Origin of the sequence: Xanthomonas maliensis, from assembly GCF_009192945.1 — a bacterium.
Lineage (GTDB): Bacteria > Pseudomonadota > Gammaproteobacteria > Xanthomonadales > Xanthomonadaceae > Xanthomonas > Xanthomonas maliensis.
In genome coordinates this window covers 1-57,671 of record NZ_NSET01000025.1, presented here as the reverse complement: position 1 = coordinate 57,671, position 57,671 = coordinate 1, and the positions used below count along the sequence as shown (strand labels likewise).

Here is a 57,671-nt window from a genome sequence, read left to right as displayed (position 1 = left end):
CAGCGGCGCCAGGGCGAAGTCGGCGGCCTGGCGGTAGCCGCGTAGCAAGTGCACACGGTGACCGGCGAGGTGACCGGCGGGTGTGCTGGCGGCTGGGGCGGTCACGGGCGCGCTGCCCAGCAAGGGTTGCAGCGCGCGCGCATCGTCCGGCGGCAGCGTGTCGCCGGGACCGGCGGCCTGCAGGATGGCGGCGAGTACGTCGCCGGCTTCCACCGAGGGCAGTTGGTCGGCATCGCCAAGCAGGATCAGCTGGGTGCCATCGGCCACCGCATCGACCAGCTTGCACATCAGCGGCAGGTCGACCATCGAGGCTTCGTCGACGACGATGAGGTCGAACGGCAACGGGTTGTCGGCGTCGTGACGGAAGTGCGGAGAATCCGGAATCACGCCCAGCAGGCGATGCAAGGTGCTGGCGCCGGTGGGCAGGGCGCTGTGCCAGGAGACGTCGGTAGGAGCGGTGCCCTCACCCGCCCTGCGGGCACCCTCTCCCGCAGGCGGGAGAGGGGATGCGCCTTGAGGTTCTGCGGGCAAGCCCTGCTCGATCGCGCGCGCCAGCGCGATGCGCAGGCTTTCGGCCATGCGCTCGGCAGCGCGGCCGGTGGGCGCGGCCAGCGCGATGCGGGGGGGCGGTTGGCCGGCGGCATGCGCCTGGGCGAGACGCAGCAGCAACAAACGGGCGATGGTGGTGGTCTTGCCGGTGCCGGGGCCGCCGGTGATCAGCAGCAGGGCGCGGCGCAGCGCCAGCGCGGCGGCCTGGGCTTGGCGATCCTGGCCGGTGGTCGCGCTGGGAAACAGCGCAGCAAACACCGCAGCGAGCGCAGCACTCTCGGTCGCTGGCAACGTGTGTGACGCGATGCGGGTCAACCCGGCGGCCAGGCGGGCTTCGTATTCGCGATAGCGGCGGAGGTAGAGCAGGCCGTGCTCAAGGACGAGGGGTGCATCGCTGGCCGCAGCAGCCAGCGGATCCTCGGGTTGGGCGATCCACGGCGAGGCCTGCAGTTGGGCCATCCAGGCGTCGGCAGCCGGCCAGGCGACGTCCGCATCGACCAGCAGCCGTGGGCGGCGCGGATCGAGGCCGGCATGGCCATTGGCCACGGCCAGCGAGGCCAGCGCAGCGGCCAGCAGCACGGTATCGGGCGTGTCCGGACGCAGCCGACGCAGGCTCTGCGCGAACGCGTGGTCGAGCGTGCGTAGATGGTTCTTGGCCTGTAGATCGGCGAGCAGACTCATGCCAAGGCCTCGGCAGCTGTGCGGGCGAACAGGGCGCACAGTGCGTGGGTCCACCCTGGCGCGCGGCCATGATCGAACGCATTTGCAGGGCGCTTGACGTGCAGAGTGGCATGCAGCCTCATGGCACGACCTCGCTAGCTGCGCTGGCGCGCAAGGTGCACAGCGCGTGGGTCAAGCCTGGCACATGGTCATGATCGAACGCACTTGTGGAGCGCTTGACGTGCAGATCGGCACGCAGCCTCATGGCACGACCTCCGTAGCTACGCTGGCGCACAGTGCACGCAGCGCGTGGGTCAGACTTGGCACGTGGCCATGATCGAACGCGCATGGACGGCGCTGTTCGTACAGATCGGCGCGCGGCTTCATGCGAGTGCCTCGGCCGACGCGCCGGCGAAGAGCGCATCCAGGGACTGCACCAGCGCCGGTGCGAAGCGCCAGGCGTGGATGCCGGGCGCCGGCGTGCCGTCGACCGCGGGACGGGCCGCGTCCAGGCCACGGCAGAACAGATAGCGCACGCCGCCGAAATCGCGCTCGTAGTCATAGTCATCGCCGAGACGGAAGCGCAGCCAGCGGTGCAGCGCCACGGTATAGATCAGCGCCTGCAGTTCGTATTCGCTATGGGCCATCGCGCGCGCCAGGCTGTCGGCGTCATAGCGCGGCAAGCGGTTGGACTTGTAGTCCAGCACGTACCAGCGGCCATCGACGCTGTAGGTCAGGTCGATCAGACCGGTCATCAGGCCTTCCAGCCGCTGGCGCGCGCCGAAGGCCTGACGGTCGCTGACCACGTTGAAGCGATGCAGCAGCGCCAGCAAGGCATCGATGCGTGTGGGGCGCATGGCGAAATGGAATTCCATCTCGTTGCGGCGTTGCGGCGCTGGCACGGCGGCCAGCGTGGTGCCTTCGGGCAGGACCACGGTCAGGGTGTGGCCGATCAGCGCGGTGAGCATGCGCAAGCCATCGGCCAGTTCGTCCTGGGCATAGCCGCCGCGTTGCAGCGCTTCGAGGATCGGTGCGGCTTGGCCCTCGGGCGCGGCCTGGGTCGGCTGCCAGTCGCGCCAGGCGGCGAAGTCGCAGCGCTCGAACACGTCGTGCATCACCACGCCGAAGCGGTTACCGGCAAAGCGCGGATCGAACGGCTCGGCCTCGCTGGCGACCGCCACGGCGGCCACGTCGCTGGCGGCCGGTTCGTCGCTGCCGCCGCTGCCGACCACGGTGGCACTGGCCATCGGATCGCTGGCGGCACCGGCATCGGCGTTGGCCAGTTGGGTGAAGCTATAGACCCACCATTCCGGGGCGATCTGTCGTTGCGCCACCCGCGCCGGTGGCACCTGCGCCTCGCTCGGCGGCGGCAACCGCGACACACTGGCTGGCGGCATGGCGGTGTCGACCACCACCGTGTCGGCGCCTGCCGTGGCTTGCAGCGCGTCGAGCGCGCGCAGCATGCCGGCCACGGCGGTGCGCTCGTGCCGATGGAATGGGCCGGTGGCGATCCACAAGGCGTGCTCGGCGCGGGTCAGGCCGACATAGAGCAAGCGTGCATCCTCGGCGCGTTGTTCCTGCTTCCAGGCGGCCTCGGCGGCGCTCCATGCGGGATCGTCCTTATCCTGGCTCCATTTGGACACGTTCCATTGCAACTGACGCCTGCCGTCGGGCGTATGCACCACGCAATGGCGGCCGGCGCCCTTGTCGGTGCGGCCGATGCCGATGTACGGCAAGAACACCAGCGGGTATTCCAGGCCCTTGCTCTTGTGCAGGGTGACGATCTGCACGCGGCGTGCATCCGACTCCAGCCGCAGTTGCTGGGCGTCGTCGTCTTTGTCGGCATTGGCAATGCGACGCGCCAGCCAGTCGACCAGACCATGCGGGCCGAGCGCGCGCGCATCGGCCTCCTGCAGCAGTTCGGCCAGCTGCAGGTAGTTGGTGAGCCGGCGCTCGCCGTCGACCAACGCGAGCAGGCGTTGCCCTTGCGCGGCACCGAGCTCGCCGATCAATGCCAGCGGGCCACCGCGCTGCCAGCGCTCGCGCCAGTCCAGCGCCTGCTGTTGCCAGCGCCGGTGGCGTTCGCCGTCGCGCTCCAAGGCGGCGATGGCGATGGCATCTTCGCCGATCAACACGGTGGCCAGGGCGGCACGCAGACGGCTGTCGTCGCCGGGATCGAGCAAGGCCTGCAGCAGCGCCAGCAGTTCCAGCGCCTCGTCGGTGGCGAACAGGCTTTGTTTGCCCGCGGCGACCGCCGCAATGCCCACCGCGCCCAGCGCCTGCTGGATGCGCGTGGCCTCGCCATGGCTGCGCACCAGCACGGCGATGTCGCCGGCCTGCACCGGGCGACCGGTGATGGTGGCGGTGCCGTCATGGCCCTCGGCCAACCAGCCGCGGATCGCTGCGACGCAGGCGGCGGTGGCCAGCTCGCGGGCGCGGCCAGCGCTCCAGGGTTTTGGCTTGCCCTTGGCGGGCGGCGGCGGTTCGGGCGCGCGCCAGAGCGTCAGCGCCGGCGCGGTGGCGCCGGCGCGTTGCAGGTCGGTCTGCAGCCGTTTGGTGCCCGGCTGCACCGGATGGAAGGCAATGCCATCGGTGAGAAAGGCCTCGCGATAGCCGGCCTGCGCGTACAGCGCATCGATCGCCGCCAGCACGCCGGGCCGCGAGCGAAAGTTGTGGCCCAACGGCGGCGCCGGTTCGGCGGTGCGCGCCGCAGCGAGATAGGTGCGCACATCGCCGCCACGGAAGCCGTAGATGGCCTGCTTGGGATCGCCGATCAGGAACAGCGCCGGCGGCAGGCCGGCGGCGCGGGCCAAGGGGCCTTCGCCGAACACATTGGAGAAGATCGTCCATTGGCGATCGTCGGTGTCCTGGAATTCGTCCACCAAGGCGATCGCATACTGGCTGCGCAACTGCCGGGCCAGGACGTTGGCCTGCGGGCCTTCCAACGCCTGCGCCACGCCATCGATCAAGTCGTCGTAGGTCTGCACACGGCGCTGTCGCTTGAGCAGCGCCAGGCGGGCGATCGCATCGCCGCGCAAGGCATGCAGCAAGCGGATGCGGCGACGGCTGCGCCATGCCTCCACCCGTGCCAGCGCGTTGAGATAGCCGTCGACGGCATGGCTTAGCGGCGAGCTCGGGGTGCGGCCGGCAAACGTCTTGTTGGTGCCGGCGGTCAGTGCATCGGCATGCAACTTGGCCAGCTTGGGATGCGGCGTGGCGGCGGCCGACGGCGCGGCGGCAAACGTGTCGAGCCAATGCCACAACGCGGTGAGCCACTCCGGTCTGTAGCTGACCTTGCTGAGGATGCCGGCGTCGATGGCCGAGGCGATGGCCTCGAAACAGGCAGTGCCATGCGCCTGAAACGCGCTCGCCAACACATGGCTGGCTGCGTGCAAGGCCTGCAGCAGCGCGTCGGCAGCGTCATCGCCGCTGGACACGGCCGGCAGCACCTGTGGGTGGCGGACCAGCGCGCGCAGATCGGCGGCCAGGGCCGGCGGGCCGCCCTGCCACAGCGCGATCAGATCCTCGGCCATCGCCGCATCGGCGGCGCGTTGGCGCCACAGGTCGGCGGCGACTTCGGCGAGCAATTCGCGATCGTTGGCCAGCAACTGCGGCGCGGCAAACGCCTGGCCGCTTTCCAGTGCGTGCTCGCGCAGCACGCGGGCGCAGAAGCCATGGATGGTGAACACCGATGCCAAGTCGATCTCTTCCACCGCCTGTTGCAGGCGGCGCCGCAGTGCGGCCGGGGTTTCGCCGCTGGCGAGCAGATGCGCGGTGAGGATGGCGCGGGTCAGCAGGACGTCGGGCGCGTCGCGTAGGAGCGGCCCAGGCCGCGACGGGTCGTTGGCGAGATCGGTCGCGGCCGGGGCTGTTCCGACCGAAGCTGATGGAGCGTCGGGTGACTGCGTTGCCGGTGGTTCGGTCGCGGCCGGGGCCGCTCCTACGGAATCTGGTGGGGCGTGGGCCGCCTGCGGGTCGGTCGCGGCCTGGGCCGCTCCTACGGGGGCGTCGGGGACCAGGGTGGCCGCCAACACCAGGCGCTCGCGGAGACGCCGTCGCAGTTCCTGGGTGGCGGCATCGGTGAAGGTCACCGCCAGGATCTGGCCGATGCGCAGGCCGCGCTCGACGACCAGGCGGGTGAACAGCGTGGCCACGGTGAAGGTCTTGCCGGTGCCGGCGCTGGCCTCGATCAGGCGCACGCCATGCAGCGGCAGTTGCAGGTAGGGATCGGTCGCCGCCGCAGTGCTCACTCGGCGTCCTCCTGCGTGCCCTGCCAGTGCCGCCAGCTGTCGATCAGCCGCGCATGGTCGAGGGCGACGTCGGCATCGCCTTGTTCGAGCAGGCTGTAGAGACGATGGCTGGTGGTGGCGAAGTCGACGAAGCGCCGCGCATCGGCGAACGGGTCGCGGCCACGATGGACCAGGCGCAACTCCGGGCGCTGCGCTTCGCTCCAGCCGAAGCTGGCCTGCCATTGCCCGGCGGCGTCCTTGATGGCCTTGTCCAGGTCCTCGCTGCGCGCGGCCTGGTGGTATTTCCAGCTGCTGTAGGGCGCAAACGCCAGCGGTGCCTGCAGGCCTTGCCGATACAGCTGCAGTAGCTCGCCCAGCGCGCGTTGCGCCTGCGCTTGCGACAGCGGCGCGGCATCCATCGGATGCGGGCCCAGGTGATCGTCGTGCTCGAAGAAGCGCACATACGGGGCGTGCTCGCCGGCGGCACGCAGCAGCAGCCATTCCAGACCGTGGCCGATCACGTTGCGGCCGCTGAGCGGGCCCACCTGCACGCGGCCCACGCCAGCGGCATACCAGCCGGGGATGCGCCCATGCAGCGCGATCTCGCCCAACTGCACTTCCAGCCGCTGCGCCTGTGGCGCGGCATCGCCGCGCCATTGCCGAAAGGCCTGCGCATACGGGCGCAGTTGCGCCAGCCGCTCGTCGAGCTGGCGGCGGCCGAGCGGGCCGGAGGGCAGCAGCGCGCGCGCGCGCAGACGTTCGTACAGGCCGTCCACGTCATCGGCCAGCGCGGCGCCGAACACCTGCTGCTGCAAGCCGTATTGATCCAGCCCGCGGGTGGGTGCGAGCAGTGGCTCCAGATCGCTGTCTTCGCTGGCCGGATCGGGCAGGCGCATGCCCAGCCGATGCCGCAGGAACTGGCCGGCCGGGTCGGCGAACAGCCGCCGCATGTCGTCGATGGCGATGCGGCTGGGCAAGGCGAGCCCGGCGGCAGGCAGTGCGCCGGCGACCCACGGCGCCAGCGCATGCCGCTGGCCGGTGAGGCTGTCCACCGCTGGGCGCCATTGCCGGCGATAGCTGAAACGGCGCGGGTCGCTGTCGTCGGCCTCCGGCGCACCGAAGGCGGCCGCGGCAAACGGCTGCAAGGGGTGATGCACCACCAATGCGTCGCGTGCCGCCGGGTCGGCATGGTACTGCGCGGCGCCGGCCAGTAATTCGCTGACCAGCACCGAGGGCTCGCGCACGCTGCCATCGCGCGCATCGGCGCCGAGATAGCTGAGGTAGAACACCTCCTGCGCCGAGGCGAACAGTTGCAGGAACAGGAAGCGGTCGTCCTCGCGGGTGGAGCGATCGCCATGCCGGCGCCGTTCGCTGCCCAGCTCGGCGGTCAGGCGATTGAGCCCGGCGGCCGGGTCGCGGCGCGGAAAATCGCCATCGTTCATGCCGAGCAGGCAGATCACCCGGAACGGCAGCAGCCGCATCGGCACCATGCGGCCGAAGCTGATGCCGCCGGTGAGCAGCGGCGCACGCGTGTCCGACTCGCCCAGCACCGCAGCAAAGTGCGCACGCACCACCTCGGCCGGCACGCGACCGGCGTATTGCGCGCGTTGCGCGTCGCGGGCGAACTGGTCGATCAGGCTGCGCAGCCGGTCCAACGCACGTTGCGCGCGCGGCGTGGCAGGCGTGCCGGGAAACAGCGCCTGCAGCAGCTCGAGCAGCTGTTCGCGCCAGTCCGCTGGCGTCATCGGCTCGGCCAAGGCTGCCTGTGCGGACTCCAGCACGCGCAGCAACCGCAGCAGTGTGTCCAGCGCGGTCAGTGCACTACCCTCCAGCTGCGGCCACGGCGCCACGCCGTCGATGTCCTGCTCGGCGCCGCTGGCGTGGCCGAGCAGCAAGCGATCCAGCGCAAACCGCCAGGTATAGGCATCGTCGCCGGGTGCCTGGTGCTGGCGCCGATGCGCTGCATCCAGGCCCCAGCGCGCACCGGCGGCCTGCAGCCAGCCGCGCAGGCGCTCCAGTCCTGCCTCGTCCAGGCCGGCGGCCTCGGCGATCGGCGCGGCGGCCAGCAGGTCGAGGATTTCGTGCAGGCCGAAGCGCGCGATCGGCAGATTGAGCAAGGTCAGGAACACGTCGGCCAACGGCTCGCTCGCCAACGGGCTGGCATCGGCCAGCGCGTACGGCAAGGCGTCGTCGCTGCCGTGGCTGCCGAATACCGCGTCCAGGTACGGCACGTACGGGTCGATGTCCGGCGACAGCACGGCGATCTCGCGCGGCTGCAGCGGCGGCTCGAAGCGGGGGTCGTCGAGCAGCGCGCGCAGCTGGTCGTGCAACACCTGCAATTCGCGCAGGCGGGTATGGCAGGCGTGCACCTGCAGGCTGGGATCGTGTCGGTCGACGTCGCTCAGCGGCGCTGGCGTGGCCGGCGCGCGACGATGGAATAAGTCGCTCTGCATGCGCCGCAGCAAGCTGTCGCCCAGACCGCCGGCCACCAGCGGACGACGACCGGAGTCGAGCGGATCGGCATAGGCCGTGATCTCGGCCAACGGATGCACCACTTCGTAGTCGCCGATCAGTGCCATGAAGTCGCGCCCGGCCGCGCCCCAGGCCTGCAGCAGTGGGTGTTCCTGCACCTGTTCGGCAAACAACGCCACCGCGCCGGCCTCGCGACGGCGCTGCCACAGCGTCTGCAGATCGCCCCAATAGCCTTGCGTGGGCGTGGGCAGGTAGAAATGCAGCGTGCCCACTCGCGCCTGGGTCGCCAGCACGCGCAACACGTCCGGAGAGATGTTGAGGATGGCGAAGGCGAACAGCCGCGCCGGCAGCCCCTGCGGCAGCGGTCCGTCGGGGCGCGCGTGGCGATCCAGGTAGTGACCGATGCGGCGGGCGCGGTACTGCCGGCCACTGGCGATCGCACGCCACAATCGTGCCTGCGGGTCGTCCGGATCGGCACCGGCTTCCCAGCGCAGCAACCAGTCGCGCCGCCAGGCCTGGTACTTCTCGAACACATTGCCCAGCTCGCCCGCCAGTGCCCACGGCTTGAGCGCATCGCCGTCGGCCAGATAGCCGGCCAATGGTGCCAGCGCCGCGTCGTTGCCCAGGTCGGCCTGCAGCGCCTCGTACAACCGCCACTGCGTGGTGGCCATGTCCAGATCGTCGTCGGCCGGGCCGAGATTGCGCTCCAGCGCGCGCGCGACGAATTCGCCGGGGGTGAGGAATTCCAGGTTGGCGGCGACCCCATGCTCGCTGGCCAGCGTGGACTGCAGCCAGCGGCGCATCGCTACCTGCGGGATCAGCACCACCTCCGGCTGCAGCAGCGGCTGCCCAGGCACCGGCCGACGCAATTCCTGCGCAAGCAGGGCAGCGAGCGTATCCAGCGCGTTGGACGGATACAGACGGAAATCGGGCGCGGAGGTGGCATGCATGCGTGGGCGCATTGTGCCGGATCGCGATGTGCCACCGCATCGGCAAGCATGCCAGGGCCCTCTCCGCACCGGCGACGCATCGCGATGCCGACAGGCACTCCCCGGCGGGTTCACGCCTGTCGCCATGCCCTATGGGTGCCAGACTGCAGCGGACGGATGCCTGCATCTGCCGGGACTGGCAACATCCGCACGCATCCCGCCTGCCGGCAATCGCAACCGGCCCCATCTGCGACACCGATTGCGGCGCGGCCTTCGTCCGACGCTGCTCCTGGCCCGAGGCGCACTCTGGTCGCCTGCTCACCTCGGTGTCGAATGCGGCAGCAAGCAACGCAGAGCGGTGATCACTGCGTCAGGCGTCGATCTCTCAATCAGTCGGCGCATCAGATCAGATTCGCTAGGCACTGGTGCCCCTTCGCGCACCCTCCGTGCAAAGCGGATCGACGCGCGTCGACGGTGACACATCTGGCAGGGCGTCAGGCCGCTGTCGGTCTGCCTGTTCGCGATGTGCTGGTGCATGCACGCCATGCATGCGCAGGCAGATCCCTTTCCCCCGAAGCGTCGAGGTGGCACCCACCGGTGAGACGCGCTGTTGCATACGACATGCTCCGCTACAGCCATGGTCCGAGAAGGACATGCGACAATACTGCACGCGCCAGTTCGGTTATGTTCAGCCGCAGGGCGGTTACTCTATCCCGTTGGAATTCTGTTAAGGGCACCAATGTCCGCACCCGCGTCTGCAGTCGTGCAATTGTCCGGGGTCCGTATCGACCGCGGCGGGCGCGCGATCCTGCGCAATGTGTCGCTGGCGGTGCCGACGGGCAGCATCACCGCGGTGCTGGGTCCATCCGGTAGCGGCAAGTCCACTTTGCTGGCGGCGCTGACTGGCGAACTGCGGCCGGTGGCCGGCACGGTGACGCTGTTCGGCGCGGAGATTCCGCGCGGCGCGCGCGCGCTGCTGGAGATGCGTCGCAATGTCGGCGTGCTGTTGCAGGGCAATGGTCTGTTGACCGACCTCAGCGTGGCCGAGAACGTGGCCTTGCCGCTGCGCACCCACACTCGCCTGCCGCGTCCGGTGCTCGATCGGCTGGTGCAGATGAAGCTGCATGCGGTGGGCCTGCTGGCCGCTGCCGATGCTTGGCCGCGCGAGCTGTCCGGCGGCATGGCCCGCCGCGTCGCACTGGCGCGCGCGCTGGCGCTGGATCCACCGCTGATGATCTACGACGAGCCACTGACCGGCCTGGACCCGATCGCCTCGGGTGTGATCATGAGTCTGATCAAGCGCCTCAACGACAGCCTGGGACTGACCAGCATCATCGTCAGCCACCATGTGCATGAAACCCTGCCGATCTGCGACCAGGCGGTGGTGATCGCCAACGGCGGCATCGTCTTTAACGGCACCCCGGCCGCGCTGCAAGCCAGCACCGATCCGTTGGTGCAGCAGTTCCTGCATGGGCAGCCGGATGGTCCGATCGCCTTCGATGCGGCACCGCGCGCACGGAGCGCCGCCTGATGGCCTTCGTCGATTCGATCCGGTCGCTCGGCCGTGCTGGGCTGTTCTCGCTGACCGTGCTGCGTGGCTCCCTGCCCACGCGCGATCTGGGCGCCGAGCTGGTGCGCGAGATCTACAAGGTCGGTGCACGCTCGCTGCCGATCATCGCCGTCGGCGGCGCCTTCGTCGGCCTGGTACTGACGCTGCAGGGCTACCGCACGTTGACGACCTACGGTGCCTCCGATGCGCTGTCCACGTTGTTGGGGTTGTCGCTCTACCGCGAACTGGCGCCGGTGCTGACCGCGCTGCTGTTCATCGGCCGCGCCGGCAGCTCGATCGCTGCCGAACTGGGCCTGATGCGCGCCACCGACCAGATCAAGGCGTTGGAGCTGATGGCCATCGACCCGGTCGCCAAGGCGGTCGCGCCGCGCTTCTGGGCAGCGGTGCTGACCGTTCCACTGCTGACCGGGGTGTTCTGTTCGCTGGCGATCACTGGCGGCTATTTCGAAGCCGTGCACGTGCTCGGCATCGACAACGGCACGTTCTGGTCGGGGCTGAGCAACAGCGTCGATGTCTGGGACGACTTCGGCGTGGCGATGCTCAAGTCGGCCATCTTCGGCGGCACCGCCGCGCTGGTCGCCGCCTACGTCGGCTTCCATGCCGAGCCCACCATCGAGGGCACCTCGGTCGCCACCACGCGCGCGGTGGTCAATGCCTCGCTGCTGGTGTTGATGTTCAACTTCGTCCTTTCCGCAATGTTGTTTAGGTGACCCCATGGCCATGCGTGGACCACGACTCGAATTCGCCGTCGGCGCGTTTCTGCTGCTGACCCTGGCCTCACTGTTGGTCCTGGCGGTGGCCTCGACCAACCAGCGCTGGGGCTTCGGCTCCAGTCAGTACACGCTGATCGCCCGCTTCACCCAGATCGGCCAGTTGCGCCCGCAGGCGCCGGTCAAGATCGGCGGGGTCACCATCGGCAAGGTCGCCGACATCGGCCTGGATCCGGTCAAGTTCGATTCGGTGGTCACCTTGTCGCTGGACAGCAAGTACAAGGACCTGCCTGCCGACACCTCGGCCGGCATCTTCACCAGCGGCTTGCTGGGCGAGAGCTATATCGGTCTGCAACCGGGCGGCGACCCGGAGACCCTCAAGCCGGGCGAGGAAATCGCCTTCACCCAACCGGCGGTGGATCTGCTGCAACTGGTTGGCAAGTACATGTTCAGCGGCGGCGGTGGTAACTCTGCAGCTGGCAACCAGGCCCCCGCCCCGGCAGCGGCCGCTTCTCCCTCCACGGAACCGCATCAATGAAGACCACCCTGCTTTCCGCCGTCCTTGCCTCGACCCTGCTGGTGTGCGCACCGGCCACCGTGCTGGCGCAGTCGGCCGCTGCCAGCGCCCCCGCCCAGGGCGCGGCCACCAAGACCGTCATCGACAGCAGCACCCGCATCCTGACCACGCTGGAACAGCGCCGCGCCGAGTTCAAGCAGAACCCGGCCGCCCTGCGTCAGTTCATCGACGGCGAACTCAACCGCGCCTTCGACCGCGACTATGCGGCGCGTCTGGTGCTGGGCGTGCACGCCCGCGGCGCCTCCGATGCCGACATCAAGCTGTTCGCCGACGCGATGGCCGACAACCTGATGCAGCGCTACGGCACCGCACTGCTGAACTTCGAAGGCAAACCGACCTTCCGCGCCAAGTCCGAGAGCGCGCTGCCGGGCAACCGCGGCGTCAAGGTCTCCACCGACCTGGTGCGTGCCGGCAACGACCCGACCCCGGTCGATTACCTGATGCGCAATGTCGGTGGCCAGTGGAAGATCTTCGATGTGATGATCGAAGGCATTTCCTACGTGCAGACCTTCAAGGGCCAGTTCGACGGTCCGCTGCGCGAGAAGGGCATCGCCAAGGTCGCTGCCGAGCTGCGCAGCGGCAGCATGCAGGTCGGCGGCGCGCCGGCTGGCAATGGCCAGTAACAGCACCGTGCAGCGCAACGGCAGCACGCTGGTGATGACCGGCGTGCTGGACCGTGCGGCAGTCACGGCGGCTTGGCCGCAGGCGCTGGCGCAGCTGGATGGCAGCACCGCACTGGATCTGTCCGGCGTGCAGCGCCTGGACAGTGCCGGGGTGGCGATGCTGGCCGAACTGGCGGCGCGTCTGCGCGGCAACAACGGCAGCGGTCAGGTGGTGGGCACGGCGTCCGGACTGGACGAGCTACGTGCCGCCTATCGCCTGTCGCCCACTCTCGATTTCCAGGCCTGAGCGCCACCCCCATGACCCAGCTCCGTCCCCTCTCCCTGCTGGCCTGCCTGCTACTGGCGGCCTGCGCCAGCCAGACGCCCAAGTCCACCGCACCGACTGCCGCTGCAAACGATGCCGCTCCGACAACGGCGCCGGTGCGCGACGATGCCGCCACCACCGCGCAGCCGGCGGCCGCCGGGTTCGCCGCGGCCGACAGCCTGCCGGCTGCAGTCAGTGCACCGCCGAGCGCCAGCAACACGCCTGCTGCGGTGACGGACGCCGCGGGCGGCCAGCCGACCTCGGCCGAGGACGACTACGCTGCCCTGTACGGCGGCGGCACCCCGCAGGCCGGCGCCAGCGCCGACGCCAGTGCTGCCACGCCCGGCGCGACGCCGAGCTACGATCCCTGGGAGCGCTACAACCGCGGCATGCACCGCTTCAACATGGCGGTCGACCGGACCGTCGCGCGCCCGCTGGCGAACGCCTACGTCAAGGTGGTGCCGCAGCCGGCCCGGCTGGGCGTGACCAACTTCTTCGACAACCTCGGTTCGCCGCTGACCATGGTCAACCAGTTGTTGCAGGGCCATCCGGTGTTCGCGGTGCAGACGCTGGGGCGCTTCCTGATGAACAGCACGCTGGGTGTGGCCGGACTGTTCGACCCCGCCAGCGCGGCCGGCATCCCCCGCCGCAGCGAAGATTTCGGTCAGACGCTGGGCGCCTGGGGCTGGCGCAATTCGCGCTACTTCGAACTGCCGCTGTTCGGGCCGCGGACGGTGCGCGACACCTTCGGCCTGGCCGGCGACATCCCGCTGTCGCCGCTGCGCCAGGTCGACGATGGCGGCACCCGTTTTGCCCTGCAGGGCCTGCAGTTGGTCGATACGCGCGCCCAGCTGATGTCGCTGGATGCGCTGCGCGACCAGGCACCGGACGAATACGCACTGACCCGCGATGCCTGGCTGCAGCGGCGTAATTACCAGATCACTCGCGACCTGCGCAGCCAGCGCGACAAGAACAACGAACTGCCCGACTACCTGCGCGAGGACAAGGACAGCACGGTGCCGGTGGACGCGATGCCGATGCCGAACTGGGGACGTTGATCGTCCGAGCGTATGCATCGACGCGACACAACGAAAAACCCGGGAGCGATCCCGGGTTTTTCGTTGGCTCTTGCAGCACTGCGGATAAGGCTGGCGCTGAGTCCGCCACGCCCTATGCAGCCAGCGCAGCATCCACCGCTGCACGCAGGTGCGCATCGTCTGCCGGCACATCGGGCGCGAAGCGGTCGATGACGGTGCCGTCGCGGCCGATCAGGAATTTCTCGAAGTTCCACAGCACGCCCGGCGCCGGATTGGCGTCGATGCCGTAGCCGGCGAGCTTCTCGCGCATCGGGCCGTCGCCGGTGGCCTGCGGACGCGCCTGGGTCAATGCCTGGTACAAGGGATGGGCGTCATCGCCGGTCACCGCGATCTTGGAAAACATCGGGAAGCTGACCTCGTAGGTGAGCTGGCAAAACTGGGCGATCTCGGCCTCGCTGCCCGGCTCCTGGCCCTTGAAGTCGTTGGCCGGAAAGCCCAGCACTTCCAAGCCCTGCGCGTGCTTGTCGCGGTACAGGGCTTCCAGGCCGGCGTATTGCGGGGTGAGGCCACACTTGGAAGCGACGTTGACCACCAGCAACACCTTGCCGCGGTAATCGCCCAGGCTGGCGGGCTGGCCGTCGATGGTGGTCACGGGAATGTCGTACAGCGTCTGGTGCATCGGCGTGTCCTGGGGTGGAAAGCGACAAGCATAGACCGCCGGCCCACGCCCGCGATGCCACGGGCTGCGATCTTGGGCGCCGTTGCGCTGGCAGCACGGTCGCGATCTTTGCCGCGCTCTGCAGTCGGTCTGTGGACAGCCTGCGATGCTGGCGAGTGACCCCCACCGCCTCTGCGGTCGCGAGCATGACGGTCTTGCATCACTCCCGGGCAGCATCGCGCGCCTGGCCAAGCGCACGCAGCACCGGATCATCGCGGGTCAAGGGCAACGGCGTCGCTGCTCAACACCGCAGCAGCAAGGCCTGTCGAAAGTCCAGTCGATGCAAGACTTCAGTCGATACAGAGCGCCGCCTGGCCCTTGCCGCCGACCACCTGCTGCCGACAACCGAAGCGATCGCTGTCGCGCTGGCAGGTGCCGGTGGTGGCGGTACCGGTCGGCACGATATTGGTCGCCAGGCAGTCGCCGCGACAGTCCGATGTGTCGCTGCATGCCTTGCCGGCATCGGCATAGGGCACCACGCAGCGTGGAATCTGCAGGCGGCCCACCGGCCGCAGCTGGCCACCCTGGGCCGTGCAGGCCGCGGCATCGGCTGCTGGCGATGCCGCAGCGGCGGTGCTGCCGGCCGTCGCGGCAGAAGGCGCGGCCGGCGGCGTCGAGCAGGCCGACACCCACAGCGCGCAGACCAGGGCGGGGATCCATCGATTCAACATGCGGCAGGTCCGGAACGAGGTGCGGCCAGCATGCCAGCGGCACCGTCGGCAGCGCGTGGCGGCGGCGCGCAGTTGTGCCGGCATCTGCCTGCGGCCAGGTCCCAGCCGCCGGATGGCAACCGTGTCATTGCATGGGTGCCAGGCGTGCCTGCAATCAACGCGCGCCAATCCACCGGCAGTCCCCCATGTCTTCGTGCGCAAGCACCGCCACGCCGTTACCGGCGATTTGCAGCAGCGGCCACACCATCGGCCAAGTGTGGCGATCACCCACACCCAACGAACACACGTCCGCGGCGCACCAGCGTCGCTATGCCGTGGCCTCCGTACGACCCACGCCCGCGACTCGCGCCACCAGCGCCGCAACGGCGTGCCGCCGGCGCTATTCCTGCTCGTCGCCGGCCTCGTCATCGCCGGGACCGGCATCGTCGCTGCCGAGCTCCAGCAACGCCTGCGATTGTTCGCTGGACAGGCTTTCCACTCCACGCAGGCGGCGCTCGATGGTGCGGGTCTTGCGCCCGGCATCGCCCAGCGTCTTGCCGACGGTGTGGATCTGCCGCTCCGCCTTTTCCAGAATGCCGGCGAACTTGCCGAACTCGCTCTTGACCGCTCCCAGCAGGCCCCACACCTCGCTGGAGCGCTGCTCGATGGCCAGGGTGCGGAAGCCCATCTGCAGACTGTTGAGCAACGCAGTGACGGTGGTCGGCCCGGCGATCACCACCCGGTACTCGCGCTGCAGCGCATCGACCAGCCCGGCCCGGCGGATGGTCTCGGCGTACAGTCCCTCGGTCGGCAGGAACATCACCGCAAAATCGGTGGTGTGCGGCGGACAGATGTACTTGTCGCCGATCGATTTGGCCTGGACGCGGATGGCGCGCTCGAGCTGGTTGCCGCTGATGCGCAACTGCTCGATGTCGCCGGCCTCCTGTGCGTCGAGCAGGCGCTCGTAGTCCTCACGCGGGAACTTGGCGTCGATCGGCAGCCACACCGGCGTGTCGGCCTGGCCACGCCCAGGCAGGCGCACGGCGAAGTCCACCGCCTCGCCGCTGTCGGGACGCACCCGCACGCTGCGCGCGTACTGCTCGGCGGTGAGGGTCTGCTCGAGGATGTTGTCCAGCTGCACTTCGCCCCAACCACCGCGGCTCTTGACGTTGCTCAGCACGCGCTTGAGGTCGCCCACACCGGTGGCCAGCTGCTGCATTTCGCCCAAGCCGCGCTGTACCTGCTCCAGCCGCTCGGAGACCAATTTGAAGGACGCATCCAGGCGGGTGTTGAGGGTGGTCTGCAGCTTCTCGTCGACGGTGGCGCGCATTTGCTCGAGCTTGCTGGCGTTGTCGTTCTGCAGCGCGGCCAGTTGCTGTTCCAGCGTGGTGCGCAGCTCGCCGATGCGTTGCTCATTGCGCTGGGTCAACTCGGCCAAGCGCTGCCCCAAGGCCTCGGTGGAGCGCTGCTGCGATTGGCCGGCCTCCTCGCGTCCCTTGCGCGCATCCTCGGCCAAGGCCTGTCGCAGCGCGGTCATGTGCGTGTCGGAACGCGCGATCAGCTCGGTCAGTTGCTGGCCGAAGGCCTGGATGCGGGTGTCCTGCTGCTGGCCGAAGGCATCCAGCTGGGTACGCACGTCCACCAGCCGCTGATGGAGCAGCTCGCCGGTCCGCTGCTGTGACGCAGCCGATTCGGCGCGCGCCTTGCGCGCATCCTCGCCAAGCGCGTCACGCAACAGCTCCAGCCGCTGATCCACGCGCGTGGACAGCTCGGCCAGATTGCGCGCGAACAGATCCAGACGTGCGTCCTGCTGGCGGGCCAGACCCTCGAGCTGCTCGCGCAACTCGCCGCGGCCGCTGCGCTGCTCTTCGCGCAAGGCCAGCTCCAGCGTGGCACCGCCACCACGGCGCAGCAGCACGGCCAGCAGCAACAGGATGACCGCGCACAACAGGGCGGCCAGGATCAGGAAATGGGGATCGGTTTGCATGCCGCCAGTGTAGCCGCCCGCGTCGCAGCAGCTGCGCCACGGGCCTAGGTCACCAACGCAGCCGGGGCGAGAACTGAGGCGATACCTTGGTATAGGTGAGGCATGCCGATGTGCATGCGCCACGACCGCATGCATGCTGGGTTGGCGCTGGCGCGCATGTCAGACTTTGTCGGTCGCAACGCAGCGTGCCGCGACCGCGGGCGAGCGAACGCCCGCACTGGCCGCGCGCTGACCGCCATCGTCATCACGGTGGCATTCCCCACCTCGCCGGAGATCGCCATGGACCCCGACCCGCATCGAAGCGGCGCCATCGCCGCTCCTCGCACGCCATCCCGTTCCTTGGTCATTGCCTTGCGCTAAGCCGGAAGACGCCCGCCCTGCGGCGACGTTCTTGCCGGCCATGCGCCGCAAGGAGGTCGTCATGCTGTTCTTTCTGTCCTTCCGCATGCAGCGCTGCCTGCAGCGCGCGCTGCGCGCCGCCGTGGCCATGCACCGTGCCGAGGCGCTGCGCCACCTGCTCGCCACCCATGGTGCGCGTGCCTTCGCCAAGGCGCTGTCGGCGCAGTCCCCACGGGTGATGGCCGATGCCCTGTCGCTCTTGCCAGCAACCGACCGCATCCGCGTCCGTGTGCGGATGCCGCATGCCGCGCAGCGGCGCCTGCATGCTGCCGACGGCACTGCAACGGCATCGGGCTGGCTGCAGCTGGCACTGGCGTGGTGCCCCGCGACACGCGGACTGCATCGCTCCTGAGCCCGCGACGCCGCAGCCCTGCACGATCCGCACCGGGGCGGCACGCGCCTCTCAGTCGCCCACCGCCCGACGGCGTGCACAGCGCATCGCCGCCTTTCCCCCTGCCTAGGGCCGCCCTCTGCGGTCCCCTCACTGCGCCCAGGAACACGCCCATGGAAGCCCTCCGCCTGTTCGATCCCGCCGCCCTGCTCGATACGCTGGTCAGTCTGTCGGCCGCCTTCGTCCTGGGCGCGATCATCGGCTTCGAGCGTCAGGTGCGTCAGCGTACCGCCGGCCTGCGCACCAATACCCTGGTCGCAGTCGGCGCGGCGATCTTCGTCTCGCTCGGCGATCGTCTGTTCGAACTGCACGGCGGGCCACAAGGCGCCGTGCAGGTGGTGGCCTACGTGGTGTCGGGGATCGGCTTTCTCGGCGCCGGTGCGATCATGAAGGAAGGCGCCAACGTCACCGGGCTCAATACCGCAGCCACGTTGTGGGGCTCGGGCGCGGTCGGTGCCTGCGCCGGCGCCGGACTGGTGGCCGAAGCGGTACTGGCGGCGGCGTTCGTGCTGCTCAGCAATACCCTGCTGCGACCGATGGCGAACCGGATCAACCGCAACCCGCCGAAGGCCTCGTCGATCGAGGCGACCTACGTGGTCTACGTGATCTGCGTGCGGGCCGTGCACGGCGAAATGCGCGAGCGACTGATCGAACTGCTGGAGGCAGCCCAGTACCCGGCGCGCGAGGTCGACCAGCATGCGTTCGGGCATGAGGACGTGGAGATCGCCGCGACCCTCTACGCCACCGCGGTGCGTGCCGACGAACTGGACGCGGTGATACAGGCACTGGAGGGCGAAGCCGGTGTACAACAGGCGTTCTGGAACGTCGGCGCCGAGGCCTGAGCTGGTCGTGCCGCACGTCCGCTCCCCTACCCACGCCGCCGATGATGGACTGCTTCAAGCCACTGCCACCGCACCACCGCCTGGCCGGCCTGATCGGCTTGGTCACGGCGATGGCGGCGATCTTCGTCGCCGACACCGTCACCGACTATGCGGTGGCCGCTGCGTTGTTCTATACCGTGGTGATCCTGGCGGCGGTCCGGTGGCTGACGCCATCGGGCTTGCTGTTGCTGGCCGGCGCCTGCATCGGGCTGATCGTGCTGAGCTTCCGGTTGACGCCGTCCGGCGCCTACCGGGTCGGTGTGATCAACTCGGTCATCAGCATCGTGGTGGTGGCAGTGACCACCACCATCGCCGTGCAGATGGAACGGGCCAAGGCCACCGCGCAGGCGGCGCAGGCGCAGCTGTTGCGGCTGGCACGCACGCGCAACCTGGGCAACCTCACCGCCTCCATCGCCCACGAGGTCAACCAGCCGCTGGCGGCGATCGTCACCAGCGGCAACGCCTGCCAGCGCTGGCTCGGTCAGCAACCACCGAATCTGGACAAGGCGCATGCGGCGCTGGCGCGCATCCTCGCCGACGCCGAACGCGCCAGCGAGGTGATCGCGCGGATCCGCAGCCTGACCAAGGGCGAGGCACCGCAGCGCAGCGCGTTCGATCTCAACGCGGTGGTCAGCGAAGTGCTGGCGCTGTCGCGCGGCGAACTGCTGCGGCAGGCGGTCGCAGTGGACATCCAGCTGGCAGCCACGCTGCCGCCGGTGCTGGCCGATAGGGTGCAGACCCAGCAGGTGGTGGGCAATCTGCTGCTCAACGCGATCGAGGCGATGGCCGAGATGCCGGCGCCGCGGCGCACGCTGCGCATCGCCACCGAACGCGAGGACGCGCGGTCGGTCCGCCTGACCGTCGCCGATGCCGGCGTGGGCCTGTCGGCGGACGCGCTGACGCATCTGTTCGATGCGTTCTGGACGACCAAACCCGGCGGCATCGGCATCGGCCTGAGCATCAGCCGCAGCATCGTCGAAGCCGGCGGCGGACGCATCTGGGCCGAGCCGGGCACACCGCACGGTGCGGTGTTCTGCGTGTGCCTGCCGGCCGCACGCCAGGAACAGGCGGCATGAACGTCGTCGACGAAGCGCGCCCGGTGGTCTACCTGATCGACGACGATGCGTCGATCCGTGCGGCGCTGGAGGACTTGTTCGCCTCGGTCGGCCTGCAGGTGCGCAGCTACGCCTCCAGCGCGGCGTTCCTGGCGCAGCCGCTGGCCGAGGCGCCCGGCTGCCTGGTGCTGGACATCCGCATGCCCGGACAGAGCGGCATGGAGTTCCATCGGCGTTTGCGCGAAGCCGGGCTGGCGCTGCCGACCATCTTCATCACCGGCCATGGCGACATCGCGATGAGCGTGGAAGCGATGAAGAACGGCGCGATCGAGTTTCTGACCAAACCGTTCCGCGATCAGGATCTGCTCGACGCGATCAACGACGGCATCGCGCGCGATCATGCGCGGCGCCAGGCCGAGGCGGTACTGGCAGAGCTGCGCGCGCGCTGGGCGAGCCTGAATTCCGGCGAGCAGGACGTGGTTCGGCTGGTGGTACAGGGCCTGTTGAACAAGCAAGTGGCCGCGCGGCTGCAGGTGAGCGAGATCACGGTGAAAGTGCGCCGTGCCCAGGCAATGCGCAAGATGCAGGCCGGTTCGCTGGCCGAGCTGGTGCGGCTGACCGAACGGCTCGGGCTCTAGCGCTCGCCGGCCGCAGCGATAGCTTTGCTGCACTGCGTTCGGCGACACTGGCGGGCTTGTCCTGTCGCTTGCGAGGCCCGCATGTCGTTTCTCTTCCGGCGCAAGCCCATCGATCTGGTCACCGTGCACGAACGGGGACGGCAGCTGGTTCCCAGCCTGAGCTGGCCGCATCTGATCGCACTGGGCATCGGTGCCATCGTCGGTACCGGCATCTACACGCTGATCGGCGTGGGCGCCGACAAGGCCGGCCCGGCGGTGCTGCTGTCCTTTGTCGCCGCCGGCATCGTCTGCGCCTGCGCGGCGCTGGCCTACGCCGAGATGGCCACGATGATGCCGGCCGCCGGCAGCGCCTATACTTATAGCTACACCGCGCTGGGCGAAAGCATCGCCTGGGTGGTCGGCTGGAGCCTGGTGCTGGAGTATTCGCTGGTGGTCAGCACGGTGGCGGTGGGCTGGTCGGGCTATTTCGTCGGCTTCCTGCAGTGGCTGGGCGTGCAGTTACCCCAGGCCTTGATCGCCGGGCCGCATGCCGGCGGCATCGTCAACCTGCCAGCGGTGGTGATCACCTTCGTGGTGGCGGGGCTGCTGATGGCCGGCACCAAGGAAAGCGCCACCCTCAACGCGATCCTGGTAGTGCTCAAGATCATCGCGCTGGGCGTGTTCGTGGCGATCGCGCTGCCGGCGTTCAACAGCGCCAACCTTGAGCCGTTCATGCCTTACGGCTTTTCCAAATCGCTGGGTCCCGATGGGGCAGAGCGCGGGGTGATGGCGGCAGCGGCGATCATCTTCTTCGCCTTCTATGGCTTCGATGCGATCTCCACCGCGGCCGAAGAGACCAAGAATCCGGCGCGCGATCTGTCGATCGGCATCGTCGGCTCGATGATCGGCTGCACGCTGATCTACGTGTTGGTGGCGCTGGCGGCGGTCGGTGCGATGAGCTTCACCGTGTTCGGCAAGAGCCCCGAGCCGCTGGCGTTGATCCTGCGCGAGCTGGGCCATGGCAAGGCCGCGCTGGTGATCGGTGCGGTGGCGATCATCGCCCTGCCGACCGTGTTGCTGGCGTTCCTGTACGGGCAGAGCCGCATCTTCTTCGTGATGTCGCGCGACGGCCTGCTGCCGCGTGGATTATCGACGGTCAACCCGCGCACCGGCACGCCGATCGCCACCACCTTGTTCACCGCGGTACTGGTGGCGGCGCTGGCCGGGGTGGCGCGCCTGGACGAGATCGCCGCACTGGCCAACGCCGGCACGCTGGCTGCTTTCGTCGCGGTGGCCGCCTGCCTGCTGGTGCTGCGCGTGCGCGAGCCGAACCGGACCCGTGCCTTCCGCGTGCCGCTGGCGTGGGTGGTGGGGCCGGTGGCGATCCTGGGCTGCCTGTATCTGTTCTGGAGCCTGCCGAACAAGACACAGGGCTGGTTCCTGCTGTGGAACACGCTGGGCGTGGTGATCTATCTGGCCTATGGACGGCGCCGCAGCCGGTTGAATGCGGCTGGCTGAGCGTCCGCACCCCTTTCTCCCGTCGGGAGAAGGGGACCCGAAGGGGCCGGGCGAGGGCCGCCTCAGATCGCTGTCCATTGCCAGCGGTGACCGCCATGTCGCACGCGCCTGCTCGCGGGCACCCGCAGTGCCTTCTCCCGCCGGGAGCAGGTGGCCCGAAGGGCTGGATGAGGGCAGGCGCCGCGGCCTCAGTCCGCTTGCGGTGTCGCACAGAACGAGGTCGGTAACGCATCCGCTTGCGTGCCCCAGCCCTGCGTCGGGGCCTGCTGGGTGAGGCTGAATGCCAAGGTGCCACCCTGCTGCAGCTGCGCCCAATCCAGGAGCACCAGCGGCTGGGCCTTGCCGTTCCAACGTACGCTGTCCACGTATTGCAGCGCGCGCCCGTCAGCGCCGGGGGCCTCGATCCGCAGCCGCTTGCCGTTGCCCAGTGCCAGGGTGGCGCGTTTGAAGCGTGGGGGATGCAGCAGGAATTGGCCGCTGCCCGGCACCGCCGGGTACAGACCGAGCGCACTGAACAGGTACCAGGCCGACATCGTGCCGAGGTCGTCGTTGCCGGTGACGCCATTGGGCGCGTTGGTGAACAACTGTTGCGCCGCGCGCAGCACCGTCGCGGTCTTCCACGGCTGGCCGATCAGCGTGTACATCCACGGTGCATGCAGATCCGGTTCGTTGTTGGGGTTGTAGCGGTACTGGTTGTAGTAGCTGTACGGGCCGACCACCCAATGCGTGCGGGCGCCATCGAGTGGGTCCTTGAGCAACTCTTCATAGGCGAAGAAGGTGTCCAGCCGCTTGCCGGCCTGCTCGCTGCCCTGCATGGCCTGCAGCAGGCCGGGGATGTCCTGTTGCACCAGCCACTGGTATTGCCAGGCGGTGCCTTCGTGGAAGCCGTGCTGCGCGCGCGGGCTGTAGTGGTCGTTGGACGGTGCGTACCAGCTGCCGTCCTCCAGCCGTGGCCGTGGGAAGCCAACGAAGCCGGTCTCGGCATCGCGCACCGCCGGATCCCAGACCTTGCGCCAATTGCCGCCGCGCGCGCGCAGCTGCGCGCTGTCGTCGGCGTGGCCGAGCGCTTGCGCCATCTGTGCCAGCGCGCAGTCGGCCAGCGCGTATTCCAACGTGGCCGAGCCGCCGTGATGTGGATCCACGTCCATGCCCTTGGACGGAAACGCGCGGTCGTATTGCACGAAGCCCTTGGTCAGATAGTTGGCGTTGCCCGAGCGACCGGCGTGCCGCGAGTTGATCGGCGGTTGGCCGACGGCGTTCTGGCGTAGCGCTGCATACGCCTCGGCCTCATTGCCCTGCAACGCACCGAAGCGCCACAGATCGACCAGGAATGGTGTCACCGGGTCGCCGGTCATGATGTTGGTATCGAAGTTGGCGTAGCCCCAACGCGGCAGCCATCCACCCTGCTGGTGGATGGCCAGCAGCGAGCGGCCAATGTCGCGTGCCCGCGCCGGCTTCAACAGCGCCAGCAATTGGTTCTGCGAGCGATAGGTGTCCCAGAGCGAGAAGTATTCGTAGTAGGTCCAGCCATCGGCGCGATGGATCGCGTCGTCGTAGCCGCGGTAGCGGCCATCGGCATCGCTGCCGGTGAGCGGTTGCAGCAAGGCGTGATAAAGCGCGGTATATGCGACGGTGCGGTCGTCGTTGCCGGCGCCGTCCAGTTGCAGGCTGGCCAGCTCGCTGCGCCACTGCTGCTGCGCGCGCTGACGCATCCGTTCCAGGCTCAGCAGGCGTCCGTCCTGCATGCCATCGGCGCGCAGGTTGTTACGTGCGCCATCGGCATCCACGTGCGAGATGGCGCTGACGATGGTCACCGCGCGCGCGTCCTTGCCCTGCCCCAGCGGGAAGCTGAGCCAGGCGCCATTGGGCTTGAGTTCGCCGCCCATGGCGTGGCGCGCGCCGGGCACGCCGCCGTCTTCGCCCCACACCCCGTGCGCGGTGAACGGACGATCGAATTCCAGTCGGAACCAGGTGGTGTATTCATGACCGCCGCAGAAGCTCTGGGTGACCAGCTTGCCCTCCACCACGCGGTCGCCGACCACCTGCACCTGGCTGCCGATCACCACGTGGCGGTCGTTGGCCTGGGCCAGATTGACCAGCACATGGCCGGTATCGGCGCCGGGGGCGAAGGTGTAGCGTTCGGCGGCGGCGCGGGTCAGCGCACTGGCCTCGACGTCGATGCCGCCGTAGTCGGTGAGCCGCACCTTGTAGTAGCCGGCCTGGCCCACTTCGCCGTCATGCGTGTAGCGGGCCGCATAGCGCTTCTGATCGAATGCCTTGGCATCGCCGGTATCGAAGTCGCCGCCGGGGCCGATGGTGCCGGTCACCGGCAGCACCGAGACCTGACCGCCCTGCTCCCAGCACCCGGCACCGGACAGGAACGAGCGACCGAAGCCGCGGATGCTGGGATCGTCGTAGCGCCAGCCGGCATAGTGCGAACCGATCGGGCTGACCTGGATCAGGCCGAATGGCGCCGACGCGCCGGGGAAGGTGTTGCCCTCGTCCTTGCTGCCGATGAAGGTGTTGACCTGGGCCGGATCCTGCGCGGCCAGCGGCGGTGCAATCGCCAGGCCGAGCAGACATGCCGCGGCGATTGCGTAACGCCAGGGCGAGCGCCGCGTGTGCAGCGTGCAGGGAAGGACCGACCGGACAACTGGATGCATGCAGGAGACCTCAGGGTGCGGGCGGCCGGAGCCGCGGGGGATGCGCGCCTGCCAGCGGCGTGGACGCTGGGGAGGTCACGATGACGTGCATGCAGCGGTCGATGCAACCACCACGTGCACGCTTGCGCGCAGCGGCGTGGTCCGGGCGCTCGCGAGCGTCGCGCGTGTGTCGCTGTGGCGTACGCACGGTGGCCGCCACCGCGTCAGGGAGCAGGCGGCTGCGATGATCGCCGTCGCACGCCATGACGACGGCACAGCGGTCCAACGACCTCCAGGCCATGCGAGCACATGCGCACGCGCGGTTATCATCAGCGCATCGCAAGGACACGCCAATGCACAGGAGTACGATGCGCAAGACCCTCCTCATCACCGCACTGAGCGCGCTGCTTGGCCTTCCGACCCTGGCGCGTGCCGACGGCTCGATCCTGCCGCAGCAGCGCGACAACACCGGCAATGTGATGGAGCCCTTGGGGCAGGTGCTGCGGGCCGATGCGCAGGGGCAGTCCCGGCTGTACTTCTGCACTCGCGATGCCGCCTGGTGCGTGCGGATCGCGCCGCGCTCGGAACCGGGTGATCCGCCGAGCCTGCTGGAAATCTCCGAGACGGTCGCGGGCGAGCACACGCCCCACGTCTACCACGTCGGCATCCATGTCCCGGAGGGAGGCGCGCTGTCGGTGTGGCCGTGGATCGTGCGCATGGCACCCGGCGTGGGCGCCGATCAAACGGTGACCGATCCGCAACAGCGTGCGCGCCAGAACGTGCTGGTCGGCAGCATCAGCAAGCTCAGCACCGGCTACTCCGGCGGCGGCGGCGAGGCATCGCAGCTGCAGCTGGCCCGGCTGCGCCATCTGCAGGACGACATCCAGATCGACAGTGAGCTGCTGCGCGTGCCGTGGGAAGGCAACGCCATGATCCGTACCTGCTTCACCGAGCAGGACATGCAGCAGCGCCGCAGCGCCTGCCATGACACCTACGATTTTTCCGCAAAGCTCTCGCTGGATTCCACCGCCCAGGGCATGCCGGTCCTGCGCTACCAGACGGTCGCCACGCGCTTGCCGGCCGGTGTCTCACGCGATAAGGATTCGCTGGCCCAGCGACTGACGAAGAAAGACCTGCGCGATGAGCAGGACCCGGCGTGTACCTATACCCGCACGTTTCGTTTCAGTGACGGTGCGTACCGCCCGGACCAGGCGCTGCCGGACTGCGCGAATTACACCGAACTGTAAGGTGCAATCGCACGCCGCAGCGTGCAGCGATGTGCGGCGGTGACGCGATTGCGCGCACCTTCGCGCACACGCAGGCCCTCCGGCGGATGTGCGTGTGGGTGCACGTTTCGATTAACCCGGCCAAGCCGCCGCTGTCGCGGCACAAACGACATCCGCGCCTGCTTGCCCAGCGGCAGGCACGCAGCGCACGCGATGCCGCATCGCCGTGCGTCATGGCAACCGGCAGCAGTGGCAGCGGCCGTTACGCAACGCGACAACGACAGATGCCCGGCCAGTGGCCGGGCATCCAGGGCTGCCATGCGGCAACCGTCGGGGTTTACCAGCGCATCCCTTCGAAGGGATTCCAACGGGTGCTGCCTTTGGCCAGGTCCAGATAGTCGGCGTAGTTGGCGCTCATGCCAGCCACCAGCGCCAGCGGAATGCTCAGCGCATTGCCGATCGATCCGGGCAACAACGCGGCCACGATGCCCACCACCAGATCGATCCCCGGCAAGCCGAGCGCCTTGCGCCACAGGCCGATGATGAAGAAGTAGATGAAGCCGAAGAACAACGCCTAGAAGTTCATGCCGACCTTGAGCTTGTCGCCGAACGGCATGGTCTTGAGCGCTTCCTTGAATGCTGGTTCGCGGGGGCCGCCATAGCGATCGAAGGTGGCAAAGCAGAACTGCCACTTGGGGCTGAGGGCGGCGCGGTTGACGGTCTCCATTCCAGTCCCGTGTGATTGAAAACGGTTAGGTGTTATCGGACAACGCGTCTCGGCGGAGTGGTCGCACCGCCCTGGTCCTTGTTCACACGCTCAACGCGTGTCGCTCGCCCCGCTGCCGCGGCGCGCGCGCCGCATCGCGTACAGCTGCTTGTCGGCGCGGTCGACCGTGGCGGTCAGCGCCTCGCCCGGTATCCGCATTGCACTGCCCAAGGTGAAGTGGATCGGCGCGTCGGCGTCGGTGGCCTGGTAATCGCGCACCAGCTCGTCCAGCTGTGGTTGCGTCGGCTGGTGCAACAGCACCAGAAACTCATCGCCGCCCAGGCGGACCAGCCGATCCTGCGGCCGCAGCGGCCCGTTGAGGAACCAGGCCATCTGCACCAGCACCTCGTCGCCGCGCTGGTGGCCATAGGTGTCGTTGACCAGCTTGAACTTGTCCAGGTCCACCACGATGCAGCCCCAGCGCATGTCCGGTTCGCGCTTGTCGACCTCGTCCAGGAAGCGGCGGTTGTAGCAATTGGTCAGCGGGTCGGTGAAGGACCATTCCAGCAACTGCTTCTCCTGCTGGTACTGGGCCGTGATGTCCTGGGCGTGCGCCAGCACGATGGTGGCGTCGGCTTCCACATCCAGCACGTTGTGGTATTTCCAGTGACGCAGACTGCCGTCTTCGGCCAGCAGTTCGATCACGCCCGCATCATGCCCCTCCAGCACCATGCGCGAGAGATAGCTGCGCACGGCGTGCTGCCGTTCCGGCCGCACCATCTCCAGCAACGAGCGGCCTTCCATCGACTCCACGCTGCGACCGAGCGAGCGCGCCGCGGCGGGGTTCACGCTGATCAGGCGCCCCTCCAGATCGTGGGTACAGATCAGCCCCAGGCTGTACTGGAACAACTTGCGGAACTTGCGCTCGCTGGCAGACAGCGCGTCGATCGCGCGATGGCGGTCGGTGACGTCCTGGATGGCGCCGATCAGGCGCTTGCGGCCTTCCACCTGCTCCATCGCCCCAGCCGAATGCACCCATAACCGGCGCCCGGTGCGGGTGACCAAGGGCAGCTCCACGTCCCAGGGCGTACCGTCGCGCGCGCAGGCTTCCACCAGCTCGGTGATCACCGCGCGCGCCTCCAGCGGATAGAAGCCGATGGCCTCCTCCAGAGTAGGCCGATAGCCCGGCGGGAGGTCGTGCAGACGGCAGGTCTGGTCGGACCAGATCAGCGTACCGCTGGCCACATCGACTTCCCAGCCACCGACGCCGGCGATTCGGCCGGTTCGTTCCAGAAACGCCTCGCTCTCGCGCAAGCGCTGCTGCAAGCGGGCATTGGTCGCCTCGCGTTCGAGCGTCAGGCGCCGTTGCTCCAGACCCTGAGCGGCCACCCGTGCCAGCTGCTCCAGCGCCTTCAGCTGGGCCGGTTCGAGCTGCCGCGGGCGCTGGTCGATCACACAGACCGTGCCCATGCGTAGGCCGTCGGACAACACGATCGGCGCGCCGGCGTAGTAGCGGATGCCGGGCGCATCGGTCACCAGCGCATTGTCGTGGAAGCGTGGATCGGCCGGCGCATCGGGCACCTCCAGCACCGCATCGCCCTGGATCGCATGCGTGCAGAAGGCCAGCTCGCGCGGCGTCTCCGAGACGCCCGGCAGGCCAATATTGGCCTTCCACCATTGCCGTCGCTCGTCCACCAGCGACACCAGCGCGATCGGCGTCCCGGCGATGGCCTGCGCGGCGCCCGCCAGGGCGTCGAAGAAGGGCTCAGCCTCGGTATCGAGGATCTGCAACAAAGCCAGTCGCGCCAGGCGCTCGGCCTCGCGGGAGGAAGAAGGCGGGTCGGCGTCGGACGGGTTCAACGGAAGCGTGGCTCGTTCCCTGGCGATCAGGCCAGTCTAGCCGAGCAAGTGCCCATTCTCTTGTGCGGTTCCGTGCGCCCCCGCCCAGGATGCACGCCGTTCTGAGCGCACACATGCCGGCAAGCGCGGCGCCATGCTTGCGTCCGTCAGCTGGATGCCGACGACGACGGGGCCAACTGCTGCCCCACGTGTAGGGCCGCGGCGACATTGCGCGCGGCGGCCCGGACGTTACTGGACGCCTGTGCGATCGCGTCCTCGAGCGAGCCGGGACGTTGCACACTGGCGAACACCGCCGCGATGCCGTGCGCCGGCAAGCGATCGGCACCGGCACCCAGACTGCCGGCGATGGCGATCACCGGTTTGCCGAGCCGCTGCGCGATGCGCGCCACGCCCACGGGCGCCTTGCCATGCAAACTCTGCGCATCCAGGCAGCCCTCGCCGGTGATCACCAGATCCGCGCACGCCACCCGCGCCTCCAGGCCGACCGCTTGGGCGACCAACTCGACCCCCGGGCGCAACTGCGCGCCCAGGTAGGCCACCAGCGCGGCGCCCAGGCCGCCGGCTGCGCCGCCGCCGGGCAAGGCGTGCAGATGCTGGCCGAGATCGCGCGCCAGCAGATCGGCGTAGTGCCGCAAGTTGGCATCGAGCTGCTGCACCATCGCGGTGGTGGCGCCTTTCTGCGGGCCGAACACCGCCGAGGCACCGGTCGGCCCGATCAGCGGGTTGTCGACATCGCAGGCCACCTCGAACCGGCAATCCTGCAGCCGCCGATCCATGCCTTCGGTGTCGATGCGCGCCAGCGCGGCCAGCGCGCCGCCGCCCGGACCGATCGCCTGGCCGTGCGCATCCAGCAGCCGCGCGCCCAAGGCCTGCGCCAGGCCGCTGCCGCCGTCGTTGGTGGCGCTACCGCCAATGCCGATGATGAAGTGCCGTGCGCCGGCGTCCAACGCGGCCAGGATCAGCTCCCCCACGCCTGCGGTGCTGGTCTGCAGCGGCGCGCGCGCGGCCGGCGGCAGCAGCGCCAGCCCGCTGGCGGCGGCCATTTCGATCACCGCGGTGCGGCCGTCGCCGGTCAGGCCGAAGAACGCCTGCACCGGGGTGCCGAGCGGGCCACTGACGGTGCAAGCGATCACCCGCCCGCCGGTGGCGGCCACCAGGGCGTCGACGGTGCCTTCGCCGCCGTCGGCAACCGGCACCTTGCAGTAGTGCCAGTCGGGGAATACGTCGCGGAAGCCCGCCTCGATCTGCGTCGCCACCTCCAGCGCAGACAGGCTTTCCTTGTACGAATCGGGGGCAATGACGATCTTCATGCGGACACTCGCTGGGACGGACGCATCACCGGTTCACCGCACGCGCCGGCACCTGCAGCACCAGCGTGGCGCCCAGCAGCATGGCGCCGGCCAGTACGTACAGCGCCAGCTCGGTGCTGTGGGTGGTGTCCTTGATCCAGCCCACCAGATACGGGCTGAGGAAGCCGGCCACCTGGCCGGTGGAATTGATCAGCGCCAGCCCACCGGCCGCCGCGGCAGCGGTGAGAAAGCCGTTGGTCAGCGGCCAGAACAGCGGCAGGCCGCTGACCGCCCCCATCGTGGCCAGGGTCATGCCGAATAACGCCAGGCCCAGGTTGTCGGTGACGCTGGCGGCGATGCACAGGCCAGCAGCGCCCATCAGCAACGGAATCACCAAATGCCAGCGGCGCTCGCCGCGACGGTCGGCCGAACGGCCCATCAGCACCATGAACACCGCCGCCGCCAGGTACGGAATCGCACTCATCAGACCGATGCGGATCGGGTCGGCGACGCCGCTGCCCTGGATGATCGAAGGCAGCCAGAAGTTGATCGCATACACCCCGCTCTGGATGCAGAAATACACCGTGCCCAGCAGCCACACTGCCGGGTTGCGCAGCACCGCACCCAGCGAGGTGGACGCGCCGGCCGGCTTGCCTGCTTCGTCTTCTGCCAGCACGCGTGCCAAGGCCTGTGTTTCCCGCGGGTTGAGCCAGCGGGCCTGTTGCACGCCCTCGCTGAGCAGGAACCACACCCCGATGCCCAGCAACACGGTCGGCAGGCCCTGCAGCAGGAACATCCATTGCCAGCCGGCCAGCCCGCCCTGCCCGGCCGAGAAGTAGCCCAGGATCCAGCCCGACAGCGGCCCTCCCAGCACCCCGGAGATCGGGATCGCCGACATGAAGATGGTCATGACCCGGCCATGCCGGTCACGCGGAAACCAGCGCGTCAGGTACAGCACGATGCCGGGGAAGAAGCCCGCCTCGGCCGCACCGGTGAGCAGGCGCAGGGTGTAGAAACCGGCCGGGGTGCGCACGAACAGCAGGCAGGTGGACAGCAGGCCCCAGCTGACCATCATGGTCGCCACCCAGCGCCGGGCGCCAATGCGCTGCAGGATCAGATTACTGGGCACCCCACACGCGAGGTAACCGATGAAGAAGATCCCCGCGCCCAGCCCGTACACGGTCTCGCTCATGCCCAGATCGCCCAGCATCTGCAGCTTGGCGAAGCCGACGTTGACCCGGTCCAGGTAATTGAACAGATAGCAGACGAACAGGAACGGGATCAGCCGCCACAGGATCTTGCGGTAGGTCGGATCCATGCCATCGCAGGGCGGCAGGGGCCGGGGGGCTTGGGTCATCGCACGCTCCAGCAATCGGTAGGCCAGCCGGTGCACAGGGCCTTGGTACCACCATACAGAGGGTCGACGCAGTCTAGATGGCGCGTTTCTACGCAATCTGCGTCAGGGTGCTACCTGTCTGCGGGTCAGCATGCGTTCTGTGCAGTGACTCACGTCCGTCCGACGTACGCTCGGCATGTGCCGGCAGAAAAAAGAACGCCACCGCAGCCATGCTGTGCGGTGCAGGATTGGCACCCTCATGTAACGGCGACTCGGGGTCAGGTCGTGGAACGGGCACAGGGACGCAAAGGAGCCGGAGTGTCGGGGCCGCCGCGATCCGCGCGGCGAGGATGGGTTTTGAGTGGTGAACGAGGCAGGTCGGCATTGCCGCCGACATTGCTGCGCCGGCACCGGAGGCGATGCGTGTGGCGCTGAAAGAACTGGCCGCCGCCACCGGCCAGGACCAGCGCGAGGATCGGCGGACATGGCGGCCAGCGCCGAGCGCGGCGACACCGCGCTTGCAGTCAGTCCGGTCACGCGGGTGATCGCTCACCTCTGCACATCGACGCGTCGCCTGCCGAGGGTGGAGCGTCTTCCGACCATGGGTTCGCACAATGCCAGTGCGGGGAATGCGGTTCGCGCGACCACGCGCAACGGTGTCGAGCGACGCCTCGCACTGCCGGCAACGACGGTGCCACCGGCCGCTCGTCATTGCGCCGCGGTTGGACACATCGCGACGCCCAGGGCGCGTGGACCGTCACACGCGCCGCACCCTCAGTCGTCCAGCTCTGCCAGACGCGCGCGCACGCTGTCCACATCGATATGCTCGCGTACATGCGGCCACTGCCGCGCCCATACCGAACGGAACACGATCCACGCACCGAACACGCCCAGGCAGGTCGAGCCCAGCGCCAGCAGCAATGGGTGCAGCGGCGAGCCGTCGCCAATCTGGAACAGATACATGAAGGCGCCGGAGAACAGCAGCCACACGCCAAACACCGGCCAATTGCCGGCCAGCAGGCTGGCATTGGGCCGCTCGATCTCGCGCAGCAAACGGCGCAGGGCCTTGCGTTCGTCTTCGTCGCTGGACGTCATCGGCTGCCGACTCCTGGTTGGATGACTGCGTTGACCCGCTGCGTGCCGGCGATCGCGGCGCGGCGCGGAAGACGCTGCCTGCAACGCGGCAGACCGTCTTCCGCCGCGAAGCGCGCTACATCACGCGGCAGAACACCGCCTTCAAATAACGCGATTCCTGCACATGCGCCATGAACGGGTGATCCGGGCCGGCACCGGCCACTTTCAGGATCTGGATGGTGCGCCCGGAGAAATACGACGCGCGCCGCAGCATGTCCAGGAACTCCTGCTCGGCGACCAATCCGGTGCAGGAGAAGGTGGCGAACAGGCCGCCGGGCTTGACCACGCCCAAGGCCAGCTTGTTCATGTCCAGATACTTCTTCAGCGCCGGAATCACCTGGTCGCGGTCGCGGGTCATCTTGGCCGGATCCAGGATTACCACGTCGTACTGCTCGCCGCGGTTGGCCGCATCGCGCAGCCACGGGAAGATGTCGGCCTGCACGAACTTGGGCCGCACGTTGTTGAGTTTGGCGTTGCCCTTGGCGATGGCGATGACGTCTTCGTCGATATCCACGCCCAGCACCTCGGCCGCACCGCGGGCGGCCGCGTACACCGCAAAGCCACCGGTGTTGCAGCACAGGTCCAGCACGGTCTTGCCCTCGACCTGGGTGCTCAACCACTGGCGGTTCTCGCGCTGGTCGGCGAAGAAACCGGTCTTGTGCGCGCCAGCCGGATCGGCGCGGAAGCGGATGCCGTGTTCGGTGATCACCGCCGCCTCGGTGGTGGTGTTGCCGTGGAAGTCGAAGCTTTCCTGCTTCTGCACGTGTTCGTCGGCGAAGCTGTGGAAGCGGCAGCCGGGGAACTGGGCGCGCAAGGCGTCATAGATCCACTCGCGGTGGCGGAACATGCCGGCGGCGAAGAATTCCACCACCACCAGCTCGCCGTAGCGGTCCACCACCAGGCCGGACAGGCCATCGCCTTCGCTGTGCACCACCCGCCAGGCATCGGAGACGCCGTCGAGCTTGAGCCAGTCGCGGCGCAGGCTCACCGCCGCGGCGATCTTGCGCGCGAACCAGTCCGCATCCACCGGCACCGATCGGTCGGTCTCCAGAATGCGCACGGCGATGCGCGAATGGCCGTTGTAGAAGCCGCGCCCGACCCATTCCCCGTCCACCCCCACTACATCGACGATGGTGCCGGGCTTGGGCTTGGCGGCGGGCTTTTCCACCAGCTTCTGGAAGATCCACGGGTGGCTGGAACGCCACGCATTCTTGAGTCGGACGACAGGGACGGGAGTATTCATCGGGCTATTGTATCTGCCCGCATTGACCTGGCCGCCCCGGCACCGCAGAATCGGGACCAGAAGGGGAGTAGCTCCCAGCGTTGTCGCCGTCATGACGAGCCTGCCGATCGCAGCGCTCCGGTGCAACGGCAACCGGCCCGGCCGGTTGTGAGCGAGACCTTCGCCGCGCAGGCGAAGGTCCGTCACCCGGAATCAATGATTCCCGTGTCACAAGGCCTCAGCCCCACGCGGCTGTCCAGGCCGTTTCACTTTGGGAGTCGTTATGCAAAGCATTGGCAATGTGTGGTTGTGGGGCGGCTTCGCGATCGTGGTGATCGTCGCGCTGATGGTCGATCTGGTGCTGATGCGCCACGGCGGCGCACACAAGGTGACCTTCAAGGAAGCCACCTGGTGGAGCATCGGCTGGGTGCTGCTGGCGCTGGCCTTCAATGCCGGCCTGTGGTGGTACCTGCAGGGCAGCGTGGGCGATGCGCAGGCCGACCAGCTCGGGCTGCAGTTCCTCACCGGCTATCTGGTCGAGAAATCGCTGGCGGTCGACAACATCTTCGTGTTCCTGATGGTCATGACCTACTTCGGCGTGCCCGAGGAACAGCGCCAGCGCGTGCTGATCATCGGTGTGCTGGGGGCGATCGTCCTGCGCGCGATCATGATCTTCGCCGGCTCGATGCTGTTGGCCAAGTTCCACTGGCTGCTGTACGTGTTCGGCGCCTTCCTGCTGTTGACCGGCATCAAGATGTGGTTCTCCGCCGGCAAGGAGCCGGATCTGGAAGCCAATCCGGTACTGCGCTGGATGCGTCGCCACCTGCGCCTGAGCCCGCAGTATCACGATAACGCGCTGAGCGTGATCAAGGATGGCAAGCGCTGGTTCACGCCACTGTTCGTGGTGTTGATCCTGATCGCGGTCATCGACGTGATCTTCGCGGTGGACAGCATCCCGGCGATCTTCGCCATCACCACCGACCCGTTCATCGTGCTGACCTCCAACGTCTTCGCGGTGCTGGGCCTGCGCGCGATGTTCTTCCTGCTGGCCGGAATGGCCGACCGCTTCCATCTGCTGCCCTATGGACTGGCGGTGATCCTGGTGTTCATCGGCACCAAGATGATGATCATCGATCTGTACAAGGTGCCGGTGCTGGTGTCGCTGGCAGCGGTCGTGGTCATCCTGATCGTCACCATGGTGCTGAGCCTGCTGCTGCCGCCCAAGCCGGTCAGGCACTGAGGGCTGGGGGTGACGATGCCCGCTGGCGTGCACAGCAGCCACCGGGCATCGTCTCGCTCGACACGCGATGACGGCTGGATTATCCCGTCGTCGGGCCTGCGTATCCCACGCCAGACAGGCTTGTAAACATCCCGCGCGACGCCATCCGTGAAGGCATGACACCGCCTCCTGCCGCCGACGCCCCCACGCAAGATCGCCTGGATCGTTCCCGGGTCCTGCGCGCCTTCAACGTCAGCCTGGCCGCCGTGGTCGTGCTGGTGGCGGTGTTCACCGCCCAGAACGCCTTCGACTGGCGCGCCTGGGCGGTGGCCCCGATGCAGGCGCATGGTCTGTGGGGTCTGCTGACCGCGCCGCTGCTGCACGGCTCGCTCGCCCACCTGGGCGCCAATGCCGCCGCCTTGCTGATCCTGGGCACGCTGGCTGGCAGCGTCTACCCCCGCGCGACAGCACGGGCATTGCCGCTGCTGTGGCTGGGCTCGGGGTTGGGGGCCTGGCTACTGGGCGAACCGGGCAGTCGTCATCTAGGCGCCAGCGGGGTCACCCATGGCCTGATGTTCCTGCTGCTGGGACTGGGCCTACTGCGCCGCGACCGGCCGGCGATCGCCGCCAGCATGATCGCCTTCCTGTTCTACGGCGGCATGCTGTTGACCATCCTGCCGCACGAAGCCGGTGTCTCCTGGCAGTCGCATCTGGGCGGGGCGCTGGGCGGCTTACTCGCCGCGCTGCTGTGGCGCGGCCGCGATCCGCTGCAGGCCCGACCGCGCTACAGCTGGGAGGACGAGGACGAAGACGCCGCCTGGGAGCTGGCCAACCGCGACCACGACAGCCTGGAACCCCCGCCGCCACGCCAGGTCCCGATCCTGTGGCAGCGGCAGGACGACGGCTCGCAAAGCGTGGTGCTGCATTTCCCGCCGCGCGAACGGCCACCGAGCGCCTGAAACTGATCGATCGCATAGCCCTGCCCCACGTAGGAGCCCACCTGGGCGCGATGGAGCGTTATCGGGACAGCGCTATCGCGCCCAGGTGCGCTCCTACGGGCGCTGGCTAAGGCGATAAGGCGCGCCGTGCCAGGCCTGGATCGTCGGCGAAGAAGGCATCGATGCCGGTGGCCAGGTAGGTCCGCAGCTCCGCCAGGGCGCCGACCTCGTTGCGTTCGGTCGGCGCACCGCCGTTGCGGTTGTCGGCGGCCAGGAAGGAGTTTTCCGGTCGAAAGGTGTAGGGCTGCACCTGCAAGCCCACCGCATGCGCATCGCGCACCAGGGTGGTCGGCGGACCCAGCCGTTGCTGCGCGTCCAGCGGAATGATGCTGCGTGTATCCGGGCCGATCGCATCGGCGTACTCGGCGATGCGCTTGAGTCCTGCAGCGGTCATCATCTGCCCATAGGTCTGCGGCGCCCCCTCCACCCCGGCATCGGGCAATGGCACCTGCGCGCCGCCCAGCAACTGCAACAGGCGCAGATTGCCACCACGGCCAATCTTGCCGCGCAGATAGCGCAGGTTGCCGGTCTCGAAGGACTGGATCACCACCGGTGCGGTGCGCGTATAGGCGTGCGCCTGCAGGGTGGCGAGCACCTTGTCTTCCATCGCCAGCCCCAGGCCCTTGAAATACGTCGGGTGCTTGATCTCAGGCACGAGGCCAATGGTGCGGCCAGTCGCCGCTGCCTCGGCGGCGACGAAGTCGATGATCTCATCGAGGGTCACGATCTGGAATTGCCCATCCCAGCGCGTGCCGCGCAACTGCGGCAGGCGTTCGCGCGCCCGCAGCGTCTTCAGCTCGGCCAGGGTGAAGTCTTCGGTGAACCAGCCTTCCATCGCCTGCCCATCGATGGTCTTGCGGGTCTTGCGGGAAGCGAACTCCGGATGGCTGGCCACGTCAGTGGTGCCGCCGATCTCGTTCTCGTGCCGTGCCACCAGCACGCCATCCTTGGTCGACACCAGGTCCGGTTCGACGAAATCGGCGCCATCGACGATGGCCCTGGCATAGGACGCCAAGGTGTGCTCGGGACGCAAGGCGCTGGCACCACGATGGGCAAAGATCTGCACGTGTTTGGCCAGGGGTGCTTCTGCTTGGACGGCAACGTTGCTCATGGCCAGCATCATCGCTGCAACGACCACGGCAAGACGTAATGGTTTCATCGCTCTCTCCTACGACGTGGCAGGACGCAGATCGCCGCGCGGCGCCTGCCCCCACCGCGGTGCAACAGTGCGGCAGCAGTACACGCACACGCCGCGACGATAGCCAAGCGGCGCCATGGTGCACAACGCACATGGCCGCTCGGCCCACATCCACAACGGCCGCGACCATCGCTGCCGTTGTGGATTACTCCTCAGCGCGTGCGCATCAGAACGTCGCGTCCAGGGTCAGGAACACCTGCCGCGGCGCGCTGGCATGGAACGCCAGCTGGCGGCCGTTGGGATCGCTATTGGCGAAGGCCGTCAGGTTGGACGCGTAACGCTTGTCGGTAAGATTGGTGACATTGAGCGACAACTTCAGACCCTGCAGCACGCCGACCTGGCCGAAGTCATAACCACCGCCCGCATCGAAGGCGGTGTAGCCGCCGAAGCCCTGGTCGTTGGTATAGGTGTAATAGCGCTGACCGGTGTACTTGCCGCGCAGGTTGAGATTCCACGGCCCGTAATTGAAGGCCAGCTCGCTGGCGAACATGCGCTTGGGCGTGTCGACGGTGTACTTGCCGGCAGTGGGAATCACCACCCCGTTCTGCACATAGTTGTCGTCGTAGGTCGAGCGGTTGATCGAGGCCGAGTTGTACCACTGCAGGTAGCTGGTCGGCTTCCAGATCACCGTCAGTTCGCCACCGCGGCTGCTGACCGAGCCGACGTTGAAGAAGCGGGTGGTGCAGGCCGGGCTGGTGCCCTGCTGGATGCTCGGGCAGGGATTGAGCGAGAGCAGGCGGTTGTCGAAGGTGACGTCGTAACCGACCAACGAGGCCTCGACGCGATCACGCACGAAGCGATAGCCGGCTTCCAGCGTGCGCGACTTTTCCGGCTCCAACGCACCCACGCTGGCATCGAACGATGCCTGGGTGACCAGCAGCGGGCCGCCGGCACCGCCGCCCTGGAAGGCGGCGATGTTCTCGGCGTAGGAAGCAAACACCTCCTGGCCGTCGGCGATCTTGAAGCCCAGGCCGATCTGCGGCAGCACCGATTCGCTGGCCTTCAGCGTGCCATTGGCCACCGGCGCTTCCACTGCCAGGCCAGGGGTCTCGCGTGCAGTCATTTCGGTACTCGGGCTCTTGATGCCCAGATCCACACTCAGGCGTTCGTCGAGAAACTTGAAGCTGCCCTGCACATAGAACTGCCGCGTGGTGATGAGGTAGTTCTGCGAGAACAGTCGGCGGTTCGGGTTCTGCAGGAACTTGTCATCGTCCACCGGGCCGGTGATCCAGTAGAAGTTGCGCTCCACGTCATGGTGGTTGCGCTCGTACCACAAGCCTGCTTCCAGGTGATGCGGGCCCAGATCCCAACCCAGCGAGGCGATACCGCCTGTGCGATCGATCCAGTAGTTGGTGCTGCGGATGGAGATCGGCAACGCGTCCGGCGTGCCCGGATTGGATGCCTGGCCAGGCGACCACCAATGGCCCTGGCCCTTGTTCTGATGATGATAGAGCTGGGTGTGCAGGCTGATCGCATCGTTGGGCTGGAAGTCGCCGGCCACGTAGTACAGATCGTCGTCGCGCAACGCGCGGCTCTGGTAATAGGCGTCGTCGATATTGTCCACGCCGCCGCTGAAGCCGCAGCGCGCCGGGTTACGCGTGGCCGGCGCGCAGTAGGCCGCCGCCAAGGCGCGGTTCCAGTCCGGTGCGTACAGATTCCAGTCCCACCCCAGTCCGCGCACCAAGCCACTCTTGGACAGATAGGCGTAGTCGGCTTGCGAGGTCCGCGAGGTGTCGGCGAAGGCCGTCAGCTTGCCGCCGTCGAATTGATATACGCCCTTGGCGTTGAATTGGCGGGTGCTGGTCGGCGAGTCTGGGCGCGCCCACATGTCGGCCTTGGCGTTGATCCCGGACAGATACGCCGAGAAGCCGTTGTAGTCGCCGGTGTCCATGCGCAGGAACGTGCGCCGATTGGCGTCCGAGCCCAGCGTCTGCGACAGCTGCCCGCCGAAGACGCTGGACGGATCGGCCGAGTAGTACTGAATGGTGCCGCCCAGATTGCTGGTGGAGGCCGTTCCCAGCGCACCGATGCCCGAGGCCAGTTCCACGCCGCCGAAATTCTCCGCGATCAATGCGCGGCTGATGTTGAGACCGTTGTAGTTGCCGTAGGCGTTGTCGCCCAGCGGCAGGCCGTCCAGGGTGTAGCCCAGGCGCGTGCCATTGAAGCCACGCAGGCTGATGGTCTGCGACTCTTCGTTGGCACCGAAGGCGTCGTTGGATTGCACGTTCACGCCCGGCATGCGGTTGAGCAGCTTCTGGATGCTGGTGCCCGGCGGCAACACCGGGATGTCCTGCGCGGTGATGCGCTGCACCTGGCGCGTTTCGCCCTGGCCGATCACCGACACCGCATCGAGCTGCTGCACCGTCGTGGCACCGGGATCGGCTGGGGCGTCTGCCTCGGCAGCATGGGCAAGGCGAGGAAGAACCAGCACGGCGAGGACGGCAGCACTGAGGAGATGGGTCTTGGGCATGGGCACAGGGGGAGGTGAACAGATGACGGCCAGCGTGCGACAGCTGTCTTGCGTCAGTGCGACTGTCTTATGACAGCCGGACGACACGGGCTACGTATTGCGCGCCGTCATTGCCTTTGCCGGCATGCCGCTGTCATCCGGGTGTCGTACGCTACGCGGTTTCTACCGTGTCGTTCGAGGCTCGCCATGTTGCGCTCTGTCCATCGCCCGCCTGCCCTGACCTGCCTGGCCATCGCTGCCGTCCTGGCGGCCAGCGGCATGGTCATCGCCAAGCAACCTGTCGGCTCGGTGATCGCCACCGACGCGCACGGCTATCTGGACCAGCGTGCGCTGCCCGACAGTCGACGCCTGGTGCCACCGCCGCCGCAGGACGGCAGCGCGGCGCTGGCCAACGACGAGGCGGTTGCCAAGGCCATGCTCGCGCTGCGTGGCACGCCACGCTGGGACCTGGCCGCACGCGATGCGGTGTTGTCCTTCCCGGCAGCGGCCAGCCATTTCAGCTGTGCGCTCGGCGTGCCGATCGATGCCACCAACACCCCGCACCTGCTGCGTCTGCTCGAGCGCAGCATGCGCGATGCCAGCACCAGCACCAGTGCCGCCAAGGCGCTGTATCAACGCCCGCGCCCCTTCATGCGTAACGACCAACCCAGCTGCACACCGGACGATGAAGCCAGCCTGCGCAAGAACGGTTCCTACCCTTCCGGGCACACCGCAATCGGCTGGGCCTGGGGATTGATCCTGGCCGAAGTGGCGCCGGCGCAGCAGGATGCGCTGCTGGCGCGCGCGCGCGCGTTCGGTGACAGCCGACTGGTCTGCAACGTGCACTGGCAGAGCGACGTCCTGCAAGGCCGCATGCTGGGTGCGGCGACGGTCGCCGCGTTGCACGACAATGCGGAATTCCGTGCGGATCTGGCAGCGGCCCGCAACGAGATCGCCAAGGCGCGCGCAAAGGCGCCGCAGTGGGCGAGCTCGGACACCTGCAGTACCGAAGCCGCTGCCTTGCAGACGCCGCTGCCAGGCGTGCTTTAAGGTCGGCCAGCGCGCGACCAGCGGCCACGCTGGTCGTGGCGCGGACCGGCCGCAGGCACCGCGCTGTGCACTGGCAGGTGGCGTCCATGACCACCGCCCACCGAACCCATCGGCTTACTTGCCGATGCAGAAGCTGGAGAAGATCTTGCCGAGCAGCTCGTCGGCGCTCATGCGTCCGGTGATTTCGCCCAGGGCCTCGTGGGCCAGGCGCAGTTCCTCCGCCGCCAGCTCCAGCTGTTCCAGTTGCAGTTCCAGATCGGCCGCGGCCGCGTGCTCGGCGGCCTGTCGCAGGGCCTGGACGTGACGTGCGCGTGCGGAGAATTCGCCCTCCATCGGCTCGCTGCCTTCGCCGATGGCGATCGCACGCAGGCGTGCGTGCAGCGCGTCCAGTCCCTGCCCGGTCACTGCCGAGACGGCTAGTGCGTCGGCTTCCAATACTGGCGCCGCTGGCAGCAGGTCGCTCTTGTTATGGATCCACAGCTGGCGCGGCACCGCGGCCAGCGCATCGCCCAACGCTGCTCGCGCTGCGTGTGGGTCGCGCGCATCGGCCACGACGATGGCCAGGTCGGCGCGTTGCAATTCGGCATGTGCACGTCGCATGCCTTCGCGCTCGATCGCATCGCCGCCTTCGCGCAGGCCGGCGGTATCGACCAGACTGAGTTCGAAGCCATCCAGCTGCAAGGTTTCCTGCAAGGTGTCGCGGGTCGTGCCGGCCACATCGGTGACGATGGCCCGCTCGCTGCCTGCCAGCGCATTGAGCAAGGAACTCTTGCCGGCATTCGGCGGACCGACCAACACCGCATGCAGTCCATCGCGCAGTTTGCGGCCACGCTCGGCGTCGCGCAGCAAGGTCTCCAGCAGGCCACGCGCCTCGGCCAGGCCGTCGCGCACCTGGTGACCTCCCAAGGTGTCCAACGGCTCGTCGGCGAAATCGATCGCCGCCTCGACATGCACGCGCAGATGGGTCAACTGCCCGCCCAGCGCGTCCACCCGCCGCGAGAACACGCCATCGAGCGACCGCCGCGCCGCGCGCGCCGCGCGCAGGTCACCGGCCGCGATCAGGTCGGCGATCGCCTCGGCCTGCGCCAGATCCAGCTTGCCGTTGAGGAAGGCACGTTCGCTGAACTCGCCGGCGCGCGCCTGACGTGCCCCCAGCGCAACGCAACGCGCCACCAGTTGCCGCAGCAGCAGTGGGCTGCCATGGCCTTGCAGTTCCACCACGTCCTCGCCGGTGAAGCTGTGGGGGGCGGGAAACCACAGCACGATGCCATCGTCGATGACCGCACCCTGGGCATCGTGAAAGCGCGCATAGCGGGCTTGTCGCGGCCGCAGATCGGCGACACCGAGCGCGCCGGCAATCGGTGCCGCCTGCGGTCCGGACAGGCGGACGATGCCGATCCCGCCGGTGCCGGCGGCACTGGCGATCGCAACGATGGTGGAGGTCGTGGAAGACATGGTGGCCGAGCGCGAATCAGAGCGTCTGCAATTGTGCGCGCGCCTGCGCGGCGCCGCTGCCCTGCGGTTGCAAGGCCAGATAAGTGGAATAGGCCTTGCGTGCCTTTTCGCGCTCGCCCGCCTTGGCATACGCGTCGCCGAGATTGAGGTAGGCCACCGCGCGCGACGGATCGATCTTCAAAGTGTTCTCCAGCCAGCGCGCTGCTTCGGCGTAACGTTCCTGGCGGTAGTAGACGAAGCCGAGATTGTTGGCGGCCAGCGCGAAATCCGGCCGCAGCTTGAGCGCTTCGGCGAATTGATCGGCCGCTTCGGCATAGCGCTTTTCCTTGTACAGCTGCAAGCCGCGCTCGTTGGCCAGCTGTGCGCGTTGGCGCTCGCTGCTCTTGACGGCGACCGGCAGCACCAGCCGCGCCTCGCCGCCTTGCAAGGTCTTGACCGTCACCGGCGTCGCCGCGGCCGTCGCGGTGCCGGTGGCCGGCGTCGCCGGGCGCACAGCGTCCACGCGTCCGTTGAGCGCGATCGCCTCGGCCGACAGCTGGGCGGTGTCGGCGGTCAGGAACTCCTCGCCACGCGGCACTTCGAATACGAATTCGCCGCCCTGCGAGCCGGGCAGGCTGCCGAACGCCGGGGTTTGCGCCGATACCGCCGACACCGCTGGCGCGACATACGCCGCCAGTTCGGTGCCAGTGATCAAGCCGTCGCCATTGAGATCGCCCTTGCCGGCCAAGGCCTGCAACAGCACCCAGGTGAAGACCGAATGCCCGTTGGGACCGCTGTCGGCGACCTGCTGGTCGGCGCCGCCGGCGGTCAGCATCTGGCGGGCGATGCGACGCGCATTCTCGCGCAGATAGGCACCGGCGGTGGGGCCGCCACGGGTCAGTCCCAGCCCGCTGTAGCAGGCGTCCATCACGAACAGCACGTGCTTGGCCTGCAGGCTTTCGGCGATGTTCTGCAGATCGCTCATTGCGATCGCATCACTGGCCAGGTGCTCCGGATCCGAATCGGCCGGAATGATGTAGCCCAGGTCACGCCCAGAAGCCAGCTTGCGGGTGGCACCATGTCCGGCGAAGAACACGAAGACGCGATCGTTGGTCTGCGTGCGGCCGTCTGCCAGCCGGTCGTGGAAGGCAGCCAGGATGTTGTTGCGGGTGGCCTGCCCATTCTTGAGCACGATCACTTGCGAGGATGGAAATCCCAGCGGGCCGGTCAAGGTATCGGCGATCGCCTGAGCATCGTTGGCGGCGTATTCGAGTTTCGGCCAGTGTGCGTAGTCGTCGATGCCGATCACCACTGCCCACGAATTGGCATAGCCGGTGGTCACGGTGTTGGCTGCAGCCGGATTGGCGGCACGCGCCACCGAGAACTCGCGTCCGTTCCAGCCAGCGAACTGATAGCCATCGGCGATCAGGCGGTCGAGGATCTGCGGCAGCGCCTTGACGGCGCGATCGTGGATGTCATGGAACAGGATGATGCCGCGCTGTTCCTTGTCGACTTGCGACAGCACGCGCTGCACGATCGAGTCGGGCACCGGATCGGCCCAGTCCAGCGAATCGATGTTCCACATGATCGACGTCAGCCCGGCCTCTGACAGCAACTGCAGGCCTTCGGCATTGCGCGCGCCGTAGGGAAAGCGGAACAGCGGCGCACGTTTGTCGTCGACGGCACGCAGCAAGGTGTCGGTGTCGAAGACCTGGCTGCGCAGTGCCGGGCCGGTGGTCTTGGACAGTTGCGCGTGGGTCAGGCTGTGATTGCCAACGGCGTAGCCGTCCTCCATCAGCGTGTGGCTGATCTTGGCCAGTGGCGACAAGCTCGATTTGCCCTGCGCGTCGAGCGTGCCCAGGTTGCGGCCGACTTCGAAGAACACCCCAGGGACGTCGTAGCGCTTGAGGATCGCCACGATCTCTTCGGTATAGGCCTTGTGCGGGCCATCGTCGAAGCTGAGCACGACGGTCTTGGGCGGCAGGTCGCGGCCGAAGACTTCGCTGTCGCTGTCGTGGCTGGGCAACGGATACGGCTCGACCGTGCCATAGTCGCGCAGGATGGTCTCGCGCTTGTACAGGCTGCGCAGGTGCGCCACGTAGTCGTCCCACTTCTCGCGCTTTTGCACGATGGCGCGCGTGCGATCGAAGCGGCTGAAGATCTGCGTCAGTTCCTGGTTGTAGTTGCGCTCGATCTCGTCCAGCGCCTGCAGGTCTTCGCCGATGCGCTGATGCAGCTTGACCGCAGGCAGGCTGGAATCGCTGCCAATGCGCGCATGCAGATCGCGCAGGATTTCGCGGAACGCCAGGCGATCGGCATCGTAGAGATCCGGAGCCGATTCGATCTCCTCGAGCATCGCCGCCACGGTCGCCAGTCGCGTGGGCGAGCCAGAAGCCAGCACGCGTTGCAGCTGGGCGTCGATGCGCTCGCGTTGATCCAGGTTGTCGTGGAAGAGTTGTTGCCCGACGCTCTCGGAGGTCGCGCGATCGCGCGGCGATTGGCTGCTCTCGTCGGCCAGCAGCACGATAATGCGGCGGTGCCGGTCCAGCTGCTTGCGCAACTCCGCGATCAGCGCATGCGCGTCGTCATCGTTGACCGGCGCCGATGCAGCGGAGGTCGCGGGCGCGGCGCCGTTCGATGGCCCGGCGTTGCCGGCCTGCTGACGACTACAGCCGGCCGGCGCCAGCAGACCGGCGCACGCGATGCCCAGCAACCACACGCGCAATGGCGATGACGTCACGACAGCCTCCCTGGCACGAGCAAGAACAGACGGCAAACGAACGTGGGACCGATGTGCAAAGCCCGCCGTGCGGCGGGCCTTGCGTGGATTACTTGCTGTTGGCCTGGATGATCTTGCTCGGCTTCTCGCCGTGCTGGCGGATCATCCACCACTGGATCAACAGACCCAGTCCACCGTTGACCACCCAGTACAGCACCAGACCGGCCGGCATGAACGCCATCATGACGCCGAACACCAGCGGCATGAACTGCATCATCTTGGCCTGCATCGGGTCCATGCCCGGCGTCGGGGTCAGCTTCTGCGTGGCCCACATGATGGAAATGTTGAGCACTGGCAGGATGAAGTAGGGATCGCGCGCAGTCAGGTCCTGGATCCAGCCCAGCCACGGTGCCTGGCGCAGTTCCACCGATTCCACCAGCACCCAGTACAGCGCGAAGAAGATCGGCATCTGGATCAACAGCGGCAGGCAGCCGCCCATCGGGTTGATCTTCTCCTTCTTGTACAGCTCCATCATCGCCTGGTTGAACTTGGCGCGATCGTCGCCGTAGCGTTCCTTGAGCTGCTGCAGGCGCGGTTGGAACTTGCGCATCTTGGCGCCGGACTTGTACTGCGCGGCCGACAGCGGATACAGCGCCAAGCGCAGCAGCACCACCAGGCCGATGATGGCCCAGCCCCAGTTGTGCAGCACGCTGTGCAGATGGCTCAGCACCCAGAACAGGCCCTGGCCGATGATGGCCATCAGCGAGAAGCGGCTGTAGTCGACCACGCGGTCCAGACCCTTCACGTCTTCCTTGGCGATCTGGCTGACCAACTTCGGGCCCACCCACAGCCGTGCTTCGGTGCTGGCGCTCTGGCCAGGGGCCACGGTGAAGGCCGGGCCGCGCAACTCGGCGACATCGCGCGGACCATCCTGCGCCAGCAGGTACAGCGAGGCCTGATCCTGCTGCGGAATCCAGGCGGTGAAGAAGTGGTGCTGCAACAGCGCCATCCAGCCGCCGGTGATCTGCCGATTCAGACCGCCATCGTCCATGTAGTCCTTGAAGGCGCGTCGTTCGTAGCCGCCCTGCGGGCTATACCAGGTGGCACCGTTGAAGCTGAAGGAATCCGGGTTGGTCATGCCGCGGCTGAGAATGGTCGGCACTCGGCTCAGCTTGCGGAACACATAGCCATTCCATGGCGCGGCGCTCTTGTTGATCACCTCGTCCTTGACCGAGATCGCGTAGCGACCGCGTTCCAGGGTGAAGGTCCGCCGGATCGACACGCCATTGGGGCCGTTCCAGACGAACGGCACCACCAGCGTCTTCTGGCCATCGGCCAGGGCGAAGGTGCTGCCGGCGTGTTCGACCCGGAAGCCGCCCGGGCCCGGTACCGGCGAATGCTCGCTGGCCCAGCCGCTGACCGCGCTATAGGGATGCGCCGGATCTTCAGTGAGCAGACTGACCGGCGTGTTGCCGTTCTTGGTCTGGGGAAATTGCAGCAGTTCGGCGTCCAGCACACTGCGCCCGTCCAGCTTCAGGCGCAGGACGTCGGTGCTGACCGTGATCACCGGCGCGGCAGTTGCCGCCGCGGCAGGCGTCGCTGCGGCAGTCGACGTCGAAGCCGCGGCCGGCGGCGCGGTACCACCCGCCTGTGGAATCGCCTGTGCAGCGGGCACATTGGCCGAAGGCGCAGCGGCATCGGGATCGCGGGCTGCCGGAACCTGGGCAGCCACGGGTGCCGGCGCGTTGGCGGCGGCCTTGTCCTTGCCCCACTCCATCCACAACAGCGCCGCAACCATCAGCCAGGCGAAAATCAGAAAAACTCGGGTCTGGTTCATCGGACAACAACTCGCTCAGTCGGAACTTGGGTTCCGGCTCGGTCGGGGAAGGGAAGATGGGCGTGACGTGCTTGCGGGCGGCATTGTGCCGGGCGCAGCAGGCAGGGGCAATGCGCCGGCACGGCGCAGCAGGCGCACAAAGGCTTCGCGTACCTGGGCGTTCTCGGCCTGCGCGGCTGCCGAACGCGCCACGATGACGTAGTCGCCGCCTGCCAGTTCCAGGCGCAGATGGCGCATGGCATCGCGCAATACGCGCTTGATGCGATTGCGCCCCACTGCGCGGCGGTCCACCTTGCGCGAGACGGCCATCCCCAGGCGGGGAGAGGTCTCGGCAGGTAGCCAGTGCAGGCTGAGTAGCGGGTCGGAGAGGCGACGCGCGCCATCAAAGACCCGGGTATATTCCGCACGCGTACGAACCCGCGCAGAGCGAGGGAATCGCCTGCACGGGTCCGATGCGTTCACGATGGGGACTGCCTCGGCCGCGGAGAGCGGCGCGGCAATCAAGCGCTCAGGCGCTTGCGGCCCTTCGCGCGACGGCGCGCCAGGATCTTGCGGCCATCGGCAGTCGCCATACGGGCGCGGAAGCCATGGTCGCGTGCGCGCTTGAGATTGCTGGGTTGGTACGTACGCTTGGTGGCCATGGGGCCCTCTGCATGAATGAAGACGGTGAACCGGAAATTCTAGTGCAGGTCTGGTGCGCCGGTCAACTGCCGACACGCGTTTGCGACGTGACGGTCCGCACGGGCTGTGGATGGACCTGTGAATAACCCTGGGAAAAATCGCCCCTCGATGCTAGTCTGGTCCATCCTCTTTTCACGACCGGGCTGCGTGCACGGCGCTTTCCTGCGCGCCGCAGCCAGCAACAGATGATCACACTTTGATGGATGCTTGGCCCCGCTGTCTGGAACGTCTCGAAGCCGAATTCCCGCCCGAGGACGTCCACACCTGGTTGAAACCCCTGCAGGCCGAGGATCGCGGCGACACCGTCGTGCTGTACGCGCCCAACGCCTTCATCGTCGAGCAGGTGCGCGAGCGCTACCTGCCGCGCATCCGCGAACTGCTGTCCTATTTCGCCGGGTCCGGTGATGTGGTGTTGGCGGTCGGCTCGCGCCCGCGGGCGCCCGAACCTGCGCCAGCCGCTGCCGCGGCGCCCGTCAGCGCGCCGGCCACGGCCGCGCCGATGGTCCCATTCGCCGGCAACCTGGATTCGCATTACACCTTCGCCAACTTCGTCGAGGGCCGCAGCAACCAGCTCGGCCTGGCCGCCGCCATCCAGGCGGCACAGAAGCCCGGCGACCGCGCGCACAACCCGCTGTTGCTGTACGGGAGCACCGGTCTGGGTAAAACCCATCTGATGTTCGCCGCCGGCAATGCGTTGCGCCAGGCCAATCCGGCCGCCAAGGTCATGTACCTGCGCTCGGAGCAGTTCTTCAGCGCGATGATCCGGGCGCTGCAGGACAAGGCGATGGACCAGTTCAAACGCCAGTTCCAGCAGATCGATGCGCTGCTGATCGACGACATCCAGTTCTTCGCCGGCAAGGACCGCACGCAGGAAGAGTTTTTCCATACCTTCAACGCGCTGTTCGACGGCCGCCAGCAGATCATCCTGACCTGCGACCGTTATCCGCGCGAAGTCGAGGGGCTGGAACCGCGGCTGAAATCGCGCCTGGCCTGGGGCCTGTCGGTGGCGATCGACCCGCCGGACTTCGAGACCCGCGCGGCGATCGTGCTGGCCAAGGCACGCGAGCGCGGCGCGGAGATTCCCGACGACGTCGCCTTTTTGATCGCCAAGAAGATGCGCTCCAACGTGCGCGACCTGGAAGGCGCGCTCAACACGCTGGTGGCACGCGCCAACTTCACCGGCCGCGCCATCACCGTGGAATTCGCCCAGGAGACGCTGCGCGACCTGCTGCGTGCCCAGCAACAGGCGATCGGGATCCCGAACATCCAGAAGACCGTCGCCGACTACTACGGCTTGCAGATGAAGGACCTGCTGTCCAAGCGCCGCACGCGTTCGCTGGCGCGGCCGCGGCAGGTGGCGATGGCGCTGGCCAAGGAGCTGACCGAGCACAGCCTGCCGGAGATTGGCGATGCCTTTGCCGGCCGCGACCACACCACCGTGCTGCACGCCTGCCGGCAGATCCGCACGCTGATGGAGACCGACGGCAAGCTGCGCGAGGACTGGGAAAAGCTGATTCGCAAGCTCAGCGAGTAAGCGGACGGCAGCAAACGACGTCCGTTGGAAAAAAGCGTGGAGTTGTTGGGGCCAAATGCGGGAGAATCTGTGGATAAACACGCAGCTGGCGCAGGGTGGAAATCTATCCACAGCTTTCCCCACCGCTCCAGGGGTAGTCATCCCAAGCCTTTGTCGTCAAGAAAACGCTTGGTAATCAATTGGTTATAGTGGTTGTCCGCTGAAAACGGCCCTACCATCACCACCAAGCTTTTGATTTATTCCACATCTTTAAAAGCATAGGGGCACGGAACCACATGCGTTTCACACTGCAGCGCGAAGCCTTCCTCAAGCCGTTGGCCCAGGTGGTCAACGTGGTCGAACGGCGTCAGACATTGCCCGTCTTGGCGAACTTGTTGGTGCAGGTGAACAACGGACAGCTGTCGCTGACCGGTACCGACCTGGAAGTGGAGATGATTTCTCGCACCCAGGTCGAGGACGCACAGGACGGCGAGACCACGATTCCGGCCCGCAAGCTGTTCGACATCCTGCGGGCGCTGCCGGACGGTAGCCGGGTCACCATCTCGCAAACCGGGGAAAAGGTGACCGTGCAGGCCGGACGTAGCCGCTTCACCCTGGCGACGTTACCTGCCAACGACTTCCCGTCGGTGGACGAGGTCGAGGCGACCGAACGCGTCGCCGTCCCCGAAGCCGGTTTGAAGGAGCTGATCGAACGCACCGCATTTGCGATGGCGCAGCAGGACGTGCGGTATTACCTCAATGGCTTGTTGTTCGATCTGCGCGATGGCTTGCTCCGCTGCGTCGCCACCGATGGGCATCGCCTGGCGCTGTGCGAGACCGAGCTTGAAAAAGATGGCGGCGCCAGGCGGCAGATCATCGTGCCTCGCAAGGGTGTGACCGAATTGCAGCGCCTGCTCGAAGGCGCCGATCGCGAAGTCGAGCTGGAAGTCGGCCGCAGCCATATTCGCGTCAAGCGCGGCGATGTGACCTTCACCTCCAAGCTGATCGATGGACGTTTCCCCGATTACGAGGCAGTGATTCCGATCGGTGCGGACCGAGAAGTGCGGGTGGATCGTGAGGCATTACGCGCGTCGCTGCAGCGCGCCGCAATCCTGTCGAACGAAAAGTACCGTGGCGTGCGCGTGGAGGTGTCTCCCGGGCAGTTGAAGATCAGCGCGCACAACCCGGAGCAGGAAGAGGCGCAGGAAGAGATCGAGGCTGATACCAAGGTGGATGACCTGGCGATCGGCTTCAACGTGAACTACCTGCTAGATGCGTTGTCCGCATTGCGCGATGAGCACGTGGTGATCCAGCTGCGCGATGCGAATTCCTCTGCCTTGGTCCGTGAAGCCAGTAGTGAGAAATCCCGCCACGTCGTGATGCCACTGCGTCTCTGACGCTCGGTTCCACGTGGAACACAAACGCCCAGCCCCAGTGCTGGGCGTTTGTGTTTGCGTGTCTCGATTCAGAGAACGTCATGTAACCGCGGCAAAAGCGTCATGGTTCTAGAGTCCGCTTCCGATGCGTGGCAATGCTTGCAAAGACTTTCCCCGAGCCAGATAGAGCGCATCGGCTAGGTGTTCTGAGCGCTACTGGGCGGACAGCCAGCAAAGATCTCCGCAGTGGCGAGTGTCTGCGCTTGTCGAATGGCTCTTCGCGCCCACAGGTCTGTGCGTCGAGCGTGCAATCGGTCAAGCCTCGTGCAGGCAGGCAGTGTCCGGTGACCCGCCATGATGTTCGAAGAGGCGTCCGGGCACGGTCAACACGGATCAGCCTTCCGTGCTCACCCGCCGCCCGCATCGACGTGCGTCGCGGCTGTTGCGGCTGCTCTGGAGTTATGCACATGCCTTTTTGCTTTAAATCTAGAAACTTATTAAAGGCTTTGTGGTGCTGGTAGTGTCAGATTTCACGGAAAACATATCTAAGCGGGTGATATAGATAGTTTTTTGATGCGCGAAACCCTGTGCGTGCAGATCGCTGAAGGTGTGTCTTTGTTGTGGACAAGACCCGATCCGGGCCGGGTTGCGGAAGTTACCCACAACTTACCCCCAACACGTGCACCGGTGACTCTGCTCGCCGGTGATCGGCCTCATCACGTATCCTTTCATCGGCCGCGCTATCTGGCCCGCTCAGAGCAGAGTCTTCATGCATGTTGTGCGCTTGTCCCTGCATCGCCTTCGTCGATTCGCAGCGGTGGAACTTCATCCCTCTCCGGGTCTCAACCTGCTCACTGGCGATAACGGTGCCGGTAAGACGAGTGTCCTGGAAGCCCTGCATGTGATGGCCTACGGTCGGAGCTTTCGCGGCCGCGTGCGAGATGGGCTGGTCCAGCAAGGGGCTGATGCGCTGGACGTCTTTGTCGAATGGCAAGAGCGTACGCTCGATGGATCCGAGCGGCGCCGCCGGGGCGGCTTACGCCATAGCGGCCACACCTGGACTGGCCGTCTAGACGGCGAAGATGTGGCGCAGCTTGGCACGCTATGCGCCGCGCTAGCAGTGGTGACGTTCGAGCCCGGCAGCCATGTTTTGATCAGCGGCGGTGGTGAGCCACGCCGTCGTTTCATGGATTGGGGCTTGTTCCACGTGGAACCTGACTTTTTGGGGCTCTGGAGGCGTTATGCGCGCGCCCTGAAGCAGCGCAATGCCTTGCTAAAGCAGGGCGCGGCCTCCCGGTTGTTGGACGCGTGGGATCAGGAGCTCGCCGAATCGGGCGAACTGTTGACCTCACGACGGTTGGGATACCTGGATCGCCTACAACGGCTGCTGCTGCCCGTCGCCGACGGCTTGGCACCGTCGTTGGGAATCGATGGGCTGCACTTCTCGCCTGGCTGGAAGCGCCAGGAGGTGTCGCTCGCCGACGCACTCTTGGTGGCGCGCGAACGCGATCGCCAGGCGGGCTACACCACCCAAGGGCCCCACCGAGGCGACTGGCAGCCTTCATTTGCACACGTGCCTGGACGCGAGGCGCTCTCCCGCGGTCAGGCAAAGCTGACCGCTCTCGCCTGCCTGTTGGCACAAGCCGAGGATTTTGCGCTGGAGCGTGGCGAGTGGCCGGTGATCGCGCTCGATGACCTGGGGTCGGAACTGGACCGTCATCATCAAGCCCGCGTGATCCAGCGCCTGCAGTCAGTCCCGGCCCAGGTGCTGATCACAGCCACTGAGCTCCCCCCGGGCCTGGCAACGGCCGAGAGCAGTCTGTGCCGGTTCCACGTGGAACATGGAACCATCATTGCCGCGCCTTGAGACCAGTCCCCGGCGCCAAGGGGCCGACTGGTATAATTGCAACGCTACCCCCCTTTTCTCACGCACGAGCCGGCCTCCCGCCGTCCTCGTGTGTGCTGTGGAGCCAACGGCACGCGCATGACCGACGAACAGAACACCCCGCCCGCCCCCAATAGCACCTACGATTCCAGCAAGATCACCGTCCTGCGTGGCCTGGAAGCGGTCCGCAAGCGCCCGGGCATGTACATCGGCGATGTGCACGACGGCACCGGCCTGCACCACATGGTGTTCGAGGTCGTCGACAACTCGGTCGACGAGGCCCTGGCGGGCCACGCCGACGACATCGTGGTGACCATCCATGCAGACGGTTCGGTGTCGGTGTCTGACAACGGCCGCGGCGTGCCGGTCGACATTCACAAGGAAGAAGGCGTCTCGGCAGCGGAGGTGATCCTGACCGTGCTGCATGCCGGCGGCAAGTTCGACGACAACAGCTACAAGGTGTCCGGCGGTCTGCACGGTGTCGGCGTGTCGGTGGTCAATGCGCTGTCCGAACGCTTGTGGCTCGACATCTGGCGCGACGGCTTCCACTACCAGCAGGAATACGCGCTGGGCGAGCCGCAGTACCCGCTCAAGCAGCTGGAAGCCTCGACCCGCCGTGGCACCACGCTGCGCTTCAAGCCTGCAGTCGAGATCTTCAGCGATGTCGAGTTCCACTACGACATCCTGGCGCGCCGCCTGCGCGAGCTGTCCTTCCTCAATTCCGGCGTCAAGATCACCTTGCTGGACGAGCGCGGCGAAGGCCGCCGCGACGACTTCCACTACGAGGGCGGTATCCGCAGCTTCGTCGAGCACCTGGCGCAGCTGAAGAATCCCCTGCACCCCAACGTGATCTCGGTGACCGGCGAGCACAATGGCATCGTGGTGGATGTGGCGCTGCAGTGGACCGATTCCTACCAGGAAACGATGTACTGCTTCACCAACAATATTCCGCAGAAGGATGGCGGTACCCACTTGGCGGGCTTCCGCGCCGCGCTGACCCGCACCCTCAGCAACTACATCGAACAGAACGGCATCGCCAAGCAGGCCAAGATCGCCTTCTCCGGCGACGACATGCGCGAAGGCATGATCGCGGTGCTGTCGGTGAAGGTGCCGGACCCGAGCTTCTCTTCGCAGACCAAGGAAAAGCTGGTCAGTTCGGACGTCAAGCCCGCGGTGGAAAGCACCTTCGGTGCGCGCCTGGAAGAGTTCCTGCAGGAAAACCCCAACGAAGCCAAGGCGATCGCCGGCAAGATCGTCGACGCTGCGCGCGCCCGCGAGGCCGCACGCAAGGCCCGCGACCTGACCCGCCGCAAGGGCGCGCTCGATATTGCCGGCCTGCCCGGCAAGCTGGCCGACTGCCAGGAGAAGGATCCGGCGCTGTCGGAGCTGTTCATCGTCGAGGGTGACTCGGCAGGCGGCTCGGCCAAGCAGGGCCGCAATCGCAAGAATCAGGCAGTGTTGCCGTTGCGCGGCAAGATCCTCAATGTCGAACGTGCCCGCTTCGATCGCATGCTTTCCTCCGACCAGGTCGGCACCCTGATCACCGCGCTGGGCACCGGCATCGGCAAGGACGAGTACAACCCGGACAAGCTGCGCTACCACCGCATCATCATCATGACCGACGCCGACGTCGACGGCTCGCACATCCGCACCCTGCTGCTGACGTTCTTCTACCGGCAGATGCCGGAGTTGATCGAGCGCGGGCACATCTACATCGGTCTGCCGCCGCTGTACAAGCTCAAGCAGGGCAAGAGCGAGCTCTATCTCAAGGACGACGCGGCGCTGGATGCCTACCTGGCCAATAGCGCCGTCGAAGGCGCAGCGCTGATCCCGGCCGCTGACGAACCGCCAATCACCGGCGAGGCGTTGGAAAAATTGCTGCTGTTGTTCGCTGGCGCACGCGATGCCATCGCCCGCAATGCCCATCGCTACGATTCGGCCTTGCTGACCGCGCTGATCGACCTGCCGCCACTGGATGTGGCCGCACTGCAGGCCGAAGGCGAGCAGCACCCGGCCCTGGAGCGGTTGGAGGCCGTGCTCAACCGCGGCACCCTGGGAACTGCGCGTTATCAGCTACGGTTCCAGCCGGAAACCGATCAGCGTCCGGCCACGCTGGAAGTCGTGCGTCGACACATGGGCGAAGAGCTGACCCGTTGGGTGCCGATGGCTGCTTTCGAGAGCGGCGAATTGCGGCCGCTGCGCGAAGTCGCGCGGGCGCTCGACGGCCTGGTGCGCGACGGCGCTCAGATCATGCGCGGCAACAAGAGCCACACGATCAGCAGTTTCGCCCAGGCACAAGCGTGGTTGCTGGAGGAAGCCAAGAAGGGCCGCCAGGTGCAGCGCTTCAAGGGTCTGGGCGAAATGAATGCCGAGCAGCTGTGGGAGACCACGGTCAACCCCGACACCCGTCGCCTGCTGCAGGTGCGGATCGAGGATGCCGTCGCCGCCGACCAGATCTTCAGCACCTTGATGGGCGATGTGGTGGAGCCGCGCCGCGACTTCATCGAAGACAACGCGCTGAAGGTCTCCAACCTGGACATCTGAGTCCTTTGCCGGGCCGGTGCTGCCCACGGGCGCGCCGGTAGGCGTCTATCGCAGGACGACGATGCAAACAGATTCCCTGCCGTCCCCGGCTACTCCGTCGAGCCCGACGCAGACAGTCCCTGCCCCGCTGGGTCCAGTCCTGCTGGGTTTCGCGATCGATGTGTTGATTGCAGTCGGCCTGCTGCTGTTTCTGAGCGTAGCCGGGGTCGCGCTGTGGGGGTTCGTGCGCGGTATTGTCCAGATGCAGGCGCTACGCGCGCAGGGCGGCACACCGACCCCGGCCGAGGTGATTGCCGCCGTGGGCCAGCCCGGCGTGTTGGCACAACTGGCCACCGCGTTGGTGAGCACGGCCACACCAGCCATCCTGCTCTATCTCTGGCGCCGCCGTGCCAGCCCTGCCGAACGCGCACACAGCCGGGCCGCCGTGCGGCGCGGCCGGACCTGGGGGTGGACCGCGTTGGTGGCGGTCGCGGTGTTCGTGCTCAGTAATCTGGTCAGCGTGGTGGCGTCGGCCCTCGGGATCAAACCGGTCCCGACCAACCTGCCGTTGATGGAGGAGGCTATCCGTCAATGGCCGCTGGCCTTGCTGGTCTTCGCGGTGGCGATCGCCCCGGCCTACGAGGAACTGTTGTTCCGTCGCGTGCTGTTCGGACGCCTGCTGGCCGCGGGCCGGCCCTGGCTCGGCATTGTCCTGAGCAGCGCACTGTTCGCCTTGATCCATGAAGTGCCAGGGATCAGCGGCAATGGACCGGCCGCCATCGTCCAGCTGTGGTTGATCTACGGCGCCATGGGTGCAGCGTTCGCCTGGCTGTATTGGCGCACTGGCACCTTGTGGGCACCGATTGCCGCCCATGGCATCAACAATGCCACGGCGCTGGCGGCCCTGTACTTCTTTGGTCTCGGTTAGCGAGTTTGACGAAAAGTTAAGACGAGCCTGCCAAAATGCGCGTCCGGACTCGGGGGACCGCATGAAAACCAGAAAGACCTTGATCGTGATCGTCGCTTCGCTGGCCTTGGCTGCCTGTGCGACGACCACATCGCCAACTGGCCGACGACAGGTCGTCGGTGGCGTTTCGCAACAGCAGCTCGACCAATTGGGTGCGCAGTCCTTTGCCGAAACCAAGGCCAAGGAAAAGGTCAGTACCGACGCCAAGCAGAACGCCTATGTGCAATGCGTGGTCAATGCGCTGGTCGCGCAGTTACCGCCACAGTGGCGGCAGACCCGCTGGGAAACCGCCGTGTTCGTCGACAACGAAGCCAACGCCTTCGCCCTGCCGGGGGGCAAGGTCGGCGTCAACACCGGCATCTTCACTGTCGCCAAGAATCAGGATCAGCTGGCGGCCGTGCTTGGCCACGAGATCGGCCATGTGATCTCGCGCCACCACGAAGAACGCATCACGCGTCAGTTGGGTGCGCAGACCGGACTGGGCATCATCGGCGCGCTGGCGGGTGCCGCCTACGGCAATACCGCCGCCAGCGCAGTCAATCAGGTTGGCGGAATGACTGCGCAGACGGTATTCCTGCTGCCGGGCTCGCGGACCCAGGAAAGCGAAGCGGACATCGTCGGCCAGCGATTGATGGCACAGGCCGGCTTCGATCCCGCACAAGCGGTCAACCTGTGGCAGAACATGATGGCCGCCGGCGGTGCGCGCCAGCCGCAATGGCTGTCCACCCATCCCGATCCGGCCAACCGTATCCGCGAACTGCAGGCCGACGTCGGCACGCTCGCGCCGGTGTATCAGCAGGCCAGGCAGGCAGGGCGCGTTCCCAAGTGCGGTTGAGGCCGTCGAATGCGCGCGGCTTTGCCGCAGCACAGCATGGAAACCGTTTTCTGGAACTGCGACTTTCTGCTAAGTTTGCCGGCTCAGAATTTTCGTACAGCGTCCATTCCGCTTTTCGTACCGCCTGGCGGCGGCTCGTCCGAGGTGAATCATGAAACTGCCTAACCGCAAGCAAGCCTTGTTGTCCCTGTTTATCGCTGCATCGCTGGGCGGGGCTGTCATCACCGATGCGGTTGCGCAGTCGGATCGTTCGTCCGAGCGTGCCAGCCGCAAGTCCAAGGAGGGCAAGGCCGAGCAGTTGTACCCGCAGGCCACGCGCGAAGCGCCCAAGATCAAGCCGTCCTCCAAGCTCAGCAGCAAGCTGCAGAAACTGATCGACACCTTCAACAAGGGCGAGGATTACGCGGGCGTGCGCGCGCAGGCCGACGAGATTCTCGCCAATGGTTCGGCCAACGAGGCCGACAAGGCGCTGGCGGCCCAGCTGGCCGCCCAGGCCGCCTACAACCTGGACGATACCGCCGCTGCCAAGCAGTACCTGCAGCAGGCGATCAGCCTCAACGCACTGGACAACAACGGCCACTATCAGTCGATGCTGATGTTGGCGCAGCTGCAGTTGCAGGATGACCAGAAGACCGAAGGCCTGGCCACGCTGGACAAATACCTCACCGAGACCAAGTCGCAGCGTCCGGAAGATCTGATCCTCAAGGGCCAGGCGCTGTACCAGGCCGAGCGCTACCAGGAAGCCATTCCGGTGCTCAAGCAGGCCATCGCGGCCTCGCCGGAGCCCAAGGACAACTGGAACCAGTTGCTGATGGCCGCCTATGCCGAAGCCGGCCAGACCGGTGAGGCGGTTGCCGCCGCCGAAGCGCTGGCGGCCAAGTCGCCCAACGACAAGAAGGCCCAGCTCAACCTGGCCAGCATGTACATGCAGGCCGACCAGATGGACAAGGCTGCCGCGGTGATGGACAAGCTGCGCGCCTCCGGCCAGTTGACCGAGGAGAAGGAGTACAAGCAGCTCTACTCGATCTACGCCAATACCGAGAACAAGGAAAAGGACGTCATTGCCGTCATCAACGAGGGCATGCAGAAGGGCATTCTCAAGCCCGACTACCAGACCTACCTGGCACTGGCGCAGTCCTATTACTACAGCGACGACATCCCCAAGGCGATCGAGAACTGGCAGAAGGCTGCGCCGCTATCCAAGGACGGCGAAACCTATCTGAACCTGGCCAAGGTGCTGCATTCCGAAGGCCGCATCCCGGAAGCCAAGCAAGCGGCCCAGCAGGCGCTTGCCAAGGGTGTCAAGAAGCCTGAAGACGCCAAGAAGATCATCAACCTGAAGTAGAAAAGAAAATAAACCCCCGAAATCCCTGTGTTTTTAGTGGTTACAGGACTCGGGATTGGTATAAGCTTGGGAGTTCCTGCGGTGTCAAAGCCGTCCAAATCCTGGGGACCAGCACCCTGGTCCGGGGCCCCCACTGAAAGAGCCATTGGCGCATGACGGAACAACTCGTTGTCCACAGGCATGACTACGATGCCGGGAACCAGGGTCTGAGCTGGCCCCGTATCATCGGTATTGCTTTTGTAATTGCATTGCATCTTGCTGCATTGATGCTGTTGCTGATCCCTGCCGTGGCGCCGAAGGCTCCGGCGGAGAAGGAACGCACCACCATGGTCACCCTGGTGGATGCACCGC

The 57,671-nt window shown here is 67.1% G+C and carries 42 protein-coding genes and 3 pseudogenes (1 of these 45 running past the window's edge); 24 read left to right on the top strand and 21 right to left on the bottom strand.

Features of this window, described 5'->3' with window-relative positions:
- The 4 genes from recD to recC form a co-directional block, all read right to left on the bottom strand.
- On the bottom strand, positions 1-1,230 hold the 5' portion of the coding sequence (recD, locus tag CKY51_RS08385; protein WP_022972815.1) for an exodeoxyribonuclease V subunit alpha. Its footprint begins 822 nt before the window's first position; 1,230 of the gene's 2,052 nt are visible here — the first part of the coding sequence; its start codon is at positions 1,228-1,230; the stop codon falls past the left edge of the window.
- Between the two features lie 118 nt (positions 1,231-1,348).
- Complete coding sequence (locus CKY51_RS22820) at positions 1,349-1,474, bottom strand: hypothetical protein (protein WP_272944137.1); 126 nt, start codon at positions 1,472-1,474, stop codon at positions 1,349-1,351.
- Positions 1,475-1,592: 118 nt separating this feature from the next.
- Positions 1,593-5,459, bottom strand: a complete 3,867-nt coding sequence (gene recB / locus CKY51_RS08380) for an exodeoxyribonuclease V subunit beta (protein WP_022972813.1) — start codon at positions 5,457-5,459, stop codon at positions 1,593-1,595.
- On the bottom strand, positions 5,456-8,860 hold the full coding sequence (recC, locus tag CKY51_RS08375; protein ID WP_022972812.1) for an exodeoxyribonuclease V subunit gamma: 3,405 nt from the start codon (positions 8,858-8,860) through the stop codon (positions 5,456-5,458). The genes recB and recC overlap by 4 nt, the downstream gene beginning before the upstream one ends.
- Positions 8,861-9,578: 718 nt before the next feature.
- Here recC and CKY51_RS08370 point away from each other — a divergent pair.
- The 6 genes from CKY51_RS08370 to CKY51_RS08345 are packed head-to-tail and all read left to right on the top strand — an operon-like array spanning position 9,579 to position 13,681.
- Positions 9,579-10,370: an ABC transporter ATP-binding protein gene (locus CKY51_RS08370; RefSeq protein WP_022972811.1), complete on the top strand. Its 792-nt coding sequence runs from the start codon at positions 9,579-9,581 to the stop codon at positions 10,368-10,370.
- Positions 10,370-11,119 (top strand): MlaE family lipid ABC transporter permease subunit, encoded by a 750-nt coding sequence (locus CKY51_RS08365; protein WP_022972810.1) that lies wholly within the window; start codon positions 10,370-10,372, stop codon positions 11,117-11,119. The genes CKY51_RS08370 and CKY51_RS08365 overlap by 1 nt, the downstream gene beginning before the upstream one ends.
- 4 nt (positions 11,120-11,123) lie before the next feature.
- Positions 11,124-11,657, top strand: coding sequence for an outer membrane lipid asymmetry maintenance protein MlaD (gene mlaD, locus CKY51_RS08360; RefSeq protein ID WP_022972809.1), 534 nt, complete (start codon positions 11,124-11,126; stop codon positions 11,655-11,657).
- Positions 11,654-12,319 carry an MlaC/ttg2D family ABC transporter substrate-binding protein gene (locus tag CKY51_RS08355; protein ID WP_022972808.1) on the top strand — a complete coding sequence of 222 codons (666 nt, stop codon included), beginning with the start codon at positions 11,654-11,656 and terminating at the stop codon, positions 12,317-12,319. Before mlaD ends, CKY51_RS08355 begins: the two co-directional genes overlap by 4 nt.
- Positions 12,309-12,605 carry an STAS domain-containing protein gene (locus CKY51_RS08350; protein WP_022972807.1) on the top strand — a complete coding sequence of 99 codons (297 nt, stop codon included), beginning with the start codon at positions 12,309-12,311 and terminating at the stop codon, positions 12,603-12,605. Before CKY51_RS08355 ends, CKY51_RS08350 begins: the two co-directional genes overlap by 11 nt.
- A gap of 11 nt (positions 12,606-12,616) precedes the next feature.
- A complete protein-coding gene (locus CKY51_RS08345) occupies positions 12,617-13,681 on the top strand; it encodes an MlaA family lipoprotein (protein WP_022972806.1) in 1,065 nt (354 codons plus the stop codon).
- 112 nt (positions 13,682-13,793) lie between these two features.
- Here the strand turns inward: CKY51_RS08345 and CKY51_RS08340 are convergent, their stop codons facing one another.
- From CKY51_RS08340 to CKY51_RS08330, 3 genes are all read right to left on the bottom strand, one after another.
- Entirely contained in the window at positions 13,794-14,339 is a 546-nt protein-coding gene (locus tag CKY51_RS08340) for a glutathione peroxidase (protein ID WP_022972805.1), read from the bottom strand.
- A 329-nt stretch (positions 14,340-14,668) separates the two neighbouring features.
- A complete protein-coding gene (locus CKY51_RS08335; protein WP_031340013.1) occupies positions 14,669-15,049 on the bottom strand; it encodes a hypothetical protein in 381 nt (126 codons plus the stop codon).
- Between the two features lie 379 nt (positions 15,050-15,428).
- A complete protein-coding gene (locus CKY51_RS08330) occupies positions 15,429-16,961 on the bottom strand; it encodes a DNA recombination protein RmuC (RefSeq protein ID WP_031340012.1) in 1,533 nt (510 codons plus the stop codon).
- 168 nt (positions 16,962-17,129) lie between these two features.
- On the opposite strand from CKY51_RS08330, the gene CKY51_RS08325 reads away from it, so the two are divergent.
- The 6 genes from CKY51_RS08325 (at position 17,130) to CKY51_RS08300 (ending at position 21,876) form a co-directional block, all read left to right on the top strand.
- Positions 17,130-17,375, top strand: a complete 246-nt coding sequence (locus CKY51_RS08325; RefSeq protein WP_152249093.1) for a hypothetical protein — start codon at positions 17,130-17,132, stop codon at positions 17,373-17,375.
- Positions 17,376-17,436: 61 nt separating this feature from the next.
- A complete protein-coding gene (locus CKY51_RS08320; RefSeq protein ID WP_031340011.1) occupies positions 17,437-17,766 on the top strand; it encodes a hypothetical protein in 330 nt (109 codons plus the stop codon).
- Positions 17,767-17,918: 152 nt separating this feature from the next.
- Positions 17,919-18,647 carry an MgtC/SapB family protein gene (locus tag CKY51_RS08315; RefSeq protein ID WP_022972799.1) on the top strand — a complete coding sequence of 243 codons (729 nt, stop codon included), beginning with the start codon at positions 17,919-17,921 and terminating at the stop codon, positions 18,645-18,647.
- A 41-nt stretch (positions 18,648-18,688) separates the two neighbouring features.
- A complete protein-coding gene (locus CKY51_RS08310; RefSeq protein WP_022972798.1) occupies positions 18,689-19,762 on the top strand; it encodes a sensor histidine kinase in 1,074 nt (357 codons plus the stop codon).
- Positions 19,759-20,379, top strand: a complete 621-nt coding sequence (locus CKY51_RS08305; protein ID WP_022972797.1) for a response regulator transcription factor — start codon at positions 19,759-19,761, stop codon at positions 20,377-20,379. Before CKY51_RS08310 ends, CKY51_RS08305 begins: the two co-directional genes overlap by 4 nt.
- An 81-nt stretch (positions 20,380-20,460) precedes the next feature.
- Positions 20,461-21,876: an amino acid permease gene (locus CKY51_RS08300; protein ID WP_022972796.1), complete on the top strand. Its 1,416-nt coding sequence runs from the start codon at positions 20,461-20,463 to the stop codon at positions 21,874-21,876.
- Between the two features lie 188 nt (positions 21,877-22,064).
- Here CKY51_RS08300 and CKY51_RS08295 read toward each other — a convergent pair whose 3' ends face one another.
- Positions 22,065-24,539: a GH92 family glycosyl hydrolase gene (locus tag CKY51_RS08295; RefSeq protein WP_052172267.1), complete on the bottom strand. Its 2,475-nt coding sequence runs from the start codon at positions 24,537-24,539 to the stop codon at positions 22,065-22,067.
- A 347-nt stretch (positions 24,540-24,886) separates the two neighbouring features.
- On the opposite strand from CKY51_RS08295, the gene CKY51_RS08290 reads away from it, so the two are divergent.
- The gene (locus CKY51_RS08290) at positions 24,887-25,765 is read left to right on the top strand and encodes a hypothetical protein (protein WP_022972793.1); all 879 of its coding nucleotides are present in this window, start codon (positions 24,887-24,889) and stop codon (positions 25,763-25,765) included.
- Positions 25,766-26,081: 316 nt separating this feature from the next.
- On the opposite strand, the pseudogene CKY51_RS08285 reads toward CKY51_RS08290, so the two are convergent.
- The 6 genes and pseudogenes from CKY51_RS08285 to CKY51_RS08260 form a co-directional block, all read right to left on the bottom strand.
- Positions 26,082-26,471 (bottom strand): annotated as a pseudogene (locus tag CKY51_RS08285) (DUF2628 domain-containing protein).
- Positions 26,472-26,561: 90 nt separating this feature from the next.
- Positions 26,562-28,310: a sensor domain-containing diguanylate cyclase gene (locus tag CKY51_RS08280; protein WP_031340007.1), complete on the bottom strand. Its 1,749-nt coding sequence runs from the start codon at positions 28,308-28,310 to the stop codon at positions 26,562-26,564.
- A gap of 146 nt (positions 28,311-28,456) precedes the next feature.
- Positions 28,457-29,620: a glycerate kinase gene (locus CKY51_RS08275; RefSeq protein WP_022972790.1), complete on the bottom strand. Its 1,164-nt coding sequence runs from the start codon at positions 29,618-29,620 to the stop codon at positions 28,457-28,459.
- 25 nt (positions 29,621-29,645) lie between these two features.
- Complete coding sequence (locus CKY51_RS08270; RefSeq protein WP_152249092.1) at positions 29,646-30,956, bottom strand: MFS transporter; 1,311 nt, start codon at positions 30,954-30,956, stop codon at positions 29,646-29,648.
- A gap of 753 nt (positions 30,957-31,709) precedes the next feature.
- On the bottom strand, positions 31,710-32,030 hold the full coding sequence (locus CKY51_RS08265; RefSeq protein WP_031340005.1) for a hypothetical protein: 321 nt from the start codon (positions 32,028-32,030) through the stop codon (positions 31,710-31,712).
- Between the two features lie 115 nt (positions 32,031-32,145).
- Positions 32,146-33,312, bottom strand: a complete 1,167-nt coding sequence (locus CKY51_RS08260) for a class I SAM-dependent rRNA methyltransferase (RefSeq protein WP_031340003.1) — start codon at positions 33,310-33,312, stop codon at positions 32,146-32,148.
- Between the two features lie 262 nt (positions 33,313-33,574).
- Between CKY51_RS08260 and CKY51_RS08250 the strand changes: the two genes are divergently transcribed.
- Both CKY51_RS08250 and CKY51_RS08245 read left to right on the top strand, forming a co-directional pair.
- A complete protein-coding gene (locus CKY51_RS08250; protein WP_152249091.1) occupies positions 33,575-34,531 on the top strand; it encodes a TerC family protein in 957 nt (318 codons plus the stop codon).
- 155 nt (positions 34,532-34,686) lie between these two features.
- Positions 34,687-35,469: a rhomboid family intramembrane serine protease gene (locus tag CKY51_RS08245; RefSeq protein WP_022972785.1), complete on the top strand. Its 783-nt coding sequence runs from the start codon at positions 34,687-34,689 to the stop codon at positions 35,467-35,469.
- Positions 35,470-35,575: 106 nt separating this feature from the next.
- On the opposite strand, the gene CKY51_RS08240 is transcribed toward CKY51_RS08245, so the two are convergent.
- Together CKY51_RS08240 and CKY51_RS08235 are read right to left on the bottom strand one after the other, a co-directional pair.
- Entirely contained in the window at positions 35,576-36,667 is a 1,092-nt protein-coding gene (locus CKY51_RS08240; protein ID WP_031340000.1) for a glycerophosphodiester phosphodiesterase, read from the bottom strand.
- Positions 36,668-36,872: 205 nt separating this feature from the next.
- Positions 36,873-39,176 carry a TonB-dependent receptor gene (locus CKY51_RS08235; protein WP_152249090.1) on the bottom strand — a complete coding sequence of 768 codons (2,304 nt, stop codon included), beginning with the start codon at positions 39,174-39,176 and terminating at the stop codon, positions 36,873-36,875.
- 186 nt (positions 39,177-39,362) lie between these two features.
- Here CKY51_RS08235 and CKY51_RS08230 point away from each other — a divergent pair, with 186 nt between their 5' ends.
- A complete protein-coding gene (locus tag CKY51_RS08230; protein ID WP_022972781.1) occupies positions 39,363-40,205 on the top strand; it encodes an acid phosphatase in 843 nt (280 codons plus the stop codon).
- A gap of 114 nt (positions 40,206-40,319) precedes the next feature.
- Here CKY51_RS08230 and mnmE read toward each other — a convergent pair whose 3' ends face one another.
- From mnmE to rpmH, 5 genes and pseudogenes are all read right to left on the bottom strand, one after another.
- Positions 40,320-41,660, bottom strand: coding sequence for a tRNA uridine-5-carboxymethylaminomethyl(34) synthesis GTPase MnmE (mnmE, locus tag CKY51_RS08225; RefSeq protein ID WP_022972780.1), 1,341 nt, complete (start codon positions 41,658-41,660; stop codon positions 40,320-40,322).
- 16 nt (positions 41,661-41,676) lie between these two features.
- The gene (locus CKY51_RS08220; RefSeq protein ID WP_031339996.1) at positions 41,677-44,379 is read right to left on the bottom strand and encodes a polysaccharide deacetylase family protein; all 2,703 of its coding nucleotides are present in this window, start codon (positions 44,377-44,379) and stop codon (positions 41,677-41,679) included.
- A gap of 88 nt (positions 44,380-44,467) precedes the next feature.
- On the bottom strand, positions 44,468-46,195 hold the full coding sequence (yidC, locus tag CKY51_RS08215; protein ID WP_022972778.1) for a membrane protein insertase YidC: 1,728 nt from the start codon (positions 46,193-46,195) through the stop codon (positions 44,468-44,470).
- Positions 46,196-46,223: 28 nt separating this feature from the next.
- Positions 46,224-46,657, bottom strand: a pseudogene (rnpA, locus tag CKY51_RS08210) (ribonuclease P protein component); the annotation flags it as partial.
- A 38-nt stretch (positions 46,658-46,695) separates the two neighbouring features.
- On the bottom strand, positions 46,696-46,836 hold the full coding sequence (gene rpmH / locus CKY51_RS08205; protein ID WP_022972776.1) for a 50S ribosomal protein L34: 141 nt from the start codon (positions 46,834-46,836) through the stop codon (positions 46,696-46,698).
- A 239-nt stretch (positions 46,837-47,075) separates the two neighbouring features.
- On the opposite strand from rpmH, the gene dnaA reads away from it, so the two are divergent.
- The 8 genes and pseudogenes from dnaA to CKY51_RS08160 all read left to right on the top strand — a co-directional run.
- Positions 47,076-48,410, top strand: coding sequence for a chromosomal replication initiator protein DnaA (dnaA, locus tag CKY51_RS08195; protein ID WP_152249089.1), 1,335 nt, complete (start codon positions 47,076-47,078; stop codon positions 48,408-48,410).
- 275 nt (positions 48,411-48,685) lie between these two features.
- Positions 48,686-49,786 carry a DNA polymerase III subunit beta gene (dnaN, locus tag CKY51_RS08190; protein WP_152249088.1) on the top strand — a complete coding sequence of 367 codons (1,101 nt, stop codon included), beginning with the start codon at positions 48,686-48,688 and terminating at the stop codon, positions 49,784-49,786.
- Between the two features lie 748 nt (positions 49,787-50,534).
- Entirely contained in the window at positions 50,535-51,632 is a 1,098-nt protein-coding gene (gene recF, locus CKY51_RS08185; protein ID WP_152249121.1) for a DNA replication/repair protein RecF, read from the top strand.
- 117 nt (positions 51,633-51,749) lie between these two features.
- Complete coding sequence (gene gyrB, locus CKY51_RS08180; RefSeq protein ID WP_022974280.1) at positions 51,750-54,194, top strand: DNA topoisomerase (ATP-hydrolyzing) subunit B; 2,445 nt, start codon at positions 51,750-51,752, stop codon at positions 54,192-54,194.
- A gap of 61 nt (positions 54,195-54,255) precedes the next feature.
- Entirely contained in the window at positions 54,256-55,101 is an 846-nt protein-coding gene (locus CKY51_RS08175) for a CPBP family intramembrane glutamic endopeptidase (protein WP_152249087.1), read from the top strand.
- A gap of 61 nt (positions 55,102-55,162) precedes the next feature.
- The gene (locus tag CKY51_RS08170) at positions 55,163-55,975 is read left to right on the top strand and encodes a M48 family metallopeptidase (protein ID WP_031340811.1); all 813 of its coding nucleotides are present in this window, start codon (positions 55,163-55,165) and stop codon (positions 55,973-55,975) included.
- 151 nt (positions 55,976-56,126) lie between these two features.
- Positions 56,127-57,320 (top strand): heme biosynthesis protein HemY, encoded by a 1,194-nt coding sequence (locus CKY51_RS08165; protein ID WP_152249086.1) that lies wholly within the window; start codon positions 56,127-56,129, stop codon positions 57,318-57,320.
- A 152-nt stretch (positions 57,321-57,472) separates the two neighbouring features.
- Positions 57,473-57,671, top strand: a pseudogene (locus CKY51_RS08160) (energy transducer TonB); the annotation flags it as partial.

What these genes read in the sequence shown, in the direction of transcription:
- CKY51_RS08290 (WP_022972793.1), top strand. Translation starts at nt 24,887, where the DNA reads ATGCGCAAGACCCTCCTCATCACCGCACTGAGCGCGCTGCTTGGCCTT.
- CKY51_RS08295 (WP_052172267.1), bottom strand. Translation starts at nt 24,539, where the DNA reads ATGCATCCAGTTGTCCGGTCGGTCCTTCCCTGCACGCTGCACACGCGG.
- dnaN (WP_152249088.1), top strand. Translation starts at nt 48,686, where the DNA reads ATGCGTTTCACACTGCAGCGCGAAGCCTTCCTCAAGCCGTTGGCCCAG.
- yidC (WP_022972778.1), bottom strand. Translation starts at nt 46,195, where the DNA reads ATGAACCAGACCCGAGTTTTTCTGATTTTCGCCTGGCTGATGGTTGCG.
- CKY51_RS08305 (WP_022972797.1), top strand. Translation starts at nt 19,759, where the DNA reads ATGAACGTCGTCGACGAAGCGCGCCCGGTGGTCTACCTGATCGACGAC.
- CKY51_RS08240 (WP_031340000.1), bottom strand. Translation starts at nt 36,667, where the DNA reads ATGAAACCATTACGTCTTGCCGTGGTCGTTGCAGCGATGATGCTGGCC.
- CKY51_RS08340 (WP_022972805.1), bottom strand. Translation starts at nt 14,339, where the DNA reads ATGCACCAGACGCTGTACGACATTCCCGTGACCACCATCGACGGCCAG.
- recF (WP_152249121.1), top strand. Translation starts at nt 50,535, where the DNA reads ATGCATGTTGTGCGCTTGTCCCTGCATCGCCTTCGTCGATTCGCAGCG.
- CKY51_RS08310 (WP_022972798.1), top strand. Translation starts at nt 18,689, where the DNA reads ATGATGGACTGCTTCAAGCCACTGCCACCGCACCACCGCCTGGCCGGC.
- recC (WP_022972812.1), bottom strand. Translation starts at nt 8,860, where the DNA reads ATGCATGCCACCTCCGCGCCCGATTTCCGTCTGTATCCGTCCAACGCG.
- CKY51_RS08230 (WP_022972781.1), top strand. Translation starts at nt 39,363, where the DNA reads ATGTTGCGCTCTGTCCATCGCCCGCCTGCCCTGACCTGCCTGGCCATC.
- CKY51_RS22820 (WP_272944137.1), bottom strand. Translation starts at nt 1,474, where the DNA reads ATGAGGCTGCGTGCCGATCTGCACGTCAAGCGCTCCACAAGTGCGTTC.
- CKY51_RS08175 (WP_152249087.1), top strand. Translation starts at nt 54,256, where the DNA reads ATGCAAACAGATTCCCTGCCGTCCCCGGCTACTCCGTCGAGCCCGACG.
- CKY51_RS08235 (WP_152249090.1), bottom strand. Translation starts at nt 39,176, where the DNA reads ATGCCCAAGACCCATCTCCTCAGTGCTGCCGTCCTCGCCGTGCTGGTT.
- CKY51_RS08170 (WP_031340811.1), top strand. Translation starts at nt 55,163, where the DNA reads ATGAAAACCAGAAAGACCTTGATCGTGATCGTCGCTTCGCTGGCCTTG.
- CKY51_RS08325 (WP_152249093.1), top strand. Translation starts at nt 17,130, where the DNA reads ATGCGCCACGACCGCATGCATGCTGGGTTGGCGCTGGCGCGCATGTCA.
- CKY51_RS08315 (WP_022972799.1), top strand. Translation starts at nt 17,919, where the DNA reads ATGGAAGCCCTCCGCCTGTTCGATCCCGCCGCCCTGCTCGATACGCTG.
- CKY51_RS08250 (WP_152249091.1), top strand. Translation starts at nt 33,575, where the DNA reads ATGCAAAGCATTGGCAATGTGTGGTTGTGGGGCGGCTTCGCGATCGTG.
- CKY51_RS08335 (WP_031340013.1), bottom strand. Translation starts at nt 15,049, where the DNA reads ATGTTGAATCGATGGATCCCCGCCCTGGTCTGCGCGCTGTGGGTGTCG.
- CKY51_RS08350 (WP_022972807.1), top strand. Translation starts at nt 12,309, where the DNA reads ATGGCCAGTAACAGCACCGTGCAGCGCAACGGCAGCACGCTGGTGATG.
- CKY51_RS08245 (WP_022972785.1), top strand. Translation starts at nt 34,687, where the DNA reads ATGACACCGCCTCCTGCCGCCGACGCCCCCACGCAAGATCGCCTGGAT.
- gyrB (WP_022974280.1), top strand. Translation starts at nt 51,750, where the DNA reads ATGACCGACGAACAGAACACCCCGCCCGCCCCCAATAGCACCTACGAT.
- CKY51_RS08320 (WP_031340011.1), top strand. Translation starts at nt 17,437, where the DNA reads ATGCTGTTCTTTCTGTCCTTCCGCATGCAGCGCTGCCTGCAGCGCGCG.
- CKY51_RS08355 (WP_022972808.1), top strand. Translation starts at nt 11,654, where the DNA reads ATGAAGACCACCCTGCTTTCCGCCGTCCTTGCCTCGACCCTGCTGGTG.
- mnmE (WP_022972780.1), bottom strand. Translation starts at nt 41,660, where the DNA reads ATGTCTTCCACGACCTCCACCATCGTTGCGATCGCCAGTGCCGCCGGC.
- mlaD (WP_022972809.1), top strand. Translation starts at nt 11,124, where the DNA reads ATGGCCATGCGTGGACCACGACTCGAATTCGCCGTCGGCGCGTTTCTG.
- CKY51_RS08370 (WP_022972811.1), top strand. Translation starts at nt 9,579, where the DNA reads ATGTCCGCACCCGCGTCTGCAGTCGTGCAATTGTCCGGGGTCCGTATC.
- CKY51_RS08345 (WP_022972806.1), top strand. Translation starts at nt 12,617, where the DNA reads ATGACCCAGCTCCGTCCCCTCTCCCTGCTGGCCTGCCTGCTACTGGCG.
- dnaA (WP_152249089.1), top strand. Translation starts at nt 47,076, where the DNA reads ATGGATGCTTGGCCCCGCTGTCTGGAACGTCTCGAAGCCGAATTCCCG.
- CKY51_RS08300 (WP_022972796.1), top strand. Translation starts at nt 20,461, where the DNA reads ATGTCGTTTCTCTTCCGGCGCAAGCCCATCGATCTGGTCACCGTGCAC.
- CKY51_RS08365 (WP_022972810.1), top strand. Translation starts at nt 10,370, where the DNA reads ATGGCCTTCGTCGATTCGATCCGGTCGCTCGGCCGTGCTGGGCTGTTC.
- CKY51_RS08270 (WP_152249092.1), bottom strand. Translation starts at nt 30,956, where the DNA reads ATGACCCAAGCCCCCCGGCCCCTGCCGCCCTGCGATGGCATGGATCCG.
- CKY51_RS08275 (WP_022972790.1), bottom strand. Translation starts at nt 29,620, where the DNA reads ATGAAGATCGTCATTGCCCCCGATTCGTACAAGGAAAGCCTGTCTGCG.
- CKY51_RS08165 (WP_152249086.1), top strand. Translation starts at nt 56,127, where the DNA reads ATGAAACTGCCTAACCGCAAGCAAGCCTTGTTGTCCCTGTTTATCGCT.
- CKY51_RS08260 (WP_031340003.1), bottom strand. Translation starts at nt 33,312, where the DNA reads ATGAATACTCCCGTCCCTGTCGTCCGACTCAAGAATGCGTGGCGTTCC.
- rpmH (WP_022972776.1), bottom strand. Translation starts at nt 46,836, where the DNA reads ATGGCCACCAAGCGTACGTACCAACCCAGCAATCTCAAGCGCGCACGC.
- CKY51_RS08265 (WP_031340005.1), bottom strand. Translation starts at nt 32,030, where the DNA reads ATGACGTCCAGCGACGAAGACGAACGCAAGGCCCTGCGCCGTTTGCTG.